General features: G+C 65.0%; 44 protein-coding genes and 3 pseudogenes (2 of these 47 running past the window's edge). 26 read left to right on the top strand and 21 right to left on the bottom strand.

All coding sequences use genetic code 11. The features are described from left to right. Positions 1-155: the 5' portion of a site-specific integrase gene (locus tag ACQP0C_RS21525; protein WP_433722436.1), read on the bottom strand. The gene continues 751 nt to the left of window position 1, outside the view; the window shows 155 of its 906 coding nt (coding positions 1-155); it begins with the start codon at positions 153-155; its stop codon lies off the left edge, out of view. A gap of 168 nt (positions 156-323) precedes the next feature. On the opposite strand from ACQP0C_RS21525, the gene ACQP0C_RS21520 reads away from it, so the two are divergent. Further along, a complete protein-coding gene (locus ACQP0C_RS21520) occupies positions 324-905 on the top strand; it encodes a group II intron maturase-specific domain-containing protein (protein WP_433722434.1) in 582 nt (193 codons plus the stop codon). 208 nt (positions 906-1,113) lie between these two features. Here ACQP0C_RS21520 and ACQP0C_RS21515 read toward each other — a convergent pair whose 3' ends face one another. After that, positions 1,114-1,494, bottom strand: a complete 381-nt coding sequence (locus tag ACQP0C_RS21515; RefSeq protein ID WP_433722432.1) for a putative quinol monooxygenase — start codon at positions 1,492-1,494, stop codon at positions 1,114-1,116. Between the two features lie 75 nt (positions 1,495-1,569). On the opposite strand from ACQP0C_RS21515, the gene ACQP0C_RS21510 reads away from it, so the two are divergent. Beyond that, entirely contained in the window at positions 1,570-2,268 is a 699-nt protein-coding gene (locus tag ACQP0C_RS21510) for a TetR/AcrR family transcriptional regulator (protein WP_433722430.1), read from the top strand. A gap of 302 nt (positions 2,269-2,570) precedes the next feature. Here ACQP0C_RS21510 and ACQP0C_RS21505 read toward each other — a convergent pair whose 3' ends face one another. Further along, positions 2,571-3,014: a MarR family winged helix-turn-helix transcriptional regulator gene (locus ACQP0C_RS21505; protein WP_433722428.1), complete on the bottom strand. Its 444-nt coding sequence runs from the start codon at positions 3,012-3,014 to the stop codon at positions 2,571-2,573. A gap of 153 nt (positions 3,015-3,167) precedes the next feature. Here ACQP0C_RS21505 and ACQP0C_RS21500 point away from each other — a divergent pair, with 153 nt between their 5' ends. From ACQP0C_RS21500 to ACQP0C_RS21490, 3 genes and pseudogenes are all read left to right on the top strand, one after another. Continuing rightward, positions 3,168-4,685: an FAD-dependent monooxygenase gene (locus tag ACQP0C_RS21500; RefSeq protein WP_433722426.1), complete on the top strand. Its 1,518-nt coding sequence runs from the start codon at positions 3,168-3,170 to the stop codon at positions 4,683-4,685. Between the two features lie 151 nt (positions 4,686-4,836). Beyond that, positions 4,837-5,322, top strand: coding sequence for a carboxymuconolactone decarboxylase family protein (locus tag ACQP0C_RS21495; RefSeq protein ID WP_433734614.1), 486 nt, complete (start codon positions 4,837-4,839; stop codon positions 5,320-5,322). An 827-nt stretch (positions 5,323-6,149) separates the two neighbouring features. Then, positions 6,150-6,538 (top strand): annotated as a pseudogene (locus ACQP0C_RS21490) (transposase); the annotation flags it as partial. Between the two features lie 69 nt (positions 6,539-6,607). Here ACQP0C_RS21490 and mqo read toward each other — a convergent pair. Beyond that, on the bottom strand, positions 6,608-8,107 hold the full coding sequence (gene mqo, locus ACQP0C_RS21485; protein ID WP_433722424.1) for a malate dehydrogenase (quinone): 1,500 nt from the start codon (positions 8,105-8,107) through the stop codon (positions 6,608-6,610). Positions 8,108-8,199: 92 nt separating this feature from the next. On the opposite strand from mqo, the gene ACQP0C_RS21480 reads away from it, so the two are divergent. Further along, entirely contained in the window at positions 8,200-9,138 is a 939-nt protein-coding gene (locus ACQP0C_RS21480; protein WP_433722422.1) for a LysR family transcriptional regulator, read from the top strand. Here ACQP0C_RS21480 and ACQP0C_RS21475 read toward each other — a convergent pair. The 4 genes from ACQP0C_RS21475 to ACQP0C_RS21460 form a co-directional block, all read right to left on the bottom strand. Further along, on the bottom strand, positions 9,120-10,157 hold the full coding sequence (locus tag ACQP0C_RS21475; RefSeq protein WP_433722420.1) for a UbiA family prenyltransferase: 1,038 nt from the start codon (positions 10,155-10,157) through the stop codon (positions 9,120-9,122). The genes ACQP0C_RS21480 and ACQP0C_RS21475 overlap by 19 nt on opposite strands. A gap of 34 nt (positions 10,158-10,191) precedes the next feature. After that, entirely contained in the window at positions 10,192-10,611 is a 420-nt protein-coding gene (locus tag ACQP0C_RS21470; protein ID WP_433722418.1) for a VOC family protein, read from the bottom strand. 18 nt (positions 10,612-10,629) lie between these two features. Then, entirely contained in the window at positions 10,630-11,112 is a 483-nt protein-coding gene (locus tag ACQP0C_RS21465) for a glycine-rich domain-containing protein (RefSeq protein WP_433722416.1), read from the bottom strand. A 63-nt stretch (positions 11,113-11,175) separates the two neighbouring features. Then, the gene (locus ACQP0C_RS21460; protein WP_433722414.1) at positions 11,176-12,351 is read right to left on the bottom strand and encodes an NAD-dependent epimerase/dehydratase family protein; all 1,176 of its coding nucleotides are present in this window, start codon (positions 12,349-12,351) and stop codon (positions 11,176-11,178) included. A 292-nt stretch (positions 12,352-12,643) separates the two neighbouring features. Between ACQP0C_RS21460 and ACQP0C_RS21455 the strand changes: the two genes are divergently transcribed. The 6 genes from ACQP0C_RS21455 to ACQP0C_RS21430 all read left to right on the top strand — a co-directional run bounded on the left by ACQP0C_RS21455 (position 12,644) and on the right by ACQP0C_RS21430 (position 20,667). Continuing rightward, positions 12,644-13,912 (top strand): geranylgeranyl reductase family protein, encoded by a 1,269-nt coding sequence (locus tag ACQP0C_RS21455; RefSeq protein ID WP_433734613.1) that lies wholly within the window; start codon positions 12,644-12,646, stop codon positions 13,910-13,912. Beyond that, positions 13,909-15,198 (top strand): saccharopine dehydrogenase family protein, encoded by a 1,290-nt coding sequence (locus ACQP0C_RS21450; protein WP_433722412.1) that lies wholly within the window; start codon positions 13,909-13,911, stop codon positions 15,196-15,198. Before ACQP0C_RS21455 ends, ACQP0C_RS21450 begins: the two co-directional genes overlap by 4 nt. An 81-nt stretch (positions 15,199-15,279) precedes the next feature. Next, on the top strand, positions 15,280-15,930 hold the full coding sequence (locus tag ACQP0C_RS21445; RefSeq protein WP_433722410.1) for a class I SAM-dependent methyltransferase: 651 nt from the start codon (positions 15,280-15,282) through the stop codon (positions 15,928-15,930). Between the two features lie 65 nt (positions 15,931-15,995). Continuing rightward, the gene (locus ACQP0C_RS21440) at positions 15,996-16,691 is read left to right on the top strand and encodes an ABC transporter ATP-binding protein (RefSeq protein WP_433722408.1); all 696 of its coding nucleotides are present in this window, start codon (positions 15,996-15,998) and stop codon (positions 16,689-16,691) included. Between the two features lie 2 nt (positions 16,692-16,693). Continuing rightward, positions 16,694-19,234: an FtsX-like permease family protein gene (locus tag ACQP0C_RS21435; protein ID WP_433722406.1), complete on the top strand. Its 2,541-nt coding sequence runs from the start codon at positions 16,694-16,696 to the stop codon at positions 19,232-19,234. Between the two features lie 50 nt (positions 19,235-19,284). Next, positions 19,285-20,667 carry a cytochrome P450 gene (locus ACQP0C_RS21430; protein WP_433722404.1) on the top strand — a complete coding sequence of 461 codons (1,383 nt, stop codon included), beginning with the start codon at positions 19,285-19,287 and terminating at the stop codon, positions 20,665-20,667. A gap of 161 nt (positions 20,668-20,828) precedes the next feature. Here the strand turns inward: ACQP0C_RS21430 and ACQP0C_RS21425 are convergent, their stop codons facing one another. Beyond that, positions 20,829-22,421, bottom strand: a complete 1,593-nt coding sequence (locus ACQP0C_RS21425; protein ID WP_433722403.1) for a recombinase family protein — start codon at positions 22,419-22,421, stop codon at positions 20,829-20,831. 670 nt (positions 22,422-23,091) lie between these two features. Here ACQP0C_RS21425 and ACQP0C_RS21420 point away from each other — a divergent pair. Continuing rightward, positions 23,092-23,415 carry a hypothetical protein gene (locus ACQP0C_RS21420; protein ID WP_433722401.1) on the top strand — a complete coding sequence of 108 codons (324 nt, stop codon included), beginning with the start codon at positions 23,092-23,094 and terminating at the stop codon, positions 23,413-23,415. 32 nt (positions 23,416-23,447) lie between these two features. Here ACQP0C_RS21420 and ACQP0C_RS21415 read toward each other — a convergent pair whose 3' ends face one another. Both ACQP0C_RS21415 and ACQP0C_RS21410 read right to left on the bottom strand, forming a co-directional pair. After that, the gene (locus tag ACQP0C_RS21415) at positions 23,448-24,638 is read right to left on the bottom strand and encodes an IS110 family transposase (protein WP_433722400.1); all 1,191 of its coding nucleotides are present in this window, start codon (positions 24,636-24,638) and stop codon (positions 23,448-23,450) included. Positions 24,639-25,503: 865 nt separating this feature from the next. Beyond that, on the bottom strand, positions 25,504-25,737 hold the full coding sequence (locus tag ACQP0C_RS21410) for a ferredoxin (RefSeq protein WP_433722398.1): 234 nt from the start codon (positions 25,735-25,737) through the stop codon (positions 25,504-25,506). 18 nt (positions 25,738-25,755) lie between these two features. Between ACQP0C_RS21410 and ACQP0C_RS21405 the strand changes: the two genes are divergently transcribed. Both ACQP0C_RS21405 and ACQP0C_RS21400 read left to right on the top strand, forming a co-directional pair. Next, a complete protein-coding gene (locus ACQP0C_RS21405) occupies positions 25,756-26,403 on the top strand; it encodes a TetR family transcriptional regulator (protein WP_433722396.1) in 648 nt (215 codons plus the stop codon). A 14-nt stretch (positions 26,404-26,417) separates the two neighbouring features. Beyond that, a complete protein-coding gene (locus ACQP0C_RS21400; RefSeq protein ID WP_433722394.1) occupies positions 26,418-27,065 on the top strand; it encodes a polysaccharide deacetylase family protein in 648 nt (215 codons plus the stop codon). Positions 27,066-27,097: 32 nt separating this feature from the next. Here the strand turns inward: ACQP0C_RS21400 and ACQP0C_RS21395 are convergent, their stop codons facing one another. Next, positions 27,098-28,921: a putative bifunctional diguanylate cyclase/phosphodiesterase gene (locus ACQP0C_RS21395; protein WP_433734612.1), complete on the bottom strand. Its 1,824-nt coding sequence runs from the start codon at positions 28,919-28,921 to the stop codon at positions 27,098-27,100. 291 nt (positions 28,922-29,212) lie between these two features. After that, positions 29,213-29,803 (bottom strand): annotated as a pseudogene (locus ACQP0C_RS21390) (caspase family protein); the annotation flags it as partial. 685 nt (positions 29,804-30,488) lie between these two features. Between ACQP0C_RS21390 and ACQP0C_RS21385 the strand changes: the two are divergent. Continuing rightward, positions 30,489-30,629: a hypothetical protein gene (locus tag ACQP0C_RS21385; RefSeq protein WP_433722392.1), complete on the top strand. Its 141-nt coding sequence runs from the start codon at positions 30,489-30,491 to the stop codon at positions 30,627-30,629. Between the two features lie 238 nt (positions 30,630-30,867). On the opposite strand, the gene ACQP0C_RS21380 is transcribed toward ACQP0C_RS21385, so the two are convergent. Beyond that, on the bottom strand, positions 30,868-31,077 hold the full coding sequence (locus ACQP0C_RS21380; protein WP_433722391.1) for a hypothetical protein: 210 nt from the start codon (positions 31,075-31,077) through the stop codon (positions 30,868-30,870). An 89-nt stretch (positions 31,078-31,166) separates the two neighbouring features. Here ACQP0C_RS21380 and ACQP0C_RS21375 point away from each other — a divergent pair. Further along, positions 31,167-32,138: pseudogene (locus ACQP0C_RS21375) on the top strand (PEP-utilizing enzyme); the annotation flags it as partial. Between the two features lie 729 nt (positions 32,139-32,867). On the opposite strand, the gene ACQP0C_RS21370 reads toward ACQP0C_RS21375, so the two are convergent. The 5 genes from ACQP0C_RS21370 to ACQP0C_RS21350 all read right to left on the bottom strand — a co-directional run bounded on the left by ACQP0C_RS21370 (position 32,868) and on the right by ACQP0C_RS21350 (position 41,560). Next, complete coding sequence (locus ACQP0C_RS21370) at positions 32,868-33,890, bottom strand: hypothetical protein (protein WP_433722389.1); 1,023 nt, start codon at positions 33,888-33,890, stop codon at positions 32,868-32,870. A 40-nt stretch (positions 33,891-33,930) separates the two neighbouring features. Continuing rightward, positions 33,931-38,340 (bottom strand): hypothetical protein, encoded by a 4,410-nt coding sequence (locus ACQP0C_RS21365; protein WP_433722387.1) that lies wholly within the window; start codon positions 38,338-38,340, stop codon positions 33,931-33,933. Between the two features lie 13 nt (positions 38,341-38,353). Beyond that, on the bottom strand, positions 38,354-39,043 hold the full coding sequence (locus ACQP0C_RS21360; protein ID WP_433722385.1) for a hypothetical protein: 690 nt from the start codon (positions 39,041-39,043) through the stop codon (positions 38,354-38,356). Between the two features lie 989 nt (positions 39,044-40,032). Continuing rightward, complete coding sequence (locus ACQP0C_RS21355) at positions 40,033-40,881, bottom strand: PHP domain-containing protein (RefSeq protein ID WP_433734611.1); 849 nt, start codon at positions 40,879-40,881, stop codon at positions 40,033-40,035. A gap of 265 nt (positions 40,882-41,146) precedes the next feature. After that, entirely contained in the window at positions 41,147-41,560 is a 414-nt protein-coding gene (locus ACQP0C_RS21350; protein ID WP_433722383.1) for a TetR/AcrR family transcriptional regulator, read from the bottom strand. Between the two features lie 40 nt (positions 41,561-41,600). Here ACQP0C_RS21350 and ACQP0C_RS21345 point away from each other — a divergent pair, with 40 nt between their 5' ends. Continuing rightward, entirely contained in the window at positions 41,601-43,799 is a 2,199-nt protein-coding gene (locus tag ACQP0C_RS21345) for a molybdopterin-dependent oxidoreductase (protein WP_433722381.1), read from the top strand. Positions 43,800-43,810: 11 nt separating this feature from the next. Next, complete coding sequence (locus tag ACQP0C_RS21340; RefSeq protein WP_433722379.1) at positions 43,811-45,520, top strand: FAD-dependent oxidoreductase; 1,710 nt, start codon at positions 43,811-43,813, stop codon at positions 45,518-45,520. A 564-nt stretch (positions 45,521-46,084) separates the two neighbouring features. Here the strand turns inward: ACQP0C_RS21340 and ACQP0C_RS21335 are convergent. Next, a complete protein-coding gene (locus tag ACQP0C_RS21335; protein ID WP_433722377.1) occupies positions 46,085-47,035 on the bottom strand; it encodes a quinone oxidoreductase family protein in 951 nt (316 codons plus the stop codon). A gap of 86 nt (positions 47,036-47,121) precedes the next feature. Here ACQP0C_RS21335 and ACQP0C_RS21330 point away from each other — a divergent pair, with 86 nt between their 5' ends. Further along, complete coding sequence (locus tag ACQP0C_RS21330; protein WP_433722375.1) at positions 47,122-47,577, top strand: MarR family winged helix-turn-helix transcriptional regulator; 456 nt, start codon at positions 47,122-47,124, stop codon at positions 47,575-47,577. A gap of 164 nt (positions 47,578-47,741) precedes the next feature. Here ACQP0C_RS21330 and ACQP0C_RS21325 read toward each other — a convergent pair whose 3' ends face one another. Then, positions 47,742-49,307: an MFS transporter gene (locus tag ACQP0C_RS21325; RefSeq protein WP_433722373.1), complete on the bottom strand. Its 1,566-nt coding sequence runs from the start codon at positions 49,305-49,307 to the stop codon at positions 47,742-47,744. A 453-nt stretch (positions 49,308-49,760) separates the two neighbouring features. Between ACQP0C_RS21325 and ACQP0C_RS21320 the strand changes: the two genes are divergently transcribed. The 6 genes in view from ACQP0C_RS21320 to ACQP0C_RS21295 are tightly spaced (at most 40 nt apart) and all read left to right on the top strand, a layout consistent with a single transcriptional unit that may run on beyond the window. Continuing rightward, positions 49,761-50,960, top strand: a complete 1,200-nt coding sequence (locus ACQP0C_RS21320; RefSeq protein WP_433722371.1) for an MFS transporter — start codon at positions 49,761-49,763, stop codon at positions 50,958-50,960. Between the two features lie 4 nt (positions 50,961-50,964). Further along, positions 50,965-52,200 carry an aminotransferase class I/II-fold pyridoxal phosphate-dependent enzyme gene (locus ACQP0C_RS21315; protein WP_433722369.1) on the top strand — a complete coding sequence of 412 codons (1,236 nt, stop codon included), beginning with the start codon at positions 50,965-50,967 and terminating at the stop codon, positions 52,198-52,200. Then, positions 52,197-53,762, top strand: a complete 1,566-nt coding sequence (locus ACQP0C_RS21310) for an acyl-CoA carboxylase subunit beta (RefSeq protein ID WP_433722368.1) — start codon at positions 52,197-52,199, stop codon at positions 53,760-53,762. Before ACQP0C_RS21315 ends, ACQP0C_RS21310 begins: the two co-directional genes overlap by 4 nt. Further along, a complete protein-coding gene (locus ACQP0C_RS21305) occupies positions 53,759-55,693 on the top strand; it encodes a biotin carboxylase N-terminal domain-containing protein (RefSeq protein ID WP_433722366.1) in 1,935 nt (644 codons plus the stop codon). The genes ACQP0C_RS21310 and ACQP0C_RS21305 overlap by 4 nt, the downstream gene beginning before the upstream one ends. Continuing rightward, positions 55,693-57,333, top strand: coding sequence for an ABC transporter substrate-binding protein (locus tag ACQP0C_RS21300; protein ID WP_433722364.1), 1,641 nt, complete (start codon positions 55,693-55,695; stop codon positions 57,331-57,333). The genes ACQP0C_RS21305 and ACQP0C_RS21300 overlap by 1 nt, the downstream gene beginning before the upstream one ends. Before the next feature lie 40 nt (positions 57,334-57,373). Then, positions 57,374-57,671 carry the 5' end (the start) of an ABC transporter permease gene (locus ACQP0C_RS21295; RefSeq protein ID WP_433722362.1) on the top strand. The gene runs 617 nt beyond the window's last position, so only the first 298 of its 915 coding nucleotides appear in the window; the start codon lies at positions 57,374-57,376; its stop codon lies beyond the right edge, outside the window.

The following is a 57,671-nucleotide window of genomic DNA, read 5'->3' as shown; positions in this document are numbered from 1 at the left end:
CGCACAGCAGCATCCACTGGCCCAGGCAAACCGGCCAGGAACTTACCCGCCTGAGTCCCATAACAACGGACCGACTCCCGCGACAGCCCCCGGTCCACCGCCAGCCACGAACGGAACTCCGCTACCAGCACATCCACCGACATCTCGGCACCCATGTGATCTCTCCCGTCTCGAGTGGTTGTCCTCCTCCAACCACTCGAAACCCGCCACCATCACGATCACAAGGCCCAGATTATGCCGACCAACCAGCCCCACCACCTCGCCTATCCAGCACCCTCACGCCACGGTCGGCATAACCCACCGGTCCCCATAAGCCGACTGTCGTGCTGGTCCACGGGACCGAGCACGACACCGAGGCGATACGCGAACAGGTCAGGAAAGTGCTTGCACCGCTAGGGCTTCGGTTATCTTCGGAGAAAACTACGGTGCGGCACCTGTCGGACGGGGTCGATTTCTTGGGGTTCCACATCCAGTGGCGTCGCAAGCGCGGCTCGGACAAGTGGTTCGTCTACACCTTCATCGGTGACCGGCCCCTCCGGTCGCTGAAGGCGAAAGTCCGTGCCCTGACTCATCGGTTGTCCCAGCAGAGTCTGAGCTATGTGATCACCCGGCTCAACCAGATTCTGCGTGGTTGGTCCAACTACTTCAAGCATGCCGTGGCCAAGAACCGGTTCGCCGTTCTCCAGAAGTTCGTCTGGAAACGGATGATCGTGATGTTGCAAACCCGGCACAGCTGGAATTGGACCGACATCCGCCGCCGCTACACCACCCCCGCTGGGCGGTGGCGGCCCATCACAGCGGCGGACGGGACCGTGTTGTTCGACCTCAACAGCGTGACGGTCAGCCGTTATCGCTGGCGCGGACACACGATCCCGAACCGATGGGCGACTCTTCAACCAGCCTGACGGCAGAAACCGTGGAGAGCCCGTTGCGTTGAGAGGCGCACGGCGGGTTCGGCGAGAGGTCCGGGGAAACGGAGCAGGAGCAATCCCGCCACCGCGCCCCGGGCCTACTCAGCGATTGACCCGTTCGGGATGCGCTCGGGCGCTTGATTGTTGAAGATGTCGCTGGTGCTCTGGCCTCCGAGCGATGTGATCGAGTCGCGGTCGCGTTTCATTGCGGTTCGACAAAGGAACCAGTACCCGGTGGGCAGATCTCCTGGACGAACTCGCCGCGGAATGCGTCGAAGATCAGGTCCTTCGTGGCGATGTACTCAGCCATGTAGTCACGTTTGCCGTGTTCGATATTGGCCTCGAGGCTGACCCAGTGTTCCAGAAGAGTGAACGACTGCGGATCGTCTCTGTCCTGGAAGATACGGAATTCCAGGCAGTCGGGGTTGGCGCGAGTTGGACCGGCGATCTTCTCCAGCGCCCGTTGCGCCACGTCGATCTGATCCGGCCGCGCATGCACTCGCACAAGCATGACCAGGGGTCCGGGATGCTTCGGTGACGCCGCAGCGGCCCGTGCGGTGACCCCGGAGTGGGTATCTGACATGGGGAAAACATACCGCAATTTGGTTCATTGATCCAAATTGGTGCGATGCTCCAAAAATGCTGGCAGAATCGGGCCATGGCAACACGAGCGCGCCGGGCACAGCGGCGCAACCAGGTGCTCTCCCGCGAGCAGATCATCGCTACCGCTATTGAGCTGCTCGACGGCGGCGGCGAGAGCGCGCTGACGGTCCGGGCGCTGACCGAGCGCCTGGCGACCGGAACCGGGGCGATCTACTACCAGGTAGGCGCCCGAGACGAGCTGCTGGATGCCGCGACCGAAACAGTCATCCGCACTGTGCTGGACACCGAGCCCGCCGGGGCCCGGACTACTGCGGTGGACGAGATCCGCGCCGTGGCGCTGGGCCTGTTCGATGCGATCGCCGAACATCAGTGGCTTGCCACGCGCTTGGCCCTGCAGATCACCCGCAATCCGTGTGGGCCGGTGACGGTGGGGATCTTCGAGCGGTTCGGCCGGCAGGTGGGGGCACTGGGTGTGCCGCAAGCCGCGTGGTTCGACGCGACTTCGACGCTGGTGCACTACATCCTCGGTGCCGTCGGCCAGAACGCCCGTGTGGACGGTGATACCTCGGGTGTCGACCCCCAGGCCGACCGCGGTGAGTTCCTCGCCGCGGTATCGACCGCGTGGCAGGAACTCGATCCCGACGACTACCCGTTCATGCACGTGATCGCCGGCCAGATGCGTGAGCACGATGACCGCGAACAGTTCCTCACCGGCATCGCCGCCGTCCTCGACGGCATCACCAACCTGCGCTGACCCGTCGAATCCGATCGGGTCAGCGACAATCAGAAGGGAATTTCTTCATGCATGACGTCATATTCGCGGGCGCCGGCCCGATCAGCCTGTTCTTGGCCGGCGAACTCGCGCTGGCCGGTTGTGCTGTCCTCTGGGGCGAGTGATCGGTCCAACCCAACCCCTCCAGAGCGAGTGTCTCCTGCCGACGATGTCGATGTTGTGTCTTGATCGAAGGCGCCCAGGTGGGGGTTGGGCGCCTTCTGAGTCGGTCCCAAAGCGGAAGCACCGCGGGCGGGTGGATTGGTGGGGCCTTTCCCTCGTCGCTACTCGATAAGGGAGTCGTCGGCGATGGTGCCCAGGTGCGCGGACAGGTCGTCTACGAGCCTGCCGATCAACCGGACGAGGTCACGCTGGTCGGCTTCGGACCAATTGGCCAAGGCCTGGTCGAACCAGCCATCGATGACGAGCAGATAGCGGCCGACCAGCTTCTCGCCGTCGGGGGTGAGGGTGATCAGGCGGGCGCGCTGATCGTCCGGGTCGGGGACACGTCGAACCAGTCGGCGCCGCTCGAGACCGTTGAGTTGGCGGGTGACGTGTGGGCCGGCCACCTGCATGCGGGCGGCGATCTCCCCGACCCGCATGGGACCTTCGGCGGATTCGAGGATCACCAGGATCGTCAGCGCTGGCCGTTCCAGGGTGATTCCGGCTGTGGCCGTGGCGGTTTCGAACAGCTGCCCGCGGCCCAGCGTGGTGCTGAGCTGTGCCATGCGGGGCAGTAGCCCCTTCAATGCATCGTTGTCGCTGATAATCCATCCACCTTGATTAGGTACCTACTTTAGGTATATAGTACTCCGCATTCCCGATCGGCCGACTGAGAAGACGGTTGGCCACATAAAAGATACCTAAGGTAGGTAGATTAAATGGCGATCACCCTGAGCTCGACCGATGTTCTGATCGTGGGTGCCGGCCCGACCGGGCTCACCCTGGCGATCGACCTGGCCCGCCGCGGCGTGGACTACCGCATCGTCGAGCGAGCCGCAGGCCCCAGCACGGCATCGCGGGCCAAGACGATCCAGCCGCGGGCCCTGGAGGTCGCCGACGACCTAGGCGTGATCGATCGAGTGCTGGAACTGGGGCAGGTGCATGTGCCGACCCGCCATTACGACCGTGATCGCGTGATCTCCGAGGCGGTGGAGGCTGCTGTGGGGGTGCCGGATCCGGGGGTGCCGTACGCGCCGGTCTGGCTGTCGCAGCCGCTGTTCGAGCAGATCCTGCGCGACCGGCTCGCCGAACTCGGCGGCCGGGTCGAATGGAAAACCGAGGCGAGGGCCGTCGCGCAAGCAGCTGACGCCGTGGAGGTAGGCGTGTCCACGGCGATCGGTGACCGGCGAGTGCGGGCCCGCTATGTCGTCGGCTGCGACGGCGGGCGCAGCGTGGTGCGCACGCAGAGCGGCGCCACACTCGAAGGCGTGTCCTATGGCGAGCATCGCTGGTGGCTCGGTGATGTTCACATCGCCGGTCTTGATCGGCACTGCCAGCACGTATGGATGAGCCCCGAGAATGGGATCTTGTCGCTGTTTCCGCTGCCCAGCACCGACATCTGGCAGTTCCAGGCGTCGATCCCCGCCGACGACCCCGACCCCGCCTCGCCGACGCTGGAGCTGTTCCGCCGGTTGTTCACCGAGCACGCCGGGCTGGCGGATGTCGCTATCGACGCCGCGGGCTGGTTGTCGTTGTACCGGATCAACGTCGCCCTGGCCGACCGATACCGGGTCGGCCGGGTTTTCCTCGCCGGTGATGCCGCCCACGTCCACTCACCGGCCGGTGGGCAGGGGATGAACACCGGCATTCAGGATGCCTACAACCTCGGCTGGAAACTCGCCGCGGTCCTCGACAGAGCCGACGAAAACCTGCTGGACACATACGAACTCGAACGCCGCCCGATCGCGCAGGCGGTCCTCGCCGACAGCACCTCCCGCATGCACGCTCTCATGCGCTCCGCACACAGCGGCGACCGAGCAACCGCAGTCCGCGGGCTCACCGACGACTTCACCACCGGCCTGACCATCGCCTACCCCGGCAGTCCACTCACCGGCGCAGGGGCGCACGACACCCACGTTCGCGCCGGAGACCGAGCTCCCGACGCTGTCGGCGTCGACGCCTCATCCGGTCATGAGATCCGAGTATTCGATCTGCTGCGCGGCCCGCATTGGACCCTGCTCACCTTCGACCACGGCGGGCCCGCACATCGGCACAGGACCGGCAGCCCCTTGGCCACCGCGCCGCGAACGGTCCGCATCACCACCGACAGCACCGCGACCGGCCCCGGCACGATGTTCGACACCGACGGCCAAGCCCACCGCAACTACGACGTCACCGGCGACACCACGGTGCTCATCCGGCCGGACGGATACATCGCCGCCCGCGCCGCGGCCTGATGCCCCGCGCCAGATGCCGGGCACCGCCGATTCGCGACACCGAAACAACGTGCCGCACATCGTATCCCGGCAGTGGCACACAGAGGGGGTCGTCGGCATCTTGTGTTCTTTCAACACGGAAACACGCAATCTCAACAGCAAGGACGAAGTCATGGAACCCCGTTTCAACCTCAATACCAACGAGCTCGGCGCCAAGTTCGCCAAGCGGTTCGGCAACGCCAGCATGGTGATTGTCCAGTCGACGCTGCCCAAGGCTACGCAGGATCTGATGACGCTGCGTGTCAGTCAGATCAACGGCTGTGCATGGTGCACCGACGTACACAGCAAAGACCTCGCACACGCAGGAGAGTCTTCGGTGCGCATCAATCTGGTCGCGGCCTGGCGCGAGGCTTCGGTGTTCACCGAGGCCGAGCGGGCCGCGCTGGCACTCGCGGAGGAAGGCACGCGGATCGCCGACGCCGGTCGTGGTGTGTCCGACGAGACCTGGGCCGAGGTGCGCGAGCATTACGACGACGACCAGATCGCCGCACTGGTCGCCTTGGTCGCTCAAATCAACGCGGCCAACCGGCTCGGTGTGATCGTGCGCCAGCAGGGCGGCTCCTACGAGCCTGGCATATTCGCCGAAATCACCGGCTGATCGGCAGCCGAATCGCGGTTGGGTCGGGATCATGCGACCCGGGCCGAACCTTCGCGTGTCCTGCGTGCGCGTCCCGGGTGGTGCTCGTCATCTAAACGGGCAACCGCATCCACTTGCGCGTAGCGAGCGCACTTCGACGGCGTTGCAGGCCCACGGAGAGAAGGGACACGAAAAATGGGTATGGTGATGGCATGTACACGAAAAGTGTGCATAAATACCACATTTCGAGTGTCCTGGTCCCCCTCCGGACACAAGTAGAACGTCACGTCACCGGTTCTACCTGCGGTTATGCAGGACGGGCGGGTGATGGCGGCGAGCCGAATCGATGCATTACCGCAGGTGGGAGCCCTGTGGGGGTTCAATTCGGGTTCAGCTGAGAGAATCCTAAGAAGCCGGCACGTTAGCCCGGCCAATCGTGGACAGTCATATCACGGAAGTCTTTCCAGCTCGGCGGATATCGATCGAGGCCTTTACTAAATCTGGGATACGGCCCCGCTCGCAACGCCGATCAGAAGGGGCCTTATGCGGAACGATCGCGCGGTCGACCCCTCGGCCGAGACCGCCCGGTCGACGCTCACACGCCTATCGCATGACAGCGCGAGATCAACGGAACTCAGAGTTGTCGTCCCGAAGGATCCACCCAACCTCACGCCGGCCGCTGCTCGCGCCCTGCTGCGCCTCATCCAAAATCTCGCGTCCGAGGCCGCGATACCCCAGACGCCCGAGCATTGACACGCGAAAAAACGAGGCCGCATTCAGAATCTCGTTGGCACGCTGCCCGACGTTTCGTGCTGGCCCCGATCTGCCCGAGCTCCGGGCCCGGATGGCGCACAGCGGCGCCGTTGACCGTGCGGGTCATCGAGTCACGATCGACGACAGCCGCGACAATCCCGAACACTATTGGCTGCTGACCACGATCCTGGACCCGCAACAGGCCGACGCGAGCGAACTGGCGGCCGCCTATTCCCAGCGCTGGGAGATCGAGAACACCTTCGACGAACTCGAAACCCACCAGCGCGGGCCGCGGGCAGTGCTGCGTTCGAAGTCTCCCGACCTGGTGCAACAGGAGATCTGGGGGAATCTGTACTGCCACTATGCGATCCGCGCCGTCATCCTCGACGCCGCCGTCCGATCTGGGCGCGCCCCGGATCGGATGTTGTTCGTCACGGCCCTGCGAATCACTCGAAGATCACTGTCCCACAGCTCATTTCCCCCTCACGACCGTGACGCCACCACCACACTGTGGCAATCCCGTGGCCCGTTCGTGACCGGGGAGGGAGAACATCTACGAGGCCAAACCCAGAATCTGCCCTGTCCTAGTGAGATTGTCATCAACATGGTGTTGCTCTGCGCCTATCGGCGTTGTCATGGCCGGCATCATCCGGTGGAGCAACGGCTCCCATCGGGTCGTCTCGTGTGGGAAGCATCGTGCCAGTAGGTCGACCATGATCGCCGGGGCGGTCGAAGCACCCGGTGACGCGCCCAGGAGCCCGGCAATGGTGCCCTCTGCTGCCGTCACCAGTTCGGTACCGAAGGTGAGGACGCCGACTGTGCGGGAGTCCGGCTTGACCAGCTGCGCGCGCTGCCCGGCCTGAACCAGATACCAGTCGGCAGGGTCGGCGGTCGGGTAGAAACGTTGCAGCTGTGCGAATTTGCGGCGCCGCGTGGAGACCAGCTGCCCGATCAGGTAGCCGACCAATGTCAGGTTCTGAATGGCGACCGCCAGCAATACGGCCATGTTGCGCATGCGCACCGTGGTGAATAGGTCGATCAGCCGACCGTGTTTGAGCAACCGCGTGCTGAACGTGGCGTAGGGCCCGAACAGCAGCGATTCCTGGCCGTCGACGACGCGTTTGTCCAAGTGCGGCACCGACATCGGTGGCGCGCCGAGTGACGCCTGGCTGTAGACCTTTGCGTCGTGGCGGCTGACCACGTCGGGGTTGTCGGTCCGCAGAAACTGCGCACCGAACGGAAAGACACCGTAGCCGCGGACCTCGGGAACACGGGCCCTCTGAAGCAGTTTGAGCGCGTATCCACCCGCGCCGACGAACACAAAATTCGCTCGAACGGTGAAGCGCCGCTTGGCGCCGCGGTCACGGCCTGTGATTGTCCAGGTCCCGTCTGGCCCGCGGCGCAGACCGGCAACTTCGTGCCTGACCCGCACCTGTGCGCCACCGTTGGTCATCACATCGACCAATGCACTGGTCAGGGCACCGAAGTCGACATCGGTGCCGGCTTCGTAGCGGGTGGCGGCAATCGGCTCGCCGCGGCCGCGCCCGGCCATCAACAATGGTGCCCAGTCGGCGATCACCGCAGGATCCTCGGTGTATTCCATTGCCGAGAACAGCGGCAACTCGCGCAGCGTGTCGTACCGGCGCCGCAAATAAGCCACGTCCCGGTCGCCGAACACGACATCCATGTGCGGGGAGGGGTTGATGAACGACGCGGGCTCGGTGATATCGCCATCTTCGACCAGCGTGGCCCAGAACTGGCGCGACAGATGAAACACTCCGCCGATCTGCTCGGCTTTCGCCGGATCATCCGGGTCGGGCATGTAGTTCAACTCGCATATCCCCGAATGTCCCGTCCCGGCGTTATTCCATGCATTCGAGCTCTCGGCACCAAGCTCACCTAGGCGTTCGAACATCACAACGGACCAGTCCGGTTGAATCTTGGCGATCATCGCGCCCAGCGTCGCGGACATGATGCCGCCACCGATCAGCACAACGTCGATGATCTCCTCCGGGACAACCGGTTTCGCGGTCGTGGTGTGCTCTGATCCCATGTCGATCCTCCCCTGGATGCGGTGTTCACAGCATCGTCACGCACACGCAATTCATCCGTCTACTACCAAGATTGGGTGATTATCATCCGAATATGGATGACTTTCCGTCAGCGCAGCTGGAAGCACTCGCACCCCTACTGGCGGCGTTCGACACCACGGCATATACGGGTCACATCACACGCGCGGCGGAGGGGCTCGGGGTTCCTCAGTCATCGCTGAGCCGACGTTTGAGAGCCGTGGAGAAGGCGGTCGGTGTGCAGCTGTTCCATCCGGTTGGGCGAGGTATCGCGCTCACTCCCGCTGGGCGGGAACTGTTCGAACGCACCCGCGGACTGGTCCGCGCACTCGACGATGCCATCAGTGCGGTCCGCGGCAACGCTGACCCGGAATCTGGTCTCGTCCGGTTCGGTTTCCCGCTCACCCTCGGACCCGTCAGCATTCCGTCCATGCTGGCCGAATTCCATGCCAGCGCACCGCGTATCCGTCTCCACCTCGTACAGGCCCATGGCGAAGGACTTGCCAACCTGATCCGCGACGGACAACTCGATCTCGCCGTCATGATTCCCTCGCCCACCGACCTACCCGCACAGGTACTGGGACAGCAACGCATCCACCTCTACGTACCTCGCCAGCACCGCCTCGCCACCTGCGACACCGTCCACCTCGCCGATCTCCGCGACGAAGCCTTCATCGCCAACCCGCCCACGTACCACTTGCGCCGACTGCTCGACTCCTGGTGTACCGAAGCCGGATTCACGCCGAACGTCGCCTTCGAGATCACCGAATTCGAAACCCTCCGCTCGCTCGTCGCGCACGGACTGGGTGTCGCGCTGCTTCCCGAGCCCGAAACGCCGCATCCCGGCCTGCACCGTGTCCGGCTGTCCAGCCCGCGCGACCGGACGATCGGGCTGGTCTCGAGCAACCACCGACCCACCCCCGTGGTCGCGCGCCTGCATGACTACATCGCCCACCATGCGATGGCCCACATAGGTGCGCGCCGACCACCTAGGCATCACACTCTGGAACTCTGAACAGCCAACTCCTTGAGCCCGTTCCACACCGTAAATTCGTCACCGACGATTCTCGGCTGCAGCCTCATCATCACCGCAACGATCCGGACACCGAACGTGGCGATCGACGCGGTCGCAGCGAGAACGCTCGGCCACATGAGCACCAGCAGCATCAGCAGGAATGCGTGAACGTAGGTGTAGCTCACCTCGTAGAGCGCGATCATCGCAGGTGTCGTCTGCGCCCGCTCACCGAAGTAGACGACCGCGAGGACAACCGGCACCAGGACGAGGACCCACAGAACCCTCGCCGGGACCGCACCGACCGCTGCGAGGATGAAGACCAGCGCATACGGACTGGTATGCACGACCACCAGTGTGGTGGCGCGCTGCCACAGCTTCTTGATGCTGAAAATGCTTGCGGCACCAACGGCTTCGTCGCCCTCCACATCGGGAAGGTCTTTGGACACCGATGCCGCCGCGATGAACAGCGCGACGACCCAGACGATGGGCGACACCGTGGACCACGGGGCGTTGAACGCCCAGGCACCTGCGACCTCGCACGCGGCGACCCACCCGAACACGATCTGCGGGAGTGGTGGCACTCGTTTGAATCGTGGTCCCCAATTGTAGAGGGGTGCAGCGACTCCGGCAGCGAGAAGGATTGCCGCAGGCGCAATTCCGACGAAGATCGTGAACGGGATGGCCCCGATCGCGAGCGTCAGGTAGCCGGCCCAGACGACGCGCCACAGGACCTTTTCCGGTAGCGAACGGAGAAGTGCGGCGCGTTCTGGTTGATTGACCGCGTCTTCCTCGCGGTCCACCAACTCGTTGTGGATCGAGGCCGTGGCGTCGCATACCCATGTCGCGACAACCAGTAAGACGAACCAGACCGGATTATGGAATCCGTGATCGGCAGCCGAGCCGAAGTACCCGAAGAGCAGCGGTGTCGTCCACAGAAACCAGAACGGCACCTTGCTGATCTTGAGGATTCCTACCACCACGGCAAGGGCCGAGCCGGATGAGTCGCCACCTCTGACCATGCTGTCTTCCATATGTATTCGCCGGTTCATATCCTCACCCCTGCGACTTGGGCATGAGTTGCAGATATTGGCCCCACGATGTGCGTGCGTAAACAAACCCAGAGGAATGCGGGTCGTAGATTGTGCAGCCAAGCCCCGCGAGCTTGCCGACAGTAGCGTCGAGGTCATCGATCCACAGCGCGAGGTGGCTACCGTGATCTGCGGCGAGCGTGCCCCGGTTTCGGGATTGTCTGTTCCACTCGATTGCTTCGATCTCCACACCCGATCCAGCACGGAAGAACGTGAATCGACCTTCGGCGTCGGAGTTCAAGCCGAGCCACCTCTGCATGGAATCGCCTTGCGGGTCGGAGACAGATGATCTCCAGCCCACCTCGAATCCCAGGCCATCGCCGAACACACGAGTTGCCAATTCCAGGTCCGGTACATTGACGCCAACATGCCCGAGGATATTCACTGTTGTGTTCTCCTGATCTCAGTCTCGAACCTGGTATATCGGTATTCCGTATTCTCTCCTGTACAGCTCTAACACCCTTTCCCACGATTTCATGAGGGCATCTTTATCGCTGTCGCCACGCGCACCGAAATAGGGATAATGGTGGTGGTAGGTTCCGAAGATTCGCGCGCAATCCCGGTGATAGGCGCGCGTGTCGAGCATATGCGCATGCCAGAACTGATCGATATCCGGAGACGGCGGCAATTGCTCGCCAAGATACTTCCGGCGAAGATACATCCAGTTCTTGTACTGGCGTTCTACCGCTCGCGCTTTGCTGTGCGACCACCCCAGCCCGCCCTCGAGCCCTGGCTGACTGGTCAGCTTCTGAATTAATAGTTCGAAGTCGATGGCGTCGATGTACTCCCGAACCTGCCCCAAGTCTTCGATGAGGAACTTCTCCGGGCTACGCTCTTCTTTCATGACTCCCACCGGTACCGAGGGTGGCGTTTCGAAATCTTCCAAAGGGTTGCTCCTTCGTATGCCCGAATCCAGGATGCCGCGATTCGCATGTGGGCGGTTCGGTGATCAACGACATCGGGAAATGAAATCGTCTTCGGCGGCGTAGCAGAATGTCGCGTTGCCGTTCCTCTTGAAATATCCGGGAAGCTTGGCATGCCAGTCGGTGACATTGCTTTTCATGTAATCGGCGAGCCATGTGGTCGTGACTTCGAGCGTTCGTTCCGGTGTGACGATCGCTCGGTAGCCCAATTCCGCCTCCGCGTGTGCCATTCCCGCAGTGACACGGGCCGGTGTCGACCACGGCGTATAGCCGATCATCGGCGCTGGCGGAGGCCCTGGTCGCACGAATTCCTCCCACTCCCATTCCAGGTGCGCGGCGATCTGCCGGGCGATGCCGAGGACGTCATGGGGATCGTGATCGGCCGCGTTCACGGTTCGGTCACCGGGAGATTCGCAGCACAGACGGATGATTTCGGCCAGATTGTCGACGGAGCAGCGATTGAACTTCTCATGGCCATCTCCACACAACACCAGCCGCTCACGGCGATCGAGCACCCGCTTCACGAAGTACCATTCTCGTGCCGCTGTACTGTTCGGTCCGAAGACTGCGAACGGACGGACAATGGATGTAGGTGCGATCCGCAGAGCTCTGACCGCCCGCTCGACCGCGACCTTGCCGCCGCCATAGGTCATATCATCAGGCGGCAGAATCGGATGTGCCTCATCGATCGTCAACGGGGCGAACCAATCGGCGGTGTCGTAATTGCCGAAGTACGGTTTGCCGCTGACGCCTCGATACACGGCACCGGATGAGATGACGATCAGGCTCCCGACGAGGCCACGCAGGCAGTCCAGTTGACCGATATCCTCGGCCCGGTACGCGATCACATCGATGAACGCATCCGCACCGCTTCCCACCGACCTCCGCAGCTGGGCTGCATCTTCACGGGGATAGGAATGGACTTCGGCCCCCATACTCGCGAGCTCTTGCGTCATCGCAGGCGCGCCCCATCCGGCGACCGTGACATCCCAGCCGGCCGTGAGAAGGTGTCTCGTGATCGTGCTGCCGATGAACCCTCCGCCACCGAGAACTACAGCCCTGGGCAATTGATCCCCCCAGACAAATAGACACGGCGGCACAGCCGAAGCCGCCTGCAATTCGAAATTCGCTATTTTGACCGGCAGAGCTGTTCTGAGCTCTTTCGAGAGTTCAGAACAGCTCCGATCGCAAATTACGTGCACATAGTCGGTGCCGCGATCTGCTCTTCCGAAATGGTCTCCTCGATCGACTCTGCGGGAGTGTCAATCTGGTTCTCCATGCGCTATTCACCTCCCCCCATGTCGTAGTGCCGACAACCTGAATTGGAGCACGCTCGACGTCACCGGTCAAGCCGATCACAATCGAAATCAAATGTGATCAGGATCACTTGACGTCGAGGTCTTATGCCCCCTAGCCTTGCTCAGACGTCGAGCATCACGACCGCTGCCGTTTAACTCGCAGCGCTGGATGTGGCGTCATTCAAAGGGGGAATCTTTGTCTCGAAGTGTGTTTGACATCGCCGTTATCGGTGGAGGGCCGGCCGGCGCTGCGGCGGCACGCACTGCCGCTGCAGCGGGCGCTACGACCGTGTGTGTCGACAAGGAAGTCTTTCCGCGTGACAAGGCCTGTGGTGACGGCCTGACACCAAGGGCTGTGAAGCTGATTTCGGAATTGGGGCTCGCAGCAGAGCTCGATCAACACTTTCACAGAATTTCCGGCGTCAGATTTCTGGGAAACCGCCCATGGACGATTGGTTGGCCACAACGCCCGGGAATGCCCTTATATGGATACGTGGCCAACCGCGGAAAGCTCGACTCGCTACTGCTGGCCGCTGCTGATTCCGCAGGCACGGAAGTTCGACAATCCACCGAAGCTGTCGAACCGGTTTTCCGCGACGATCAAGTGATTGGAGTCCGGGTCAAGAACCCCGACGGTACCGAGGAAGTGATACACGCGCGGGCGGTGGTGGCAGCCGACGGCGCGTACTCACCGATGTCCCGGCAATTCGGCCGGTCGAACGACAAGGGCGTCATGGGGATCGCCATCCGCGCCGAGATGCCCTCGTTGCGATGCGACACCGACCAGCTCGAGATCTACCCTCGGTTGATCCATAACGGGGAGATGCTGCCCGGCTACGGTTGGGTGTTCCCGTTGGGCGACGGACGTGTCAACTGCGGCGTCGGCTATGGCATGACCTACGCCAAGTGGCGCAGCGTCAACGCCACCCAGCTGTTCGGCGAATTCCTTGCGTCCCTGCCGAACTCGTGGGGTCTGCCCACCGTCAGCGAGCTCCAGAAACAACGGGCGATTCGCGCTTGGCGACTGCCGATGGCCTTCGCGGGTGGGCCGGCGTGGAAGCCGGGAATCCTGTTCGCCGGCGACGCCGTCGGCGCGATCAAGCCGCTGACTGGAGCTGGTATCTCACGCGCGATCCAATCCGGGATCGCGGCAGCCGAATCCGCTGTCGCAGCCCTGGACGGAGCGGGGCCAGCCGACTTCTCGAGCTACACCGGCTACCTCGAACGACAGTGGGGTCGCTCCTACAGTTGGGGCGCCCGTCTTCATCGCACGATCGCGGACCCGCGAGTCATGCGAGGCATGATGGGCGTCATCGACAGCCCCGTGGTGCGGCGCACGATCATTCGGTCGATCTATGGCTCCCCGGCAATGGCATCGTATGAGCCCGGGCCGCTGCCCGATGTTGATGTGCGCGCCCGCACCGACATCGGTGTGCCCGATACCGCGCCACACGGATTCGCATGACGGGCCGATCCGGGAACCGGGCGCTGGATCTGGTGCTCTACGGCGCCACCGGCCTGGTCGGAACACTCACCGCTCGGTATTTAGCATCGACAGGCTCTGCAATGAGTATCGGGCTGGCAGGCAGATCCGAGCCCGCGCTCACCCGATTGCGTGACGGACTCGGGTCTCCGGCACGAAACTGGACGATCCTGCGCGCGCACAGTGGTGACCCGCAATCGCTTCGCGAGATGGCCGCGTCCGCCCGACTTGTCGTGAGCGCTGCGGGCCCCTACGCCGACACCGGGCTGCCTGTGGTGAGTGCTTGCGTTGCGGTCGGCACTGAGTACGTCGATATCGCCGGTGAGACACTGTTCATTCGCGACAGCGCGCACCAGTTTCACGACGAGGCCGCATCGAAGAATCTCCGCATCGTCCACAGCTGCGGCTTCGACTCCCTGCCCTCCGATCTGTCGGTCTATCTGCTGCACCGACGTGCGGCCCAGGACGGAACAGGCAGCCTGGTCGAAACGAACCATCTCCTGTTCGGCCAGATGGGTAACGTCTCCGCCGGGACGATCGCGTCCGCGATACAGATGCTCCGACGTTGCGGCGCCCATTCCTCGGATCGACGCGATCTCCTCGACGCCTATACCCTCACCCCTGACCGCCCATCGGAGCCCGACCTCGGAGAACAGCCGGATTGGCTGTGCCGAGCGGGCCGTGCAGTCGCACCAGAAGTGTCGCACGTGCAGACGACCGCCTTCGCGCTCGCGATCCCCAACTCGCGAATCGTCCGCCGTAGCAACGCTTTACAGAACTGGGCGTACGGCAGAAACCTACGTTATACGGAGAGCGTCGCGCTGACTGGTTCGCGAGTCTCAGCATTGATCGCCAGACTCTTGTACCTCGTCATCCGATTCGGGTTCGGTGTGTCGTCGCGGACCATTCATCGATGGCCGAATCGACTCGTGGACGTATTGCCCGCGATCGCGTCGGTCGCCCGGCGCCGCTACTCGGGCTCCTACCGAGTCGAGACCTACGCGACGACCTCGGAGAACATCCGCTACCGCGCGATCTTCGAACAGGACGGCGATCCTGGATCGCACGCCACCTCGGTCCTGCTGGCCGAAAGCGCACTCGCAATGCTGGAGTCCGGCAGTGACGAGTCCAGGGTGTGCGGGGTCCTCACCCCCGCAGTCGCGATCGGACAAGTCCTGCCTGAGCGGCTTTCCCGCGCGGGCCTGACGCTGCGCACACAACGGCTGTCACCTGAGCACACCGCTGCGGCCGGCTCTCCAGAGCCGTAACAGCGGGCAACCGCACGCGGCCGCTACCGCCCCTTCTTCACCCTTCCGTTCACCGAAACACCGTGACTCGAGAGGCTCCACGTGACCACAGCACGATCGCTCAACGATTCCTCGCTTCCCTACAAGGTCGGCCTTGCGGTACTCGCCACCGCGGCGGCAGCCGGCGGGCTGGTAATCGGCACCGAATGGAGGAACAACCCGACTCCATTCCCACACTTCCTGCGATTCTTCCTTCGCCATCCGCTGGTAGGCCGGGACAAATTGCTGAAGGCGCTACGCCCGCAGCGCGGCGAGCGCCTGCTCGAGATCGGCCCCGGAATCGGCTACTACGCGGTGCCGGTCGCAGCCTCACTCGGTGAAGGCTCGCTCCACGTGCAGGATGTGCAGCAAGCCATGCTGGACCACACTCTCCGAGCAGCCCGCGATGCCGGAGTGCACAACATTCACTCGACGCTGCGAGACGCGAGCGTGATCCCGTTCGATGACGACTACTTCGATGGCGCGTACCTCATCGAGGTGATCGGCGAGATACCCGATAAGTGGGCAGCACTGAACGAACTCCACCGTGTCATTCGTCCCGGCGGGCGCCTAGTGGTCGGAGAGGATCTACTGAGCTTCGACGTGCACTTCATGACGCACTCGTCGGTCACCGAGCTGGCTCGCTCGGCGGGCTTCATCCTCGAAGAACGGTTCGGCACGTCGCTGGGCTACTTCGCGGTATTCCGGGCATGACCGCATTCGTGTGACACCGGTGCCGCACGCACCCGTCCGATAGCGAGCCGGCAGGAGGAGGAGTTATGGATCAAGCAGTGATCACGGGCCGTGGTTTGAGTCGGAACTTTCAGATGGGAGAAACGGTCGTTACTGCTGTCAGAGACTGCGACATCGAGATCATGCCAGGAATGATGACCACAATCCTCGGCAAAAGCGGCAGTGGAAAATCCACCCTGTGCAATCTCCTGTCTGGGCTCGATCGGCCGACCTTGGGTACCGTCACCCTGCTCGGCCGGGACCTGTCGAAGCTCAGCGATTCCGAAATGGCCGCATTGCGTGCGCAGAGCCTGGGTTTCGTCCTGCAGAAGGACAATTTGGTTCCCTTCCTCACCTTGGAGGAGAACGTTGCCGCGCCCTTGCTGTTCGCGGGTCTCACGCGGCGTTCGGCACAGCGTCGTGCCCTCGAGATGCTCGAGATGACAGGCATCGGCCATCGCGCAAAATCGTGGCCGGCCCAGGTCTCCGGTGGCGAGGCGCAACGCGCCGCGGTCGCGCGCGCATGCGCCGGGCGGCCCGCGGTCGTGTTCGCCGACGAACCTACCGGAGCACTTGACCGTCGCAACGGCGAGACGGTCGGATCACTGCTCAAAGACCTGTGTCACGAGACCGGTACGGCCGTGGTGGTGGTCACCCATGACGCCGAACTGGCGAGCAAGTCCGACAGGACATTCCACATGGAAGACGGTCGACTCCTGGACTCACCGCGCGAGGACCGGTGACCATGCCCTCCTCGATAGCCTCCACGGTGGTTGTCGCCAGAGTCCTCGCGCGCAGCTGGTACTCGCGCCCACTGAAACTGGTCTCGGCACTGGCAGGTGGGATCGGCGGAGTGATGATTGTGTGCGCGGTGCTGATGATCGCGGTTCCGGTCCTGCAGTCCACACGAACACCCCCCGTCGATTTTCTGCAGTCGGACGTGGTCGCGATTGCGGCCAATTCGCACGCAGGGATTTCTCGGCAGCTCACCGACGCATCGATTTCCGCGGCTGGCACTGCGGCGGCGACACAGGTGACGATCTCCAGCACCACCGCGGCACCCCTCGGCGGGCAATACACCCCTGTCATGGTGATCGGGGTCGAGCCCTCCCTGATATCGATGGTCGATCCCGTCGCCCTGACCGGGGCCCAGCTGCCGTCGACCGTCGATGACCGCGGTGCGCTTGTGACGCGCGAGTGGTCCCAGCGCCAAGGACTCGGCCTGGGCGACCCCGTATCGGTCAACACTCCTCAAGGCGCACGACAGTGGACCATTCGCGGTGTGCTGGACCACTCGGTGGCCAACGAAGGCTCCGCCCTCATGGTTCCCATCGCGTTTTCTCGCCAAGAATTCAGGAAAGGCGACAACACCGACGTCATCTTGCTGCACGACCTCGGTGCGACCGAACGCCGGCACATCGAGAGTCTGATCGATGGCGCCGCCACGGTCACCTCACCTGACGGGATCTTCTCGAGCTATTCGCGGATCTACCGGACACCCATCATGCTGGTCAGCATCTTCGGCCTCGTAGCGCTCCTAGCCGGTATGACGATCATCTTCTCGGTCTGGCGGATCACCCAGGATGAGGTGGCCCCTACGCTGGCGCGCCTTCGGCTCGTCGGTGCCACAACCAAGCATCTCGTCGTCGGATCCGCCTTGGTATCGATACCGTTCACCGCGGCGTCGTATGTGATCGGCGCAACCGCCGGTGTCCTTGTCGGTTCGCACCTCACATCCTTTCGTGACCAGCTCGTGAACTTCACCGGACACGCGTTCGGAAACCAGATCACCTTCACGGTGCCGGTCGTTGGATCTGCCGTTGTCAGTGCAGGCATGTTCGGCGCGGCATGGGTTGCCGGGATAATGGCACTCCGCCGGGTCGCACCCATTGATGCAATAACCCAGCGCGACCGGGTGATCGCCACGCCTTCCGGGAGGCCGAGAGCGTTCGCTGCCATCGGTCTGTGCTGCGTCGGTGTGGCGACCACCCTGACGCTGCTCACCCCCCGGCCGATTCAAGCCTCGGCTGCGGTACCACTGCTTCTGGGTCTTGCGCTGCTCTGCTGGTCGTTGCCGGCACTTTCTGGAGCCTTCATCCATCGAGTTGCCGCGGGGCCGCTCGGTATCATCGTCGGCCGCCAACTCCAAGTAGGCTGGCGCCGAAACGGCGCTCTCGCCGCCACTTTCGCCATCTCGCTGCTCGCGGCGCTGACCCTGTTCGGTGTGGCAGCCAGTCTCCGATCGGAAATCGATCGCTCAGTCGACCGATTGACGCTCGGCGCCCTGTATGTCGCGGCGGCACCTGTCGGCGCGAACTTCGCCGAAGAGACCATCTCTCCGGAAATCAGACAGAGAATCGCACAGCGCCCCGGTGTGGACCAGACCGACACTTTCTCCTATACCAATGTTGCTCTTCCGGGTGGGCGCATCAGGGTCGAGTGTTTCGGCGGCGACGTCAGTCGCTTCAACCACTTCATTGTTTCCGACGGCAAATACGAGATCGATGCGATGTCGAGCGAGCTTGCCGGTTTCCTGCGTGGGTCGAGTATCGCGGTGTCCACCAATCTTGCGCGCACCCAGGGTGTATCGGTTGGTTCGCAACTGACGATCCCGACGCCGAATGGTCATGTCGCGGCCGAGATCGTTGCGATCATCGACGACTCCACCTCTGACGGCGGGATGGTGGTCGCCGGTGACGATCTCTATAGAGACATCGCGGGCATCGACGCGGGCAGCTACACCGTGGGGATCGTGCCCACGCCGGGCACCGATCTCACCGCACTGCAGGCCGACATCCAGCGGTTGGTGGCTCCGACCTATCCCCGAGCGCAGGTACTTTCCGCAACCGATTACCGCTATGAACTCGGATCCAATCTGAGCCGATTGATGATCTCGTTCACCGCATTCGCGTGGATCACCTTCGCTATCGCAGGAGTCGTCGGTGCCGCGACTTTGGCGACCATCATCGGTCAGTCCCGACGTGCAGCCGCAGTCATCCGCCTCGGTGGCGCTAGGAATACCCACACGTTGTGGGCGCTGGGCATCATGTCGACCATCACCGTGATACTGGCGTGGGCGATCGCTGTGCCAGCGTCGTATCTGGCCGTTCGCATCATGATCAGCGTGCAGGCCGGTGCCAGCGGTCTCACACCTGTTGCGCAGATACCTCGCGAAATGGTGGTCTCGAGCTTGCCGTTGGCTCTCATCACCGTGGCCGCCGCACTTTCGCTGATTGCCAGATCATCGCTGAACCGACAGCTGTGGGCCGAGTTGTCCGACGAATAAGGCAGCGGCAGCAGAAAGATCCAGCCCGACAGCGTTAACGGAGATCAAGGATGGACCTGTTACATTCTCCTACCAGCAGGGACGCACGCTCGACCGCACGCGACCGTCTGACAGCGTGGCACGACCGCGCCCGACCCCCACAGATGTCTGGACTACCACCAGGACCGGTACGGATTCCGACGGCGATTCAAACACTGGGGCTTTGGACGATGCGTCCGAGCTTCCTGAGGCACATGCAACGACGCTACGGCGACGTATTCACCGTCTCGGACCTTCCGGTCGGCAAGGTCGTCGTACTGTGCGGTGCGACAGACGTCAGAACGGTCCTTCGAGGACATCCCGATCTCTACCTCGGCGGTGACGGCAACAGCGCACTCGGACCGGTGGTCGGCGCACGATCGGTCATCACCCTCGACGGGCACGACCACCGTTCAGAGCGCAAATCGATGATTCCCGCCTTCCACGGCAGCCGGATCAGCGCAATGACCACGAGTATGGAAGAACTCACGAGACGAGAGATCAGCAGTTGGCCTTTCGGCACCAGCTTCTCCCTACTGAACCGCATGCAAGATCTGAGCCTGCGGATCATCGTCCGCACGATCATCGGGGAGAGCAACCCTGTCGAAGCCGACAAACTGACGCTCGCCCTCCGGGCAGCGCTTCCCCAGCGCCTGATCGACCTGGCTGTCTGGCAATTTCCTCCCCTCGCCGGAATCCGGCCCTGGCGCGGGTTCCTGAAGGCAATGGATCACGCCGATGAACTGCTGTACCGGCAGATCGAGAGGTGCCGGGTCGACCCAGCACGTGAAACTCGGTCGGATGTGCTCTCGATGTTGTTGGACGAAAGCCGAGACGACGAAACGATCCGCGACGGACTGATGAGCCTGCTGGTCGCCGGCCACGAAACAACCGCCGTCGAGTTGGCGTGGGTCTTCGAGGAGCTGCTACGAGATCAGTACTCACTCGAACGAATCCACGCCGGGCTCGACTGCGACGACGACCCCTACCGGGCCGCCGTCATCAAAGAAACACTCCGGCTGCATCCGGCAATCTTCAACGTCATGAGACGCATCACAGACGATGTCGAGCTGTCCGACGGTCGGCGCCTGCGAGCGGGAACTCTCGTCATGCCATCCATCGGCTCCGTCCACACCGACGTCCGGGTCTGGGGACCTGATGCCCGTCGCTTCCGACCCGCCCGGTGGTTCGAACCACAGGTGCCCGAGGCCGCGTGGTTTCCGTTCGGCGGCGGCGCCAGACGGTGTCTGGGATCCAGTTTCGCGCTCTCCGAAATCGACGTGGTCATCAGGACGATCCTGCGGTCCACACAGCTTGTCCCCGATCGCCGCGCACACGAACGCCAGCGCATGCATCACGCGACGGTCGTGCCACACCGCGGGACCCGCGTCCGGCTGAGGAGTCGCCGCGGCTGATGCGAGCACTCTCACTAGGTCTGCCCTGCGGTCGCCGCGCGCCAACCGCCTCGCGCGGCGGTCCACCTCACACGAGCTGGGAATCCGGTGCGGGATTGACGTCGCTATAGCTCGCGGTGCATCGACTGCAAGACCAAGATGCCCGCAGATCCATATGGGATCTACGGGGAAGTCGTGGAGCTAAGGGGAATCAGTCCCATCCTTATTGCACCCCGCCGGGACCTGCCTACGGCAAACCATGGCAGAACCCATCGCACCACCGCTATTTGCCGATGACCAGCAGTTTTCGGTGTCGCAGGAGGTTGGCGTACTGGTCGATACCCCCTCCGGACACCATTGTTAACCACACAAGGAATGGCGGCCACTTCGGCCGCCATTTCTGTATGTAAGTAACGGATCTGCAGATCAAGCGCGTCGTAGATGCGGGCACGGTCCGAAGGCCTGCCCGCGTCCAGAACCGCTGCGATGTCCCCCAACGAGTCGATCAGCTTGTGAACCTCGACCGCGCGCAGCGGCACCACGCGGGGCAAGTTGTCCAGTTCGCTCTGGGCGATCGCCTTCTCTGCTCGAGCCGCGTTCATGGCGTCGACCAGAATCGTCGGATCTACCCCCGCTTCGATTGCGGCACGGTGGCGTTCGAGCTTCGCCTCTGCCTCCACAAACCGCCGGCGCAGGGTCTCGCGGACACCGTCATTGGAGTCGGCGTTGTGGGCTTCGACGAGTGTGGCGATCGTGTCGTCGCGGTGGTCCCTGTCGAAGAGCCGGGCCAACCACCGGTTGACCGGACCGATGATCGCGGACTCACGAAGATTCACGGTCTTCGGATGACCGTCCAGCACTGGACTTCCCGGAGGCAGCGTGCGAGCCAGACACCGGTAGTAGACAGCACCGTGCACGACGGTCGCTTGCATCTTCCGCGAACAGCTGTCGCAGCGGACACGTCCCCGCAGGTGGTATTCGCGGGGCATGTTCGTCTGCCGGGTACGTTCGAGCCGCGCCCGTGACCGGTTGCTGGCACCTGCGCGGGCTCGCCGAATCAGATGCGTTTCAGTGAAGGTCTCCACCGAGATGATCGGTGGGTGTGCAGGCTTGCGCGACCGCACTATCCGACCGGCCTCCGACCGCCGAAACCGCACCACATTGCCAGCCGCGACGTCGTCCGGGTCGAGTAGTTCCTCATGCTTGTGCCAGCGCCCGAAGACCGCGTACCCGGTGTAGCGCGGGTTCTGCAGGATCGCTGCCACAGTCGCCGCCTGCCACCCAGCACCGGACCGATGGCGGTTCTGGTCGGGTCGGCGCGCCGAAGGGCACGGAATGCCGTCCCGGTTGAGTGACGTGGCAATCGCCTTGTCTCCGGCACCTGCGATGTAGTCCTTGAAGATTCGCCTCACCACCGCCGCAGCTTCTTCGTCGATGGCCAGAATGCGAAGCTTCAAACCGTCGGCAGCCCGACTCGGATTCGGATGCGCCGCACCATCGATCACCATGTAGCCGTACGGCGCTCGACCACCCTGGTGACGCCCCTCGTTGAGCACCTGCGCGTCCATCGCCGACCGCGTGCGCTGCTGAACATGCTGGCGCTCGGACTGGCTCATCCCGCCCAGCATGCTCATCATCATGTTGTGCGCCGTGTTTTGCGGGTCGTAACGACCCCCGAGCTCCGGAACCCAGATATCCACGCCGTAGGCGATGACGCGAGGGGCAACCAAGCTGAACTGATTGCCGAACCAGCAGCGCTGCCCCTCTCCGACCATGATCGCCGACCAACCGCGAGTCGGATTCTTCAGGTTGGCCAGCAGTCTGGACGCATTCGGCCGCCGGTCCCAGGGAACCGACCGAGATTGGCCCAGCGTGACAGCTCGGCGTCTCCGGGTTGGGATCGTCCTCGGATGGCGTCCAGGTCCGGTTACACCGGTCGAATGGGCAGGAAAAGACCAAACCAGGGGGCCGGACGCCACTAAACCCATAAGGACGTACCGGCAATTCACCGCTTCGCGTGCCCGTTCCGAATACGCCCATGGGATCGCCGCTACGACGGATAACCGTGTCCAACGCCTCCAGCGGCTGCGCGAGATCGCCACCTGCGCGCACGGCCTCGAGCACCCGGTCGAGGTCGGCCGTGTCGGCTCCGACATCGAGAAGGTCGGCGCGGAGCTCTGGCTCGTGTGCGCAGACGTATCCAGCGGCAGCCGCGACACTCGCGGGATCTCGCTCTGTAGCGCCCGTCATTGAATCCCCCTCCTGCCACTGACTCGTACAGCGCTTCCGACTTTAGACGAATGCTGTTCTGGCTGGGCCGCTCACGGCATCATGGTAGCCATCGTCGAACCGCTGGGGGTGTCCCTATGTTCGTTGTCAAGTCGTGGGTTGGTGTTCTGTCTGGTGATGGCTTTGGCGGAGTCCGTGGTCGGTAGCGTGATTCGAGTGGCGTCAAAGGCTGAACGGCAGGCTGCTCGGGATTGTGTGGCGGCGTATCACGAAGCGCGGCTCGGCGAGCTGCTTGAGCATGTCGGCCGGGCATTGGACCGGTTCCGTGCCGGGCAGTTGGATGCGTTCGAGGTCGACGCGGTGATCCACCAGTACCATCGGGCGGCTCAGCGGTTGTGGACGTTCTGCGGCGAGTCCAGTGCGCAGGTGGAAGCCGCCGCGCATCTGATCGAAGACATGGCTGGCGCGGGTGAGGTGATCGATTGGTGGCAGCGCGGCATGTCGGCCAGGGCCCGGCGTGCCGAGGGGCCGGACGCCTAAACCGTGCTGGTTGTCGGGCAGCTGCCCGGCGATCAGGCCGCAGGTGCTGGAATGCGGTAGGGCTGTTTGGTTTTGAGCATGGCGTAGAGGACGTCGCAGCGGCGGCGAGCCAGGCAGATGAGGGCGGCGTTGTGTTTCTTGCCTTCGGCGCGTTTGCGGTCGTAATAGGCGCGGCTGTCCGGGTCGTGTAGCGCGGCGAACGCGGACAGGAACAGGGCGCGTTTGAGTTTGTGGTTGCCGGATCTGGCGGGGTGTTCGCCGCGGATGGAGCTGCCGGATCGGTGGGTGACTGGGGCGATGCCGGCGTAGGCGGCGAGGTGTCCGGCGGTGGGGAAGGTTGAGCCGTCGCCGACTTCGAGCAGGATGCGGGCTCCGGTCCTGACTCCGACGCCGGGCATCGAGGTCAGGACCTTGGAAAGAGGGTGGTCATCGAGCATCCTCTCGATGTCTGCGGCCAGGGTTTGCCGTTGCAGCAGAGTGGTTTTCAGTGAGTCTGCGAGTTTGGGGAGCACGATCTCGGCGGAGCGTGCGCCGGGAACGGTGACGGTCTGCTGTGGCAGCGCGGCCAGGATTTCCTCGACGAGGCGAGCGCCCATGCGTGGGGCGTGTTTGACCGCGATGGCGGTGAGTTTGCGGCGTCCGGCGGCTTGGATGCCGACCGGGCCGCCGCAGCGGGACAGAATCTCGAGCACTGCCGGGTGGGCGGTGCGTGGCCCGAGGACGCGTTCGAGGGCGGGATGGATGCTGGTGAGCAGTCCGCGGATGCGGTTGATGGTGCGGGTGGCTTCTCCGGCGAGATCGTCGTCGAAGCCGACCAGGACAGCGAGTTCGGTGAGGGCTTCGTCGCCGGTGTCGACCCGGCGCAGCGCATGTGGCATGGTGCGGGCAGCGTCAGCGATGATGAACGCGTCGCGGGCGTCGGTTTTGGCTTGCCCGGGGTAGAGGTCGGCGATGCGTCGCATCGCTAGGCCGGGCAGGTAGGCGACGTCGTGGCCGCAGGCGCGGGCGACGGTGACCGGCAAGGCTCCGATGGTATTCGGTTGGTCGACCACGATCAGTAGCGGGCCGCGGGTGGCGAGTCGATCGAAGACCGCGCGCAGTTTGGTCTCATCGTTCGGTAATGCTTTGTCGTACAACCGTTTTCCGGCCAGATCGAGACCGACCGCATGATGTTCGCCCTTACCAACGTCAACGCCGCAGTACACGGCATACGCCTGTGCCAATCGTCGTTCCTTCGTCGCGTCGAACCCGGACGGCCGCCCGATCTGGCGTCAACGCCCGGCACCCACGTTACGAAGAGACCTACGTTCGGCCCTGTCCCTATCAGCGGTCCGTCGACGCCACCGGGACCCGCCGACACCACCCCCCCGGATCATGCGAAAGACAGGGGCAAGAAGTCATACCGGGCCTGGCGACCGTAGCCCTCGTTCAGGGCCACGAAGAAGGTAACGGGTGACAGAGAAGCGTTGACGTCGTGGATGAGGATGTCGCAACGCTGTAGCGCTGTGTCGAACTGATTGAGCGCACCGGCGATTCGTTTCGTTGCTCGGCTGCTCGGGCGTGTCGGATCCTGTGGAACAGGCTGGTGCGAAACTGACTGAGGCGCAGGTCAATAGCGCACCAACAGCTACGAGTGTCCTCCCCATGCGGCCGATTGTAGCCGCTTGGGACCAACCCGGTAATAGAAGGCCCCGCCTCTCTATGTGATCACTGTCGAGGCAGCGGCGGCCACCGTGATTGATCGGCACATCGGGCCGATCGCCTCCAATTGCGGTGCAGCCGTTCATGCGGTCGCAGCGAGCTGACGCTGGGCTGTCCGGTGATCGCGGAATAGGCCGATCCGGGTGGCGGCCAGGGCGTCGAGGACCGGGCGGCAAGTGTGCGCCACAGCTATCGAGCTGGCCCAGCGCAGCCATGCGGACCGCGACGTTGGGATCCCGAGGCGGCGGACCACGGCGGACAGGGTTTCCGGGTGCATCGGCTGACTGACCCTGCGGCCGGGAACAGAGGTTGCCGAGCGCGTGCATTGCGCGTGCTGCGGTGGTGCCGGCGTGGGATTCGCCGATTTTCAGGATCGAGGTGGGTAAGTCATGCAGTCTCTCGCAGGGCGGCCACGGGGCAGGAATCGACGGCCGATCGGGCGGCGGCGACAAGATCGTCGGGGATGTTGGTGCCCTCATATCGGTAGGTTAGTTCGGCGTCGTTGTCGAGGCGGAACATGGTTGGGGCTTGTTCGGAGCACAGGCCGTGGCCTTCGCAGCGGTGGTAGTCGACGGAGATCTTCATGGCGGTTTCCTCTAAGAAGTTGATGCTCGTCAACATGCTGGGATAGAGTTGGGCATGGCTACGAAGACGCGCAAGGGGCGCCCGCCGGCCGAGCTGTCACCGGCGTCGCTGACCGAGATCCTGTCGGCGGCGTTGAAGGTGTTCGCGGAGAACGGGTTCGACGGCATGTCCGTCGCGGCGCTCAATCGGGAACTCGGGGTGAGTCACAACCTGATCCATCAGCGGTTCGGGTCCAAGGAGGCGCTGTGGTACGCCACCGTCGACTGGGCATTCGGTGAGATCGCCGAGCACATGGCTCCCGACCCGGCGCTCGCGGAGCTGGATCTGCTGGAGACGGTACGGGTGACGATCGTGCGGTTCCTGCAGTTGCACGCGACGCACCCGCTGATCCTGCGGTTGGTCTCGGTGGAGGGGGCGACCGACAGTCCGCGGCTGGCGTATCTGTTCGACGCGCACGTGGGGCCGCTGCACGCGCTGATCACCGCGCCGCTGAAGGTGCTCGTCGACCAGGGTGTACTGGCCCCCGCCGATATCCGCACCTTGCACTTCCTCGTCGCGCACGGCGCAACCGCGCCGTTCAGCCTCGTCCCCCTTGCACAGAAACTGAACCCGCTCGACCCGCTCGACCCCGACGCGGTCCGCCAACAGGCCGAATTCGTCGCCGACATGGTCGTCGCCGGCTTGCGCGCCCGCGGCGCCTGACCGGAAACGCGCCCATGAAAGTCACGCTCAGCTTCGACAACGGCCCCAGCCCGGCCACCGGCACCGTGCTGGACGTGCTCGCCGAGCACGGAATCAGGACGACGTTCTTCGTCGTCGGCACCGAGCTGACCCGGCCGGGCGCCCGCGAACTAGCCGAACGGGCTGCCACCGAAGGGCACTGGATCGGCAACCACACCCTCACCCACTCGATCCAGTTCGGCGACTCCGACGACCCCGACCTGCCCGCCCGCGAGATCGGGCAGGCTCAGGACGCCATCGGCCGGCTTGCCCACCCGGACAAGCTGTTTCGTCCCTACGGCGGAGGCGGCGTCCTCGACCAGCACCTGTTCGGCCCGGCCGCAATCAACTACCTGCAACTGCACGCCTACACCTGCGTGCTGTGGAACTGCGTCCCACACGACTGGGACCAACCCGACGACTGGGTCCAACGCTGCCTCACCGACATCGCCTCGCAGCAATGGAGCCTGGTCGTTCTGCACGACCTCCCCACCGGCGCCATGCGACACCTGCCCCGGTTCCTGGACCGGCTCGATGCGCTCGATGCCGACATCATCCAGGAATTCCCCGAATCATGCGTGCCCATCCGCCGTGGCCACCCGTACAGCTCTGTCGATCACCTCACCCGTCCACCACGCGGCTGACCATCCGAATCCGCCTGCACAACCGGCCGTGATCAATCGGTTCCCTGAGTGTGTTTTTGAGCGGTCTGAGACGATTCGAGATCGAGGGAAATTCGCCCCTGCGTCAAGTGCGCCTCGATCTGATCGGCAGGCATCGGCGACGCGATGAGCGGACCCTGCGCCCGGTAGCAACCCAAACCGACCAGCATGCGGGCCCCAACGAGCGTCTCGACGCCCTCGCCCACCACGCCGAGCCCGAACGACCCGGCCAGCCCGATAATCGATTTCACGATCGCCAGATCGTCGGTACTCGCGCCGAGTCGCTGTACGAAGCCGCGATCGATCTTGACCGCGTCCACCGGGAGCGCCTTGAGATGCGAGAGCGAACTGTACCCGGTTCCGAAATCGTCTATGGCGATCTGCACACCCATTCGCTTGAGCCCGCGCAACGTGACCTGGGTGCGCACCAGATCCTGCACCACAACATGCTCGGTGATTTCCAAGCAGACCGAACTGCCGTCGATACCGAACAGCCGCAGGATGCCCTCGATGCGCTCCACGAAGTCCGGACTGACCAACTGAACCGGCGAAACGTTGATCCGCATCACCACATTCGCGGCGAGCCCCCGCCTGCGCCATCCGGCCAACTGGGCACACGCCGACTGGATCACCCAGTGCCCCAGCTCACCGGCTAGGTTGGTTGCCTCGGCTACCGTCACGAACGCACTGGGCATCAGTAGTCCCCTGGTCGGGTGCTGCCAGCGGACCAGAGCCTCCACAGCGACGATCCGACCCGTGCGGAGGTCAACCTCAGGCTGGTAGTGCAACAGCAGCGACCCGTCCGATATCGCGCCGGCCAGATTGAGCTCAACATCGTCCTGTAGCTCCAACTGGGCGCGCATCGCGTCGGTGAACACGACGACACCATTTCCGCCGTCGGATTTCGCCGAAATCACTGCGTGCTCAGCCCTGCGCAAGATATCGGCCACTCTGGTTTCCCCCGGAATGCCGAGCGCGACACCGACGCTCGCGCCCCGGCTGACCGACTCCGGGCCAACGGTGCCCCTGCGACCGATCAGTTGCTGGATCCGGGCCCCTTCGCGTTCGGCCGCGTCCGCTTCTGTGGGTTTGGCGGGCACGATGACGAATTCGTCACCACCGAGGCGGGCGATCATGTCGCTCGGGTCCAGATTTTCGCGCAGCCGCGAGGACAGCGTCCGGATGAAGTTGTCGCTCGCGGTGTAGCCCAGGAAGTCGTTGAGCGCCTTGAGCTGATCCACGGCGACGACGAACGCCGCGACCGGCCCCGGACTGCCGGCCTGTAGGCGCGCTTCCATATGTTCGAGCAGCGCGCGGCGGTTCGACAGGCCGGTCAGGTCGTCGTGCAGGGCGATATATCGCAATCGCTCCTCGGCCACCACGCGCGCCCGCAACTGGGCGAACAGCGCGGCGACCGCCTCGAGCACATTCAGTTCCCAGGTGCTCCAGTCGCGATCCCCCTGTTGGATGAATCCGAGCACGCCAACCGATTCGCCGCGCGAAAGCAGCGGGATCGCCACGGAAGAGACGACCGGAACACCATAGACGCGACGAAACAGTTCTCGATAGTCCGCGAACTCGGGGACCGCATTCACGACCAGCGGTTCGGTCGCATGCTCAAGTGCTCGAGAAACGGCGTCAGCCTGCTCGAAGTAGATGACGCGGAACGGATCTGGATCGGGTCTGTCAGCGCGGTGCGGCCATTCGGCGACCAGAACGGATACCCGAAGACTGCGGTCGGTGTGTCGGAGATAGCCGAACCCGACATCGAAGTAGTCGACCAACTCGGCCAGGACACGCTCTGACGCCTCTACCATCGTCGTAGCGTCCACACTCATCAGTTCGGCGGCGACCTTGGTCACAAGATAGTCTGGCGTCGACTTACGCCTGTGATTACCGACGATGCCGCGTTGCCCTCTGGCCCAACCAGCATCGGCATCGGTGTCACTGTCCGCGATGGGGTCGTCCATGGCGGCCGAATTGTTGTCCGACTCCTCGACGATCTGAAGGTCCCGCGAAGTGGTGCTCTGGATCTGTCCGGCTCGGTTTCGGGCTATCGCCAGCGGGTGGTCACCGGTCTCACCGCTGATGTACGGGATCGGGAATCGGTGTGAGCGCTTCGCCGTTTCGAGCAGCGCCTCGAACACCGTCACGACATCGAGAAGGTCAGGCCCACCATCGATTCCGTTCTCGAGGATCTTGGTGAACGCGCGGGTGAAGACCGGGCCGTCGACCTCGCGAAGCGCGGCCTGGTACGGGCCTGTGGAGGCGATCACCAAGCTGGTCGGGATCCGGACCAGCCCGTCCAACGGGCCCATGATCTCGTCGGTGAGCGCTTGGCCAGCCGCGCATGCGTCGATCACTACGAGCACACGTTTAGCTCTGCTGGCCACAATCAGTTCGCGGATCGCCTGGTACGCGATCGCGGTGTACTCGATCTGCGGGTCGGTATCGGCGGCCGCTAGCAGCAGTTCGCCGCGGCGTGAGATCAGACCGTGCCCGGCAAAGTAGACGATCAGGGTGTCGGTGGCGTGTTCGGCGGCGCACCGGACAGCGTCCAAGGTCTCGGACCGAGTTGGGGAGGACAGGAAGATCAGGTTGTCGCTATCGATGACAGGGTCGGCGGGATCGGTCAGCAGCCGGGCGAGCTTGCCGACGGCCGAGGACGTGCCGGGCAACGAAGCCAATCCATCCGCGGTGTAATTCGTTACTCCGGCCATTACCGCCATCGAGCGGTCCCGGTCTGGAAGGAAGGCCCCCATAGTGCTCACTTCGGCCTCGGCGGTCAGCGTGGCCGTGACCACCAACTCGCTCTCGGCGTTCTTGTCCGGTGGCGGTCGACCCGGTAGGCGAGCGGGGGTGACTTCGTCGAGCCTGGCCTGTGTCCACAGTCGGTCGATGCGGTCACAGCAGTCGCTGATGCGCTGCTCGCGGTCCGCGGTCCGACGGGGCAGCGATTCCTCGGCGAGGACTTCCACGACTTTGGTCAGCAGCGGCAGTTTGGGCACGGTCGTGGATTTGAACAACTCGGAGATCGTGTGGTGGCTGATTTTGCCGACTCTGTTGGCGATTTCGCGGCTGCTGAGCCATCCGGCGCGGTCGTGAAGTTCGTGCAGCGCGGCCATCAGGTCCCGCAGTGGCCCCGGCGGTAGGTGCGGGAATGCGAAACCTGGCACACCGCCTCCTTCTATGCCCCGCCGGCGTTGTCGGATTCTGTCTGCAACTGTAATTCTCTGCCGGTGTTCGCAATGTATGCGTGCACTGCCGTCTGCGCATGGGTTTGACGCCGAAACGTGCCCGCATTCTGAGTGCGCAGCGAAATACGTTGTCGAAGAACCGATCTCCGGACACAGAAAGCATCCGCCGATGAATACGCAAACTCCGCAGCCGTTACCGGAGACTCCGATGAACCCGCTTGTCGGGTTCTGCGCCGCGACAGCGGTAGGTGCCGCCACTGGGCTCCTGTCCGGCTGGGATGCGGGTGTCACCGTCTTCGCGGTGGTCCTCGAGTACTTCGCCACCACCCGCCGCACCACCAGCGAGTAGGTCGTTCTCCGCACTCAATCCAGCGCTCAGCCCACCGGCGAATCGGCGAAGGGCGGGCTGAGCGCCGGATGTGCAGTTACGCATGAGGCTCGCGGCCGCTTCCCGATCAAGGCACCTGGCTCGAACACGCCATCGACCACACGACATAGACCCCCGCACGCCAGCCAGACGACGAAACGGCCGGTGGGGCCGAGCTTTTGCTCGGCCCCACCGGCCGTTTTGCAAGCAGGCTGGCCGTTCATCGGGTCACGGCGGGCTGTGCGTGCGGGGCCGGGTCATGGGTAACGCGCAACCGCCACGTCGGCACCAGGGGCAGCAACTCGACCACGTCGTCGCCGTCACCGTCGACGTCGGGGGCCGTGGTGGGATAGGCCGTGACGACCGCGCGGGCCGCGCTGTCGGCATCGGTGTAGGTGATGCCGGTCAGCGGTCCCGTGGTGATCCGCACGGCGGCGGTAGCGGGGTGGTATTCGGCGTCGGTGCGGTGGGGGCGGTATACGACGGGGTGTTGGCGATCGTGCTACCTGCGAGGACACGCTATGGCTGGTGCAGGCACGCCCGATCACCACGCTTCCCGACTACCCTGCGGGCCCGAGCACGGCGGGTCCGACGGCTCAGCGGGTACTGGTACGCGGCCTGGCCGCCGCACCCGGTCAGGCGAGCGGCGCGGTCCGCGTCCTCACCTCACCAGCACAGGGCCAAGCGCTGCGGGACGGTGAGGTGCTGGTGGCACCGATGACCAACCCGGACTGGTTACCCACCATTACCCGATCCGCGGCGGTCGTCACCGACAGCGGCGGGATGACCTGTCACGCCGCGATCGTCGCGCGCGAGCTCGGCGTCCCGTGCGTGGTCGGCACCCGCACCGCCACCACGGCGTTGGCCGACGGAACACTCGTCACCGTGGACGGCCGGACAGGCGAAGTCCGTGCGGGACAAGCGGAATCGAGCACGACTGCCGTACCTGTCGCACCCGCGCCCGCGCGGTCCGAAGCGACGGCCACCCGCATCTATGTCAACCTCGCACTGCCCGAAGCCGCCGAGCGAGTCGCCGCATCCGATGTCGACGGCGTCGGCCTGCTTCGCGCGGAGACACTGCTCACCCAGGCGCTCGGCGGACGCCATCCGCACGATCTCATCGTCTGCGGCGAGGAACTGGCCTTCGTGACCCGAATGGCCGAGTCACTGCACCGCATTACCGCCGCCTTCGCGCCGCGACCGGTCATCTACCGCGCAATCGACTTGCGCAGCAACGAATTCCGTGCATTGACCGGCGGAACCCGATACGAGCCGGTCGAACACAATCCGATGATCGGCTACCGCGGCTGCTACCGCTACATCCGCGAACCCGAGCTGTTCAACCTCGAACTCGCCGCACTGGCCCGAGTCCGCGAACGAACCCCCAACCTGCACTTGATGATTCCGTTCGTGCGCACCCGCTGGGAACTGGCCGCCTGCCTGGAACTCGTCGACACAAGCCCACTCGGCCGACAGCGCGGACTGCACCGCTGTGCACCGAAAACTGCAGAAACGGTTCCAACTGCGGGTTTTCGGCGGCGTATCGCTCGAAAATCAAGTGGCGGCTGTCGCAGAAGTCACTGAATGTGTCGGACTCTTCGTTGAGCGTCAGACAGACCCTGTTATCCGCAGGCTGTCCGGTTCGACCGATCGGGCGAAGCCAGTACCGGAAGCCTGGCTCACCGAAAGTCGCGATTTCTCCGGACCGATAGTGCATGGTTCCTTCGAATTCGAAGGGCATCATCGCTCGATGGCCAAGAGTTTCAGCAAATTTCGCAAACCCAGAGGACACCAATTCGAGGTAGGCGTCCATCGCTCCTTTCAGCACGGCCAGTGTCCGCTCATGCATGCGCTGCGCGGAGTAGTAGCCCCATGTCGCCGATGCTTCGGGCCCTGGCCAGATATCGGTAGGTTCTTGGGGTTCGATCCCGTTATCGGTGCACCGCAGCGGCAGCGAGACCAGGTATTCACGATGCACGACCCCGCCGACTGGCACTTGGCTGACGGCAAGTTGCGCCCATGAGCCGGTGAGCAGCTTCGACAGATCGTCTTGTGCGCGAGCCCAGACCCAGTTCGCTGCTGTCACTACGGGCATACGCAACATCTGTATGCGGGTCCGACCGCCGTATGCGGCTGGGTTCTCCACAGTAGGTGGCAGCCGTTGCCCGTCGGGCAGGTTCGCCGACAACCAGTAGCTGGTGAGGATCCTGCTCTCGGGTTCTATGTCCCTGCGGCGGGTGTTAGCCACATGCCGCGAAAGAGGAACACCTGGCTGACGGCCAGGAACCCGCAGCCGCAAGCGAACGCCGCGGCGGCGAGCACTGGAATTCCCAGGATCCTCGACATGACTCCGGAGAGCCCGAACCCGGACGCCACCGCGGGATCAGCGGCAAGATTATCCAGCAGGCCGATCCCGAGACTCTCCGTGAACATCCCAACGATCCCCGCCAGGGCAGCGGACAACCCGATAGCCCCGACGATCCCACCGGTGGCGAGGTCCGACCGGAACACTCGGATCTGCTCCGGAAGCGCGCCTGCTGGTGGGTCGTCCGCGTAGCCGACTCGCCCGGGTGCAGGCATAAAGGAGGGTCCCTGTTCGAGATTCATCAATCCGTTTCCCGCCAGTGCGAGCAGGCAGCCGCCGTACATCAGGGCGAGATCGAATATCAGGTAGTCGTCCGTGATTCCGGTGAAACCCATTGCCAGCAGCGATACACCGAGTCCACCGCAGACGATCCCGCGAGCGATCGCGGTGTGGACATACGGGACCACCGCCCCGCCGCACACGGCCACCCCCATGCCGAAAACCATTGCACCGGCCCCCGTGTGGTAGCCGGACAAGACCAGAGTGCCGCCGAAGAGGATGGCCGAGCCGCCCCCCAGCAATCCGGCTGTCGCGTCGGGATCGGGATTGGTCACGGCATAGGCGGTGACACCCCAGATACCTGAAGTCACCACCACCGCATAACCGACAGACCATGTCAGCAGCCAATGCCCCGCGGCGACGCCAAGCCCGTACGCAAAGACCGACCCCACCGCGAGAACCATTCGGAGCATCCCCGTACCACGCCGCCGCAGCACGCCCACCAATCCCCACCCCATCAGTGCGACGAGCGCCGCTGCCAGTTGGCGGTCGGTTCCCTTGCCGGACAACTGGATCCACTGGACACCCAGAGCGCCGACCAGCCAGCCGTACTGCCAGAGTCCGATCGAATGCCATCGCAAGCGGATGCCGGATGCCATCAGCTTCGCCTCTCCCACCCGTCGGCCGGACGCGACACCGCTACCCGATCTCGAGGACCGCCCATCCGTCCTCCTCTCCGATGACGAGGAGGTCGCGATAGAGCTGAAGATGGGTGGGACGCGACCTGCGCGGCAACGTCGCCTCCACACGCCCCGAGTGCAGATTCCACACACGAACGACGTCGGTGTCATCGCACGTCACCACTCGCAGGGTGGGTGAACCAGCCTCGAACGCGACGAGCCGGACAGCCGAATCATGTTCCAGCACCAAGGCATACGGCCTTTCGGTGGCCCCTAACTCCCACACCACTACCTCGCCCACCGAATTCCCCACGGCCATCAGCGCGGATTCCGCCGCACCAGGACCGACCGCGACCACCGTGACCCGAACTTCCTCGACCAGTGCCCGGCACAGCCGTGTCCCCTCGGTGTCCGAAACCGTGAATGTCGAGCGAGTTTCGGCGACGTAATCCCTGGGAAGAACCGCGAGCGCAGCCAGGGGGCTCGTCTCCGCCGGCCACGACCGCTCACCGACAATTACGGCGCGAGACCCGAGTTGTATGTCGAGCGGATGTCCACGCCCGCGGGTGTTCCAGCCCTTCGACCACGGGTTCCTTCGCGACGGAAATCGACCCGGTGGTCGTGCACCGCCAGCACCACGGGGCGGGAGCAGCAACTCCTCGGAGCCATGCAACGCTGATTCCTGGTCGGCCTCCGGGGCAGTTCCGAACCCGACAGGCTCCAGCCGCCCACCCGGCGCCGACCCCCAGATCAGCACTGCACCCTGGTAACACACACCGATACCGGGTTGACCGCGGTGCGAGCCGAAACGGATTGCCTTCACCTCGCCGACAGCATCGTCGAGGTGCGCGACGGCGACCACCTCGTATTCCCTCAGATCGACCAGTTGCACGGTCCCCGAGGAGTCTCCGATCGCGAGTACTTCGAGGCGGCCGAAGAGTCCGAACACCATGCTTGTGATGGCCGCCGAGGTGACGTGGACTCGTACGGGGTCCTCCACGTCGATCGGGCCGATAGTCACCGAGCCGTCATCACGTGCCACCGCCAACGCCGTACACCCATCCCGCCCTACCCCTGCTGCGACGTACCGGATATCGAAACGTCCACGATTCCTCTTCGGCCTGCGATCGCCATGCCACAACCGAACTGTTCCGTGGACATCGCCGGTGGCGAATACTGTTGAACCCGTGCGTGTTCGGTCGAAGGACATAGCTGTGATCCGCCCACCGTGGCCTTCGTAACCTTCGTAATCGATATGTGGACCGGACTGCGCCCCGTGGGCCCATTTCACCGTGACCAGTTCTCCCGTGCGGGTACCCGCCGCGGCGAGCGTCACCGCATCATCGTTGGAGGACACACCGAGTTCGGTGACCTCCTCCCCGAAGCGGGCCGGCAGCGTGTAGTGCGGCTCCACAAGCTCGGCGGTCAGTGGATCACGGACACACAGGGTCACCCCTTCCACGGTCGCCAAGACCGGATCCCCCGCGCGACCTGTGCCGAATGCCATCGCTGCGATCGTGCCGCGATGATCGCCCCCGCAGGTCACGGTCCCGAGGTTCTGGCCGGAGGCCAGATCTATCAACGTGATCTGTCGACCGGCGGCCGAGTGCGCGAACAGGGCATTCCCGTCGTAACCCATTCCGCTCGCGGTCACCAACCCGGAGATATCGCCGGCGGTATTCCGTTCGAGCAGGGCGAGCCGCATCAGCCAGCGCCCGTATGGTTTCACCGATACTTCACATACCCGGTATTCCCGGTGCGCGACGTCGCGTCTGATAAGGGTGACGGTCCGGCAGTCGGCACTGTAGGTCAGGATCTGATCAGCCCAGCCGATGAATCCGGAGCCGAAGAGCCCGAAGTGGAAGAAGATCCCCGCCGGAATCTCGTAGTGTGTCCAGTCCTCCACATCCGACGCAGGGAGGTACCTGTTCAACAGCTTCCCCGACGTCGCATCCCACTGGGCGCTGCCCATGCGCGAGTCCATCGTGATCAGTACACCTCGACCATCGTGCCCGGTGAAGAAGCCCATCTGGACGATCGCGGTCGAATGGGCTCGGATGGTGAGGATCGCGTCATCCTGGCGGACCCAACTCGCGATAGTGCGATATCCGCGTTCGATCGATGTCTCCCGATGCGACATCGCCACGGCCGCCGCTGTCAGCGCCTCCTCCAGCAACGCCGCATTCGTCTCGGGGACATCGCCCAACAGGCGTGCAGTTCGCAGATACGCCGTGACGATCTCATGGTGGGAGTCCAGCGACATCAACACCGCTGGTAAGGCTGTCGGATCAGCGGCTGCGAGAAAATCGATGTCCACGATCAGGTCGTCGAGGGGTGCTCCTTCGGCGTCGCGCGCGTGTTCGGCGAGATAGGTTCGGATATAGGGATGCGCCACATCCCAACGGAGAGAACCGGTTCGGGTGGTGGGCATGATCGCCAGGAGAGCGTTGTGGATCTGCCGTCCGATGACGGCGGCGCTTCGATGTGGTGTCGTCGCCCGCCGGAGATGTTCGGCCAGCAGCTCGTGGAAGATCCGGAAGACAGAACGGCCACCGATTCCGATGTCCTCGATGATGTAAGAGCCCGCATGATCCAGAGTCCATCGGACATCGTCATCGGTCAGACTGGCCCCCGAGTCGGCGAGGGCCTCGGCGACCGGAATCCAAATCGTCTCCCACGGTAGGCCGGAGCCCTTCGCCCAAGCCAGAGCGGTCAACAGCATCCGGACCGGGCGCTCGTGGGTACCGAGCCGCCGCAGATCCTCGTCGAATGCCGCGCCGACAGTATCCGGAATATCGTTGCGCCAGTTGCTGTCCCGCACATCGACGGCCGAGGAACGAGACCGTAGTGCCAGCGCGAGCAGCCGGGCCATCAAGAACGACTCTGCTTCGGCCGTACTTGCTCGCTCGGCGATCGCGACGGCCACGATCCCGGCGACGTCGGCCTCGCCTTGGCGCCCCCTCGCACGGTACGGCGTCGGCAGATCAGCCTCGTTGGCGCCGATCAGCAGCGCGCGCACGTACTCGACGAGGGCCTCGTTGTCGCGGTAGGCCGGTAGATCCAGATCGATCATCACCCGGCCGCTCAGATCCGAGATGTTCTTGAGCAGATGGCGGCGGGTACCGACAACACACCGCACCGACGTTTTGACGGTCAACTCCACCAGGAACTCGATAACGCCACTGGGCGTTGCCGATTCGTCGATGGCATCGACAATCAGCACCGGCGGCCGGATCGCACCCACGTTGTCTGCAAGATGCTGAATGAGTTCGGCCGGACTACTTCTCCTGGACGCCAGGCGATTGGCGACGATGTCGGCGATCTGTGTGGTGTTCATGCCGCGGACGTGGATACTCAGGACCTCCAGCCCGGAACCCATCGCGGCGGCGGCCTCTCGCACGACCCGGTTGCCGCGCGCATCCAGAAGCAGACGCTGCCTGGTCTGCGAATCGCCCAGCAGCGCAAGCACTGCCAGGATCGTCGACTTCCCCGATCCGGGGCTACCGGTGACGATCGCCATCCGTCCCGCGTTCGGGGCGGCGATGAACCCGGCCAACTCCTCGATGGCCCGCATCCGTCCGCCGCGCGCTGTGAGATAGAACCCGGTCAGGCTGTCCGCGTCGGGTCCAGCACGCAACTTCGATATCCAATGCCGCTGCTGATCAACCGTGTAGCCCGAGTAACTGGGCTGGTAATCGATGTTGGGGAAGAACGGGGGAACACCGGTGACGCCCCGGCGCGCCGGCGGAAACCAGCGTGCTTCCTGCCCGCGGCCCGCTTCCCTGTTCCTCGCATTGATCTCACCAACCAGTACATCCAGACTCAGATGCGATTGCGAGAACCCGGTGCGGGGGTTGCCGATACACGCCGCCAGAGCATCCGCGAACACCCCTTCCTGCGCATACTCCATGGTGTTCGCACTGGTCATGATCCAGACATTGTCGTTTCCGATCCCCTGCAGCAGGCTGATCACACCTTCGATCGCCGCGCTGGTGGAGAAACAACAATCCAGGATGATCAGCACATCCGGTTGCTCGGCGTTCTTCTCACCGTCGCTGTCGCGCCGCAACGCGTAGTCCTCGATGAGTTCCCGCGCGGCCACAGCGGTTTTGGTCAGGTCCGCTCTGGTCTGGCTCATCGGCAGGTAGTACTTGTTGTTCACGACGATGCCGTGACCGGTGTAGTACACGATTACCACCGAAGCACTCGCGACGACCTGCTCCACGGCCGACAGCAGCGTGTCCCGATCCGGATCGAGCAACCCTCCCGATGCCGGCGACGCGCTTACGACCCCGATGCGCCGCAGCGCGTCGGCGACTACCCGCAAAGAGTTCGGCACCTGGCCGAGCTCAGCAAGGTCTTCGCGGGCATAACGTCGAGTGCCCGCCGCTACCAAGGCCACCCCGGCCGACGACACCGGTTCGGGCACTTCGCTTCCCAACTCACCCGCCAATAACCGCGCCCACTGCCGAACCGGTCTCGCGGCTGTTGAGATACCGCTGGGCTGCATGCGGATCGGATCCGTTGTCGACCACCCGATCATCAACAGACACATCGGAATCCGCGGCCGCGAACAATCCGCCGAGCTGCGGCCGCAGTGCCACGAAATCGTCCGGATCCGACACGTTCACCCAGCCGATCCCCGTCCCAGGCCACGCACCCACCCCATCCACTGGCACCGGCGTCAATCGATCGAAAACCAGCAACGGAATCCCCAGCGGCGACCCCATGGTCACAAGCAACTCGACCGGCGTCTCCCCCGCTGCCGCACACAGCAATTCATAGGCGACGATCGACCCCAGCGAATGCCCGATCAACACCCGAGTATCGGCACTGACGGACTCCCGCAACCGATCCAGAACCCGCGCCTTCACCCCAGGATCCCCGAGAAAAGCGATGGCCTGCTTCATATTTCCCACCAGCATGCGCTCGGTCACGCCCGCGAACACCCGACTCCGCAACAGCCGATCCACAGCGACCTTCACCGCGATCCGCCCTGCACCCATCGCCCCGGTCGGTGGCGCCAGGTCCGGTTCCAGCTGAACGGCGCGGGCGTACAGCGCCTCCACGAACTCCCGCTCCGCCCCCGAACCGACATCCCAATGGGTGTATGGCGGCCCGTCCGCCCCCATCGCACCAGCCGGCCGGAAAAGATCACCGAAGAACGAGACCCGGAAATCCTGCGGACCAAGCCGCTCTGCAAGATCGGCATACCCACTCACGAACAAGCCGTCCCGAAGCGCAGTCGACCACCTACCCTCCAGCTCGAAGCGACCGCGATACTGCTGCGCGATTCCATGGACGCCCACAATCAGCGACATCCCCGCCCCGCTCTCCGTCTGCCGGTACCACTCCGCGCTCATCACGCAAGCTGGCTTCACCCTAAGCGGAGAAACCCTGGCTCGCCCGACAATTCGCATGGACAATGTTCGCCTGACCGGGATGCGTCCCGGACACCCGGCCCTGCCGATGCGGCTTTCAGCCGAGGCTGGCGAGCAACGTGGTGAGGGTTAGAATTTCGGTCACTTGGTCCGAAGCTCCGGCGCTATGAATTGCTCGAAATCCCATCCGCTTCTACTCGAAACGGGTTGAGAGCCAAGGGCTCGCAGATTCGCGGGCGCGTGCTGCCTCGTCTGCGGTGAGCGCCGGAGGTTGCTCGTGCGGGGGGCTTCCCGGCTGATTGCCCGCAGGAACTGCTTGAGGTGCAGTGTCAACGCGTCGTAATTGTCGAGTTCGGCCTCGACTCGGGTAAGACCGGCGAGAACTAGCGGGACCTTCCGAGAGGGCGCGACAATCAGGAATACCGGCACCCCGACCGAGTGCCACTCCGATGTCGACGAACATGGCGGCGTCGGCCTCGACGTCAGCTTGCCGAGCGAGGGTTGCGCAAACAAAATCGACTGGTGGAGTAAGTTTTTCAGTCAGCCAGTCGATGTGCAGTCGATCGATCGCGACGACCTCGACCCGCAGTTCCTCCATGACATTTCGAAGCTGGTCGTCGGCAGCGTGGAGGTTCGTGACCAGCAGGCATCTCATGCCCGCCACCCTACTGTCGCCCGGGTAGGAGATAGGTTGGTGGAACACCCCTTGTTCGTGCATTGGGGATGTCAAGAGCAATCGTTTAGCGTGTCCAGAAGTCTGCGGGTTGGTGGCCTGGCCGGAATCCGAAGCGCTCGACCATTGCCGCTGCCTCCGGGAAGTTGTCGGCGAGCGCTTCTGGGACGTGGGCGTCGCTGCCGAATGTGACTGCGCGTCCGCCCTCTTCGCGCCACCATTGCGGAATCCAGGGCCAGAGTCGGCGGGTGTTCATCTCCAGCGCTCTCCCACTATCGGCGATGGCTCGCATCGCCGTCCGGAAGCCGTCCTCGAAGCGGCGTGGGTCGAATGGGCCGGCATCCATGGTTGGCCAGGCTCGTACCGCGTAGTCGATGTGGGTGAAGACTGCAAAGGAGTCGGATCCTGCGACCATGCGCGGGATCTCGTCGAGATAGGCCGACATCACGTCATCCGGCGGCCACAGCCGAAACAGGGTATTGGGCTCACTTCGGTCGTCGCCGATCTGGAGCGTGTGCAGCGAACCGTTGACGCGGTCCAACGCGGTCAGGTCGAGCAACTGAGCTGCCTGCTCGTCGAAGAGGTGCGGTTGTCCGAACTCCACGCCGGTGAGAATGCATAGTTCCGGGAACTGGTGTCGGCAGCGTTCGATGCAGTCGAGGTAGCCCTCAACATTCAGCACAGGAGGGCGGAGGTAGCCGTCGCGGCTGAGCAGGTGACTTTGGTGTGGCATGAGGTCCTCGGGACCGGTGCGCCACGCGTCGTCGAAGTCGAGATGCTCGGTGAAGACGACCGCGGGCAGGCCGATCGCGACGGCACGCTCGCAGGTTCGTTGCATCCGGCCGGAGGCATCCGACGCGGGACCGCCCGTGTCCCATGACCATTCGCTGTGGACATGGCTGTCTGCTGGAAGCATCACCGTTCGAGCATTGCACTCGGTGCCTTCGGTCCTCGAACGGCCATCTATCACCGTTAGCAGGACCGGATCAGAACCGAAGTGGGCTCGCCGCCAACTTGATTTGCTCGGCGAGGTCGACGCAGTCGACCGGCCGGGTCGTGTCGATGACGACGGTGGGTGTGAGTCCGAGGGGCTCGGCGTTCGCCAACGCCTTCGAGATGTGGCAGTTCCACAACTATATGTTCGAGGTTACCGGGCCGACCTCGGCCGACTGCGGGTACGCCTACCTCGGAGAGCCTTGAGAACAGCGCGACGAAGTCCGGGTGGACATGTAGTGGCGGCGGTGGAAGTCGAAGAATGCCTCGACGGCCGCCGCGATGTCCAGGTGTGGCCGGGCGGTGGCGAGGGATTCCTCCAGCTCGCCGTCGAGGCGCACGAGTTCGCGGGCGAGGCGCTGCTCGAAGATGGCGTCACGGCTGGTGAAGAACTGGTACACCGTGGCGGCCGGGGCACCGGCCCGGTCGGCGACCGAACGGACGGTCGCCGCGTCGGTGCCCTCAGTCGTGACGATCTGCACGGCGGCGTCGAGGATCCGCTGGACGCGCTCGCGGCTGCGCTGCTGAACCGGTTCACGGTGCAGGGACTGGCGTCGGGCACGCGGTCCATGGTAGATACGAAGAATAGAACTTGACGTCATGTTCAAATTCCAGGACATCTCATGCGGAGGCGACTACACCATGAGCGCGATCGGGGCAGCCGTCGATGCGTTGACCAAGACTCGGCGGGCACATCGCGGTTCCGGGGGCAGCGCCACCGCGAAGGCTGCTTGCAACTTGTGCGAGGCGATCTGCGGGATCGAGATCACTGTCGAGGGCGGGATGGCCATCGGTGTTCGCGGTGATCGCGACGACCCGCTGTCTCTAGGCCATGTCTGCCCCAAGTCCGTGGCGATGACCGACGTGCACCGCGACCGGGACCGGCTGCGGCGGCCGATGCGCAAGATCGGCGGGGAATGGGTGGAGGTGGACTGGTCCGAGGCGATCGATGCGGCGGCGCGCGGACTCGCTCAGGCCCGTCGGCGCCACGGCGCCAATGCGGTGGCGGTCTACCTGGGCAACCCCTCGGTGCACAGTCTCGGCGCGATGACCCACGGATCCGCGTTCACCTCGCTGCTGCGAACCCACAACCACTTTTCAGCATCCTCGGTCGATCAGTTGCCGCACCAGGTCGTTTCGGCACTGCTGTACGGGCACCAATTCCTGCTGCCGGAGCCGGATCTCGACCGGACACAGCACCTGCTCATGTTCGGTGCCAACCCGCGTGCGTCGAACGGAAGCCTGATGACCGCGCCGGACATGGCGCGGCGCCTGCGGGAGATCCGCGAGCGCGGCGGGCGGGTCACCGTCATCGACCCGCGCCGTACGGAGACGGCCGCAGACGCCGATGAGCACGTGTTCATCCGGCCCGGCACGGACGCCGCGGTGCTGCTGGCCATGGTGCACGTCGTCCTGCGCGACCGCGCACCGCGCCTGCCGGAATACGTCACGGGCGTGGACGCGCTCCGAGACGCGGTTGCCGAGTTCACTCCCGAGACCGCAAGCCATTTCAGTGGCGTGCCCGCCGCCACGATCACCCGGCTCGCCCTCTCCTTCGCCGACGCCGGCCCCGCCGCCTGCTACGGCCGGTTCGGGGTATCCACCCAGCGCCACGGCACCGTGTGCCAGTGGGCCATCCAGGTGCTCAACATCATCACCGGCAACCTGGGCCGCGAGGGCGGGACACTGTTCACCGACCCGGCCATCGACATGACACGGCTGCTCAGCCCGGGCCATTTCGGCCGACGCCGCAGCCGTGTGCGCGGGCTTCCTTCCTTCGCCGGTGAGTTTCCGGTCGCCGCGCTTGCCGAGGAGATGACGACGCCGGGCGAGGGGCAGGTCCGGGCGCTGCTGACGATCGCGGGAAACCCGGTGCTGTCCACTCCTGCCGGAGCCGCACTCGGCACTGCGCTCGGCGGCCTCGACTTCATGGTGGCCGTGGACTTCTATCTCAACGAGACCACTCGCCACGCCGACATTATCCTGCCGCCGACCAGCGCGCTGGAACGCGACCACTACGACTTGATTTTCCGGTCCTTCGCTGTCCGCAACACCGCGAAATACTCGCCCGCGGTGCTGCCCAAGCCGCGCGGCGCGCGGCACGACTGGGAAATCTTCCGCGACCTCGGCTCGGCCTACCAGCGCCACCTCGGCGGCGGCCGCATGCGGGTATTGCGTCGTCGCCTCAGCAGGCCCGCCCTGGCCACCGAAGTTCGGCTGCGGACACCGCCGCGCCGACTGGTGGACCTGCTCCTGCGCTCCGGCCGCTACCGGCTGAGCGTGCGCAAGCTGCTCGCCCACCCGGCCGGGCTGGACCTGGGCCCGCTGCGGCCAGGTGTCGAACATCGCCTGCGCACTGCTGACCGCCGGCTACACCTGGTGCCGCCGCAGATCGCCGATGCCCTCGACATCTTGCGCTCCGACCTGCGAGATCCGGAGGCGCAGGGGTCGCTGCTGTTGATCGGCCGACGGCACCTGCGCTCCAACAACTCCTGGATGCACAACTACGCCCGCCTCGTCGCCGGTCCGCAGCGCCACCATCTGCTCATGCATCCGGCCGACGCGGCCCGCCTCGGACTGGCCGACGGGCCGGCCGTGCTGCGTTCGCGCACCGGCGCCGTGCGGGTGGACGTCAGGCAGACCACCGACATCATGGCGGGCACGGTCAGCCTGCCCCACGGCTACGGGCACGCGGCGGCGGACAGTCGGCTGTCGGTGGCTGCCCGCGTCGCGGGCGCGAGCGCCAACGATGTCACCGACCCGCTGCACCTGGACACCGTCAGCGGAAACGCCGCCCTCAACGGAATCCCGGTCACCGTGGAACCACTCGACCCTCGCTAGCAAGGAACGCCATGCCTCACGTGATCACCCAGCCGTGCTGCAACGACGCCTCCTGCGTGCCGGTGTGCCCGGTCGGCTGCATCCACCCCACCCCCGACGAGCCTGGCTTCGGCTCCGCCGAAGCCCTCTACATCGACCCTGCCACCTGCATCGACTGCGGCGCTTGCGTCGCCGAGTGCCCGGTCGGGGCGATCACCCGCGACACCGCGCCCGCGGCGGCACGGTTCTTGGAGCTCGCCGACGCTTACTACCAGCGCAACCCGCTTCCGTTCGGCATCCCCGACGCCCCTGCGCCCCCGGCGCGGGCCGACGGCGGGGAGCTTCGAGTCGCGGTGGTCGGCTCCGGGCCCGCGGGCGCGTATGCCGCCCTCGAGCTGCTCGAATACCCCGGCGCGACCGTCGATATGTTCGACCGACTGCCCACGCCGTGGGGACTGGTGCGCGGCGGGGTAGCCCCGGACCACCCGTCCACCAAATCCGTCACCGAGGTATTCGAGCGCGCCGCCGCCAGCGGCCGCTTCCGCTTCCACCTCAACGTCGAGGTCGGCACCCACGTCACCCACGACGAGCTCGCCACGGCACACCACGCCGTCGTCTATGCCTACGGGGCCTCCGGCGACCGCCGCCTGGAGATCCCCGGTGAGGACCTGCCCGGCAGCGCGTCCGCAACCGAGTTCGTGAACTGGTACAACGGCCACCCGGACTTCGCCGACCGCGCGTTCGACCTCTCGTGCCGCCGTGCCGTCGTCGTCGGCAACGGCAACGTCGCGCTCGACATCGCCCGCCTCCTGGTCGCCGACCCCGCGGAGCTCGCCGCCACCGATATGGCCGACCATGCACTGGCCGCACTGGCCGCCAGCTCGATCGAGGAAGTCGTGGTCCTCGGCCGACGCGGCCCTGCACAGGCTGCCTACACCACTCCCGAACTGCTCGCCCTGACCGATCTCGACGGCGCCGATGTCTTCGCGTGGTCCGACGAGGTCACGGTGGACCGCGACCAGCTCGCCGGACTTCGATCGGACCCGCTCGGGCTGGCCAAAGCGCAGGCCGCCGCGGAACTCGCGACCCGCCGCCGGGGCGCGGCGCGCCGTATTGTGCTGCGCTACTTGTGTTCTCCACTGGAGATCATGGGCGATCAACGAGTCACCGGGGTACGCGTGGCTCGCAATCGCCTCGAACGCGGCCCCGATGGTGACGTCCGCGCCGTCTCGACCGGAAGCGAAGAGATCATCGAGGCGGGCTTGGTGCTCCGGGCGGTGGGCTACCGCGGCGCTTCGCTGTCCGGCCTGCCCTTCGACCATGACCGGGGTGTGCTGCCCAACCACCAGGGCCGCGTTCTGCACGCCCGGACGGGCGAACCCATCCCCGGCGTTTACACGGCGGGATGGATCAAACGGGGCCCGTCCGGAGGCATCGGCGCCAACAAGAAATGCGCACTGGACACTGTCGCCGCACTCCTCGCCGACCACTCCGCGGGGTTGCTGCCCACCCCGGCAGCCACTCCGCAGGACCTCGACGCGCTGGTCCGGCAGCGGCAGCCCGCCGTGGTCGGTGTGCACGAGTGGAGGGCGATCGATCGGGTCGAGCGCGAGCGCGGCGCGGTTCAGGGACGGCCCAGGCGGAAACTTGCCTCGTTCCCCGCCCTGCTCGCCGCCGCTGAGGCGGACGACTCGATGCCGACGGTTCCACTGCCGATCGACGCAGACGGGTTCCACGTCTAGCACCCGCCTGTTGATCTCTGGATCGAACACCTCATGGGTCAGGCATGGATCCGATGTCCCAGCTCTGACACATGCCTGAAGTTGGACGCTGGTTTACAGCGATCCCACCGTGCTCGGGGGCGGCCGCGGGGCGCGGTGGCTGGATGGAGGGCGGCGATCGTCCTGGCGTTGTGCTTCTTCGGGGCCGTGGCCGACCATCCGCAATTCCTTGATTCGCGCAAGCGAGCGGACCCGGAATCCGTCGCGAAGATCGGCGCTGGATGTCCCGTTCGGCGGCATTTTGTCGCCGGCCTTCTCAGCGCCGTCGGAGTTCCGCCGAACAGGCAGAGCTGTCCGCCGGCACGTGCCGCGGTTCGGGCACCGCCGCCGCCAATCCAGCGCTCGCAGAACGGCTTTGTCGACCACGCGTTCGTTGGTGTCGACCGGCCGCACGCTGTACACCGCAGTGTGTGCGGGTGGTTGCTCCACGGTCGCCATCGGCAGTCCGGCACCGATTCCGATCACAAGTCGGCGATCTGGCGCGGGAGGCGAGCGGGTGTCCCGCGCCGGATCGTCGATGGTGATTTATCCGATGCCGACGATGCTCTTGCCGCGGGTGACTCCGCCGGCCAGGTTCGCGATCGCGGTCTCGACGTCGGCGAGGGTGTATTCGGCGGTGACATCGACACGCACCGAACCGTCGGCGACCAGCGCCATCGCGCGAGCGGCGCTGTCGGCGAGCCGCTGCGGGCGGGTCTGGCTGGCCAGGTTGCTGTTGTAGGTCATCAGCGACTGGCCGTGCATCAGAAGGTCGTTGGCCGACACGGTGACCGGTTCGAAGGTGGCGATGTTGCCGTAAACCACGATCTTGCCGTGCGGCGCCAGCCGGGCCAAGCTCGCGACCCGGGTGTCCCCGCCGATCGGGTCGAGGATCACGTCGAAGGTCTCCTCGCCCAAGCCATCGGGGAACTGGTCTCGCGTCAGCACCTCGTGGTAGCCGAACCGGCGTGCGTACTCGACCTGACCGACATTGCCGACCACTCCGACGACCCGCTGCGCGCCCGCGGCAACGGCGAACTGCCCAGCCAACGACCCGACGCCACCGGCCGCGGCGTGGACCAGCACACTGTCTCCGTCCCGGACTCCGGCGACGGTGTCGACCAGATCGTAGGCGGTCGGAGTCACCCACCCGAAACCTGCCGCAGTGCGTGAATCGACACCCGAGGCGTTGATTGCCAGCACCGCTGGCGCGGTCACGACCTCGGCGTAGCCGCCTCCGCCGATCAGTGCGACGACCTGCTCACCGATCCGAGCCTCATCCACACCCTCGCCCACCGCGATGATCTCGCCCGCGGCTTCGAAGCCAGGCACGAATGGACGCGGGATCGGGAAATGTCCTTCCCGCACCAGCACGTCGCCGTACTGCACTCCCGCATAGGCGACGCGGATCGCGACCTCGCTCGGCCCGACCACGGGCTCGTCGATCTCCGAGACGCGGAACGTGTCATCGGCGTCCAGCACAACAGCTTTCATCATATACAACTTCCTGTGTTGACTCAGCATTCTGATACTCCGGAGCTTAAGTACTATCAGATAGTTGAGTCAACTGAGGGAGTTGTGAAATGGCCGCCGTGCCCGTCGAGGAATACGTGTGCACCCGCATCCGCCGCGCCGAGCAGGCACTCATGGGACACCACGAGGCCGTGCTGCGCGGCTACGGGCTGACCATGACCCAATACACGGTGCTTTTGACCCTCTCCCGCGACGACGCCATGTCCGGCGCCCAACTCGCCCGCGCGACCGGAGTCACCCAGCAGAGCATGGCCACCGTCCTGACCGGCATGCAGAACAAAGGACTCATCGACCGCGCGCCGTCGCCCATGCACGCCAAAGTCCTCATCACGACCCTCACCCCGTCCGGCCGGGACCTGCTCGACCGTGCCTACCAGGAAGTCATCGTGCTCGAACGCGCCCTCACCGACCGATTCACCCCCGACGAGCACAAGCTGTTCTGCGAATTCCTCGACCGCGCCACCGCCACCCTCATCCAGCAGACCCCGACCGCCCACAGCAGCTGACCATCCGCACCAACCGCCCAGGCATGGGGAAACCTCTGTCCGCCACCGTGTTAGATCTCCTGACCACCAATCGGGACAGATACCTGGCCACCAACAGACGACGGAATTACATAAGGTCTAGTGGTAGCCGTTCCCCCGGCGAAGATCATGACAAGGAGCGTGAATCAACTTCCTGCACAGGGTTTTACCCACCCTGGCTCGTTCCCCTCCTTGGCAGAGACGGACAGCGGGGCCCAGGCTGGATCCGCGCGGGGCGGCGGCGACGCTTCCCCGGTGCTGCGCCGTCGGAGGTCGGCGATAGCGCAGACCAGCGACAGTACGATCATCGCGAGGCAGACCGCGAGCGCGGGAGAAATCGCATGTCCCGCATCTCCGATGCGCGAGTCGGAGGCTGCGAGATACAGTCCGGAGACGCCGGTCAGCGCGACGGTCGCCGAAAGACGTTGCGCCAACTGCAGGAATCCGGCCGCCACCCCGTTCGCACCGTCCGGCGCGTATTCGAGCGTCATCGCCCGGTTCGGCGCGTCGACGAACCCTCCGGCCGTTCCTGAGGCCGCAGCCAACAACGCCACCACGAAGAACACTGCGGGACGCGGGATCACTTCGACCGCAACGATGTATCCGGTCACCACCCCGCACTGCAGTACCAGCGCGCAGACCACGGTCATTCGCCCGAACTTCGCGACGATCCGCCAGCCGAAACCCGATGCCAGCGCCATCATCGCCGAACCACCGGCCATCACCAGCGCGGCCTGGACCGCCCCGAGCCCCAGCCCTTCGACCAGGTACAGGGTCATTATCGTGTTCAGCGAGACGATCGCGCCGAACCAGAACATCGCGACGGCCGCGCCGAGGGTGTAACCTCGCGCGACCGCCAGCGCGGGCAGCAGCACCGGGGTGCCGCCGGATCGCGCGTACCGGCGCTCCCACCACCAGAACACCGCCAGCATGGCCATCGATCCCGCGACGCAGACCACCGCACGGCCCCGCCCCGCCGACGAAACCATCGGCAACAACAACAGCAGGGTCGCCCCCGCCAGAACCACCAGGCCCACGACATCGAACCGCGCCGAGCCGCGAACCGTGCGGTCCCGCCGCAGCAGCACCGCGCCACCGACCAAGGTGAGCAGCGCGAACGGCACGTTCAGCAGCAGCACCAACCGCCAGCCGAGGTCCGGCCCGGTGATGCCCAGAATCGCCCCCGCCGTGATCGGCCCGACCATCCCCGCGAACCCGGCCGCGACACCATAGGCCGCCAATGCCTTTGCCCGACCGACACCGGTATATCGGTCGGCAATGATGCCCAGCACCTGCGAACTGATCACGCCCGCGCCCGCACCCTGGCACAGCCGCGCCGCCACCACCGGCCACGCCCCGTTGGCCAGCGCCGCGCAGACCGCCGATACCGCGAAAACCGCGATTCCGGCCAGGAACAGCCGCCGTCGACCCAGGACATCGCCGAGCCGTCCCGCGGGCACCAGCGCGAGGCCGAACGTCAGCGAATAGCTCGCCAGAAGCCATTGGACCTGGCCCGCGTCAGCGCGCAATGCCGCCCGAAGCGCGGGCACCGTCACGCCTAGCACTGAGGAGTCGAGCAGCGTGGCGAATCCGGCGCAGACGCAGACGAGAACTTCGAGCCGCGCGCGCACGGGTGTGGACCGCGGGCTCGGCAGGACAGCGGTCAGTGTGGGTCCCCCGCGTTCGAAGGCCGGTTGTTTCGCACGCAGCATTCAATTCCGCCGGGCCACAGGGTATTTCCGCTGGCTCGAGCTGATCGCAACCGTTGACATCACCCGGTGATGAACGGGATCCAATCCACGCGTCCCACGCTCTGCTTGTATCGCACTCAATTCAGCAGGCGAGATATGTTGTGGGCAACCAATTTACGACTACATGACTCGAATGCCGCAGAGCATAGTCAGTGGTTCTACTGCTACGAGCAGACCCGGCGCCGACAGCACAAGCGCGCGGCGTCCGGCCGCCGCCCGCGACGCCGGTGGTCCGGCGCGTTCTCTCGAGCCCCGCCTGACAAGAAACCCACTCGGGGCCGCCGGTCGTTCCCTTGTCGAAAGTCCTTGTCTCCGAACGCACCTCGTCGATCAGGAAGAATCAGGGCGATTCTAAACCTGTGTGACGGCAATCCGCTGGCGTAGATCTGTAGGCGTGGGGCATAGGGGAATTGAATGAGTGTGCGGCAGCAGGCCGACGGGTCGGCGACTGCGACGGCGCCGCGCCGGGCCATTGTCGCCGTCGCGTGTGGTGCGGTGATCGTCGCGCAGATGGCGACCACCATTTACCTTCCGAGTATGCCGGCGCTGGGCGCCGACATCGACGCCGGTGACAGTATCCTCCAGCTGTCGGTGGCCGTGTTCGTGGTGTTCGCCGCGCTACCGGTCGTCGCGTGGGGCCGGGCGGCCGAACGATTCGGCCGAATACCCGCGTTCGCCGCGGCCGGGGTGTGCTTCATCCTCGCCAGCGCGGGGCTGGCGCTGATCACGAATGCGCCGGAGCTGCTCGGTCTTCGGGTCGTGCAGGCGATCGGCGCGGGCGGGATCGCGGTGGTCGGGCGAATGATGGTGAAAGACCTGTTCACCGGGGCCGAGCTGGCGCGGCAACTCGCATTGCTGTCGATGGCGTTCGTCGTCGCGCTCGGTGGCGGACAGGTGATCGGCGGCATCGTCACCTCCACGGTCGGGTGGCGGTACGGATTCGCCGTGCTGGCCGTATCGGCCGTGGTGCCGGTCGCTTTCGCGCTGCGCGCCTCGCTGCCGCCGCCGGAATCGAAAGCGGCGGCGAAGGGCACGGCGCGGCGGTTGCTCGGCGATCCGGTCTTCTTGGCCGCTGCCGTTGCGGGCGGTATCGGGTTCGCCGTCATCGTGATGATCCAGCAGAAGTCCGCATTCATCTTCGAGGACGAATTCTCGCTGCCGCCTTGGGGTTTCGGCCTGTTCGGCGTGCTGTACGGTGCGGCGTATCTGGGCGGCGCCACCTATGTACGGCGGGCGGTGAGCCGCCTGGGCGCGCGGGCCATGATGCGGCAGGGCGCCTGGATCATGCTCGTCGGTTGCGTGCTCGTCACCGTGGTGTGGGTGTTCGACCTGCCGCAGGCCATCGCGCTTGCGATCTTCCTGGCCGGGTACGTCACGACGACCTTCGGCCAGGCCACCCTGTTCCCCAACAGCGCCGCGCACGCGGTCAGTCACCTCGTCACCGGGGGTGCGATCGCGGTCTCGTGGTGTGCGCTGATCCAGCAGGGCCTCGCGGGGATCGCCTCGCTGGCAGGCCCCGCACTGACCGGGCTGGTCGCCTGGTCCATCGCTGTCACTCTGCTCGCCGCCGTGAACGTAGTCGTCGTCGCGGTGCTTTCGCCGACAAAGGAATAATCGAGTGGTCATTCACCAATTCGCCAATATTCGCAGGCAATTACAACTGAGCAACACTTTCTGGGACGACAGCACCACCCACGGACTGGTCGACATTGTCGCGGCAGACATGCGCGACGGAATTATCCACGACCGTGACGGCCGGACGATCGTCAACTTCTCTTCGTATTCGTATCTCGGTTTGGACAGCGACCCGCGGATAATCGCCGGAGCCCATCGGGGATTGGACGAGACAGCGACGATCAATTCGTCCATATCCCGGATGCGGATCCGGCTGTCGCTGCTGGAAGAAGCCGAGCAACGCCTGTCACGGACCTTCGGCGCACAGGCCGTCACCGTGTCGTCGTGTGCGGCCGCGGCTTGGGCGACCCTGCCGCTGCTGGCCTCCGGGGAGTTCACCGACGGGTACCCGCCGCTGGTCGTGTTCGATAAGAACGCGCACTTCTGTCTGAACGCGATGAAGCCACTGATCGCGGACGAGACCGAATTGGTCACCATCGACCACAACGATATCGAAGCTCTGGAAGAGTTGTGCCGCAAGCATTCTCACGTGGCATACATCGCAGACGGTGTGTACAGCACCGGCGGCGGAGCTCCCCTGGACCAGCTGCACCGACTGCAGGAAGAATACGGACTTTTTCTGTATTTCGATGAGGCACACGGCATTTCGACGCTCGGTCGGCGCGGACGCGGTTACGTCCTTGGCGACTACGAGGGCTGGCGGGACCGGACCCTCATCATCGCCTCACTGAACAAGGGTTTCGGAGCCAGCGGCGGCGTCATCTTCTTCGGCCCGCCCGGCGACGACTCCCGCAAACCGACCCTGCTGCGCACCAGTGGGCCCCTGATGTGGTCACAGCGGATCAATACCGCGGGTCTGGGCGCCATCGTCGCGTCCTGCGACCTGCACGACGACGGCACCGTCGATCGGCTCCAGATCGACCTGCGCGAACGGGTGCGCCTGTTCGACTCACTGGTCGACACGGACCTCGCCGACGACGGTCTGCCCATTCGATTCGTCAATATCGGCCGCGAGGACATCACCGTCGCCGTGGCGAAGGACATGCTCGACGCGGGTTTCTACACCTCCCCCGTCTTCTTCCCGATCATCCGCCGCGGCAGCGCGGGCCTGCGCCTGATGCTGCGGGCGGACCTCGAACCGGACACGATCCGCCGCTTCGCCGACACCCTCACCGCGAGTCTCGCCGCCCATCGAGATCGGGAGGAACTGCCCGCATGACCCTGACCGTCGAGAACCATACCGAATTCGAAGCCCAGCGCCGACTGCTGCGCGACCGCATCGCCGAGGTCGTGTCGCCGCGACGTCGGCCCGGTGACGCCAAACTGCCTGTGCGCGAACGGGTCAACCGCATACTCGACCCGGGCACGCCGTTTCTGGAGATCGGCCGGCTGGCCGCGCACGAGGTGTACGACACCGACCTGCCCGCCGCCGCGCTCATCGTCGGAATCGGATCCATCCACGGCCGGCCCTGCATGGTGTTCGCGAACGACCCGCACGTCAAGGGCGGCACCTTCTACCCGCTCACCATCAAAAAGCATCTGCGCGGGCAGAAGCTGGCCCGCGAATATCGCCTCCCCTGTGTGTATCTGGCGGATTCGGGCGGCATCTACCTGCCGTTGCAGGAGGAGATCTTCCCGGACGAGGAGCATCTCGGGAAGATGTTCCGCAATATCGCGGAGATGTCGGCCATGGGTCTGCCGCAGGTGTCGGCGGTGCTCGGCATCTGCACCGCGGGCGGTGCGTACATACCCGCGATGAGCGACGAAACGGTGATGGTGAAGGACCTCAGCACCGTCTTCCTCGGCGGACCGCAATTGGTGGAGGCCGCCACCGGGATCAAGGTCGACGCACAGACACTCGGCGGCGCCGACCTGCATGTGCGGGAAACCGCTGTGGCAGACCATCTTGCGGCGAACGAGGAGGAAGCGCTGGCGATGGTCCGGGACATCATCGCGCGCACACCCGGCGACCGGGTGCGGCCGCCCGCGTTCGAGGCCCTCGAACCCGCCGACGATCCGGCGCGGCTCCCGGCCTTGATACCGGCGACGACCAAGAAGGAAATGGACGTTCGCGCCATCCTGCGCTGTGTCGTCGATGCGGCCTCCTGGGTTGAGTACCGCAAGGACTACGGCATCACCATCGTGTGCGCGACCGCACGCATCGCCGGATACGAGGTCGGGATCGTCGCGAATCAGGGCGTGATCTTCCCCGACAGCGCGCTCAAGGCGACCAACTTCATTCAGATCTGCAATCAACGCCGGATCCCACTGTTGTTCGTGCACAACGTGAGTGGGTTCATGGTCGGCGAGCAGTACGAGCGCTCGGGAATCGCCAAGCACGGCGCGAAGATGGTCAACGCGGTCTCCTGCGCCACCGTCCCCAAGATCTCGCTGGTGATCGGCGGCAGCTTCGGCGCGGCCAACTTCGCCATGTCGGGGCGATCGATGGGCGGCCAGTTCATGGCCATGTGGCCCAATGCCCGCTCCACCGGAGTCGGCGGTGAGCAGGCGGCCGCGGTCATGGCCATCCTCAAGCGGGACCGTCTGCGCCGCGAAGGCAAGGAGTTGAGCGCCGCCGAGGAGGCCGCCATCAAGCAGCCGATTATCGATAGTTTCGAACGCCAGTCACTGCCGACCTACATTGCCGCGCGCTTGTGGGTGGACGCCGTCATCGAGCCCGAGGACACGAGAGCCTGGCTCGCGCAATGCCTTTCACTGGCGCACGAACGCTGGGATCGGCCCGACCCGGCCACGCACACCTTCGGGGTGTTCCGGCTGTGATCTCGAAACTGCTCATCGCGAATCGAGGCGAGATCGCCGCCCGCATCGCCCGCACCTGCGACCGTCTCGGCATCGACTACGTCACCGTGAGTGTCGACGAAGACCGGGTTCTGACCTATCACGACGCCGCGGCGGCGACCGTGCGCCTGCCAGCGGGCGGTTATCTCGACGCCGCCGCGCTGGTGCGGGCTGCCACCGAAACCGGATGCGACGCAGTACATCCCGGTTACGGATTCCTCTCCGAGAACGCCGCCTTCGCCCGCGCGGTCCGCGCCGCCGGATTGGTTTTCGTCGGCCCCAGCTCACCGGTGATCGAGTCCATGGCCGACAAGGCCTCGGCGCGCCAGGTGATGGCCGACGCGGGGGTTCCGGTGCTACCCGGGACACGGGAGTCGACCGACGACCTCGACGCCCTGGTCCGCGCGGCCGCGGATATCGGGTATCCGCTCATCGTCAAGCCCGCCGGCGGTGGCGGCGGCAAGGGCATGTCGGTAGTACGCTCCGCCGCCGGGCTGCGCGAGTCGCTGGCCTCGGCGACCCGCACCGCGAACGCGGCCTTCGCCGACGGCCGCCTGCACTTGGAACGCTACGCCGAGCATGCCCGGCACATCGAGGTGCAGGTGTTCGGCGACGAATTCGGCACTGTCGTACACCTTTTCGACCGCGACTGCTCGCTGCAGCGGCGGCATCAGAAGGTGATCGAAGAAGCGCCCGCCCCGAGGATTTCCGACCCCACCCGCCGGCAGATGTTCGACGCCGCCGTGCGCGGTGCGCGAGCACTGCACTACACGGGCGCGGGCACGTTCGAGTTCCTGCTTGTCGGAGACGAATTCTTCTTCATCGAAATGAATACGCGGCTGCAGGTCGAGCACACCGTCACCGAACAGATCACCGGCATCGACCTGGTGGAGTGGCAACTGCGCGTCGCCTCCGGTGCGCCACTGCCCGCCACCCAGGAGGAGATCACTTACACGGGCGTTTCTGTGCAGGTCCGGATGTACGCCGAGGACCCGTTCCGGTCCTTCCTGCCGTGCCCGGGCGAACTCGAGGTGACCCGGTGGCCCGCTGTCCGGATCGAGCGGGCCTTCACCCGTCGCCTGCACGTCACCGGCGGCTTCGACCCGATGATCGCCAAACTCATCGCGACCGGCGCCACCCGGGCGGCGGCCCTGGCCACCGCGCGGCGCGCGTGTGCGGAGCTGCGCTGGCACGGCATCTCGACCAACCTAGGATTCGTCGGCCACGTTCTCGCCGCCCCGGAAATCGCTGCGGCGGAATACGATACCGCCTATCTGGACCGGATCGACCCGGTCCAGGAATTCACCGATCCCGAGCGGCTCAGCGCCCTCGCGGTGGCCGCCACGCTCACCGCGCCCGACCGCGCGACACCGTGGTCGGCGGGCGCTCCGGGCGGTGACCGCGCCTGGCTGGATCCGGACGGCCAGGATCTCGGCAGCCTCGCCCTGTCGGTCGACGGCCGTCCGTTCACGGTTCGGGTCAGCGGCTACGACGGCGATGCAGTGCTACTGCGCACCGATACCGACGAACCGAGCGTGGCCGGGATTCGCAGTGGCGCGCAGACGGTTTCGCTGGACTCGATCCCCAGCACGGTCCGACGCCTCGGGGAGGGCTGGGTCAGCCAAGTGGCAGGAGTTTCCCGGGAGGTGCGGTACGCCGAATACCGCTCGCTCGGCGCCGCGGACGCCGATCCCGAGATTCGTTCGCCCATGCCAGGCACCCTGGTACGGCTCCATGTCGAATCGGGCACGCAGGTCGAAAAAGGCCAGCTGCTCGGCGTGGTCGAGGCCATGAAGATGGAGCACGAACTGACGGCGACACATTCGGGAGTCGTCACCGTGACGGCGCCCGAAGGCGCGGTCGTCACCACGGATCAATCGATCTTTCTCATCGAGGAGAGGAGCGTCGCGTGATGCGGAATCGGCGACTGATGACAGCTCTCGTTTCGGCCACGGCCGTCGTGGTGCTGGCCACCGCATGCAGCGGATCCGACAGTGCGGGAAGCGGATCCACGCAGCCGATCAGCGGCGGATCATTGACTTGGGGTGTGGAGACGGAGCCGACCACCCTCAATCCGCACCTCAATGGTCAGGGCAAAACCAAACTGCTGCTTCGCAATTCGTATGAGTCGCTGCTGCAGCGGACCGCAGACGGCGGGATCGTGCCCTGGCTGGCTTCGGCCCACGAGGTGTCCGCCGACGGTCTGATGTACACCTTCACCCTGCGCGAGGGCGTGCGGTTCACCGACGGCAATCCGCTGACCGCCGCCGCAGTGGCGCTCAACTTCACCAAGATGAAGGACCCGGCCTATTCCGGCGGCTTCGGATCGGGGCCTTTGTCCAATCTCGACACGGTGGTCGCGCGGGACGAGCGGACCGTGGTCTTCACGTTGAAGAACGTGTATTCACCGTTCCTCGACTACGTGGGCACCCTCGAGATTATATCCCCCGCAGCCTTCGATTCCCCGCAGTTGAAGTCCGGCGGCCCGGAAATCGCCGGTACGGGCCCGTTCATCCTCGACCGCTACACCAAGGGGCAGGAGATTCATTTCCGGAAGAATCCGGACTACAACTGGGCGCCGCAGAACGCCGAGCATCAAGGTCCCGCCTACCTCGACGAGGTCACCTACCGGTTCCTGCCCGAGTCGTCGGTGCGCACCGGTGCCCTCACCTCCGGTCAGGTCGACCTCATCGAGGGCATTTCCGGAAACGACGCCGGATTGTTCGAGGACAATCCGGCATTCACGTATCAGCACGCACTGAACGCCGGCGGCCCCTTGGCGCTGTACCTCAACGCGACCTACGGTCCGACCACCGAGGAGAAGGTCCGCAAGGCGCTCATCGACTCCGTCGATGTCGACGCGGTGCTGAAGTCGATCTACCGCGGCGAACGTACGCGCGGCTGGGGCATCATCTCCCCCGGCGATCGGGTGTTCTACGACCGCAGCATCGAGCAGTCCTACGGCGGCGATACCGCGGCCGCGAACCGGCTCCTGGACGAGGCCGGGTGGACCACGCGTGACGACAAGGGGTTCCGCACCAAGAACGGCCAGCGCCTGACCATCGAGGTGGTGCAGGCCCAGTCCACCGTCCGCGATCAGCGTGATGTGCTGCTGCAGTCGATTCAGGCGCAGGCCAAGCAGAATGCGGGAATCGATCTCGTCATCGCACTGGTCGACGCGGGCACCTACACTGACCGCCGCAAGAGCAACACCTTCGGTTCGATCGCCAACTCCGACACGCTGACCGGTGGCATCGATATCGAGAATCACTGGTACCCGGCGACCGCGTTCGGAACCCTCAACTACAGCCGCGCGGCAAACCCCGAACTGACCGCATGGCTGAAAGCCGCTGCCGCGACGCAGGATTCCGGCGAGCGCGCCAAACTGTACGCACAATTGCAGCGATTCGTCCTCGTCGACAAGGGATACGTGCTGCCGCTGTACCAACCCGAGGATGAGATCGCGGCCGCCACACGCGTACACGGCGCCGGTTTCCGGCCCTACCACCAATTCCCGGAAAGCGCCTACGACATCTGGGTTGACCGTGGCTAGCACACGCCATGCGGCGATCGGGAAACGTGTGCTGCTCCGGGTGATTTCAGGGCTGGGCGTGCTGTGGGGAGCGGTGACCCTGTCCTTCGTCGGCATTCGCCTCGCACCGGGCGATACCGTCGACCTCTTGGTGGGCGAACAGCGGCGAACCCCGGAACTGGAGGCGGCCATCCGCGCCGAGTGGGGGCTGGACAGCCCGGTCATCGTGCAGTACCTCCGCTATCTGTGGCATTGCGCCCGGGGCGATTTCGGGCGTTCCTACGTCCTGCAGCGACCGGTGTCGGAGATCCTCGGATCGCAGACGCTGCCCACCCTGGAGCTCACGGCCGCCGCCCTGG

Source organism: Nocardia sp. CA-129566 (genome assembly GCF_050956075.1).
In the GTDB taxonomy this organism is placed as follows: Bacteria; Actinomycetota; Actinomycetes; order Mycobacteriales; family Mycobacteriaceae; genus Nocardia.
Note: the sequence above shows the minus strand (reverse complement) of the source record. Positions and strands in the feature narration are given on the sequence as shown.

Coding starts and splice junctions, on each gene's coding strand:
- ACQP0C_RS21515 (WP_433722432.1), bottom strand. CDS start 1,494: ATGTCAGATACCCACTCCGGGGTCACCGCACGGGCCGCTGCGGCGTCA.
- ACQP0C_RS21510 (WP_433722430.1), top strand. CDS start 1,570: ATGGCAACACGAGCGCGCCGGGCACAGCGGCGCAACCAGGTGCTCTCC.
- ACQP0C_RS21505 (WP_433722428.1), bottom strand. CDS start 3,014: ATGGCACAGCTCAGCACCACGCTGGGCCGCGGGCAGCTGTTCGAAACC.
- ACQP0C_RS21500 (WP_433722426.1), top strand. CDS start 3,168: ATGGCGATCACCCTGAGCTCGACCGATGTTCTGATCGTGGGTGCCGGC.
- ACQP0C_RS21495 (WP_433734614.1), top strand. CDS start 4,837: ATGGAACCCCGTTTCAACCTCAATACCAACGAGCTCGGCGCCAAGTTC.
- mqo (WP_433722424.1), bottom strand. CDS start 8,107: ATGGGATCAGAGCACACCACGACCGCGAAACCGGTTGTCCCGGAGGAG.
- ACQP0C_RS21480 (WP_433722422.1), top strand. CDS start 8,200: ATGGATGACTTTCCGTCAGCGCAGCTGGAAGCACTCGCACCCCTACTG.
- ACQP0C_RS21475 (WP_433722420.1), bottom strand. CDS start 10,157: ATGGTCAGAGGTGGCGACTCATCCGGCTCGGCCCTTGCCGTGGTGGTA.
- ACQP0C_RS21450 (WP_433722412.1), top strand. CDS start 13,909: ATGACGGGCCGATCCGGGAACCGGGCGCTGGATCTGGTGCTCTACGGC.
- ACQP0C_RS21440 (WP_433722408.1), top strand. CDS start 15,996: ATGGATCAAGCAGTGATCACGGGCCGTGGTTTGAGTCGGAACTTTCAG.
- ACQP0C_RS21435 (WP_433722406.1), top strand. CDS start 16,694: ATGCCCTCCTCGATAGCCTCCACGGTGGTTGTCGCCAGAGTCCTCGCG.
- ACQP0C_RS21430 (WP_433722404.1), top strand. CDS start 19,285: ATGGACCTGTTACATTCTCCTACCAGCAGGGACGCACGCTCGACCGCA.
- ACQP0C_RS21425 (WP_433722403.1), bottom strand. CDS start 22,421: ATGGTCGGAGAGGGGCAGCGCTGCTGGTTCGGCAATCAGTTCAGCTTG.
- ACQP0C_RS21410 (WP_433722398.1), bottom strand. CDS start 25,737: ATGTTGACGAGCATCAACTTCTTAGAGGAAACCGCCATGAAGATCTCC.
- ACQP0C_RS21405 (WP_433722396.1), top strand. CDS start 25,756: ATGGCTACGAAGACGCGCAAGGGGCGCCCGCCGGCCGAGCTGTCACCG.
- ACQP0C_RS21400 (WP_433722394.1), top strand. CDS start 26,418: ATGAAAGTCACGCTCAGCTTCGACAACGGCCCCAGCCCGGCCACCGGC.
- ACQP0C_RS21395 (WP_433734612.1), bottom strand. CDS start 28,921: ATGAGTGTGGACGCTACGACGATGGTAGAGGCGTCAGAGCGTGTCCTG.
- ACQP0C_RS21385 (WP_433722392.1), top strand. CDS start 30,489: ATGAACCCGCTTGTCGGGTTCTGCGCCGCGACAGCGGTAGGTGCCGCC.
- ACQP0C_RS21370 (WP_433722389.1), bottom strand. CDS start 33,890: ATGGCATCCGGCATCCGCTTGCGATGGCATTCGATCGGACTCTGGCAG.
- ACQP0C_RS21360 (WP_433722385.1), bottom strand. CDS start 39,043: ATGGGGGCGGACGGGCCGCCATACACCCATTGGGATGTCGGTTCGGGG.
- ACQP0C_RS21355 (WP_433734611.1), bottom strand. CDS start 40,881: ATGCTTCCAGCAGACAGCCATGTCCACAGCGAATGGTCATGGGACACG.
- ACQP0C_RS21350 (WP_433722383.1), bottom strand. CDS start 41,560: ATGACGTCAAGTTCTATTCTTCGTATCTACCATGGACCGCGTGCCCGA.
- ACQP0C_RS21345 (WP_433722381.1), top strand. CDS start 41,601: ATGAGCGCGATCGGGGCAGCCGTCGATGCGTTGACCAAGACTCGGCGG.
- ACQP0C_RS21340 (WP_433722379.1), top strand. CDS start 43,811: ATGCCTCACGTGATCACCCAGCCGTGCTGCAACGACGCCTCCTGCGTG.
- ACQP0C_RS21335 (WP_433722377.1), bottom strand. CDS start 47,035: ATGATGAAAGCTGTTGTGCTGGACGCCGATGACACGTTCCGCGTCTCG.
- ACQP0C_RS21330 (WP_433722375.1), top strand. CDS start 47,122: ATGGCCGCCGTGCCCGTCGAGGAATACGTGTGCACCCGCATCCGCCGC.
- ACQP0C_RS21325 (WP_433722373.1), bottom strand. CDS start 49,307: ATGCTGCGTGCGAAACAACCGGCCTTCGAACGCGGGGGACCCACACTG.
- ACQP0C_RS21320 (WP_433722371.1), top strand. CDS start 49,761: ATGAGTGTGCGGCAGCAGGCCGACGGGTCGGCGACTGCGACGGCGCCG.
- ACQP0C_RS21310 (WP_433722368.1), top strand. CDS start 52,197: ATGACCCTGACCGTCGAGAACCATACCGAATTCGAAGCCCAGCGCCGA.
- ACQP0C_RS21300 (WP_433722364.1), top strand. CDS start 55,693: ATGCGGAATCGGCGACTGATGACAGCTCTCGTTTCGGCCACGGCCGTC.